At 62.9% G+C, this 54680-nt stretch carries 57 protein-coding genes (2 of these 57 cut by a window edge); 33 read left to right on the top strand and 24 right to left on the bottom strand.

Annotation, left to right across the window (positions count from 1 at the left end; all coding sequences use genetic code 11):
- The 4 genes from ACFY9W_RS00990 to ACFY9W_RS01005 form a co-directional block, all read left to right on the top strand.
- A protein-coding gene (locus ACFY9W_RS00990) for an ATP-binding protein (RefSeq protein WP_391124540.1) crosses the window boundary here: on the top strand, positions 1-880 show its 3' portion. It extends 377 nt beyond the left edge of the window; the window shows 880 of its 1257 coding nt (coding positions 378-1257); its start codon lies off the left edge, out of view; the stop codon is at positions 878-880.
- Entirely contained in the window at positions 880-1440 is a 561-nt protein-coding gene (locus ACFY9W_RS00995) for a response regulator transcription factor (RefSeq protein ID WP_003255244.1), read from the top strand. Before ACFY9W_RS00990 ends, ACFY9W_RS00995 begins: the two co-directional genes overlap by 1 nt.
- Before the next feature lie 222 nt (positions 1441-1662).
- Complete coding sequence (locus ACFY9W_RS01000; RefSeq protein ID WP_025753795.1) at positions 1663-2604, top strand: AEC family transporter; 942 nt, start codon at positions 1663-1665, stop codon at positions 2602-2604.
- Positions 2605-2660: 56 nt separating this feature from the next.
- Positions 2661-4019, top strand: coding sequence for an amino acid permease (locus tag ACFY9W_RS01005; RefSeq protein WP_391124545.1), 1359 nt, complete (start codon positions 2661-2663; stop codon positions 4017-4019).
- 126 nt (positions 4020-4145) lie between these two features.
- On the opposite strand, the gene ACFY9W_RS01010 is transcribed toward ACFY9W_RS01005, so the two are convergent.
- The 6 genes from ACFY9W_RS01010 to gatC all read right to left on the bottom strand — a co-directional run bounded on the left by ACFY9W_RS01010 (position 4146) and on the right by gatC (position 9364).
- Positions 4146-4520 (bottom strand): carboxymuconolactone decarboxylase family protein, encoded by a 375-nt coding sequence (locus ACFY9W_RS01010; protein WP_391124548.1) that lies wholly within the window; start codon positions 4518-4520, stop codon positions 4146-4148.
- Positions 4521-4530: 10 nt separating this feature from the next.
- On the bottom strand, positions 4531-5574 hold the full coding sequence (locus ACFY9W_RS01015; RefSeq protein ID WP_391124807.1) for a calcium/sodium antiporter: 1044 nt from the start codon (positions 5572-5574) through the stop codon (positions 4531-4533).
- Positions 5575-5634: 60 nt separating this feature from the next.
- Positions 5635-6009 (bottom strand): septal ring lytic transglycosylase RlpA family protein, encoded by a 375-nt coding sequence (locus ACFY9W_RS01020; RefSeq protein ID WP_391124551.1) that lies wholly within the window; start codon positions 6007-6009, stop codon positions 5635-5637.
- Positions 6010-6152: 143 nt separating this feature from the next.
- Positions 6153-7598 (bottom strand): Asp-tRNA(Asn)/Glu-tRNA(Gln) amidotransferase subunit GatB, encoded by a 1446-nt coding sequence (gene gatB, locus ACFY9W_RS01025; protein ID WP_391124554.1) that lies wholly within the window; start codon positions 7596-7598, stop codon positions 6153-6155.
- 11 nt (positions 7599-7609) lie between these two features.
- Positions 7610-9061: an Asp-tRNA(Asn)/Glu-tRNA(Gln) amidotransferase subunit GatA gene (gene gatA / locus ACFY9W_RS01030; RefSeq protein ID WP_391124557.1), complete on the bottom strand. Its 1452-nt coding sequence runs from the start codon at positions 9059-9061 to the stop codon at positions 7610-7612.
- A 15-nt stretch (positions 9062-9076) separates the two neighbouring features.
- A complete protein-coding gene (gene gatC / locus ACFY9W_RS01035; protein ID WP_391124560.1) occupies positions 9077-9364 on the bottom strand; it encodes an Asp-tRNA(Asn)/Glu-tRNA(Gln) amidotransferase subunit GatC in 288 nt (95 codons plus the stop codon).
- A gap of 205 nt (positions 9365-9569) precedes the next feature.
- Here gatC and mreB point away from each other — a divergent pair, with 205 nt between their 5' ends.
- The 8 genes from mreB to tldD all read left to right on the top strand — a co-directional run bounded on the left by mreB (position 9570) and on the right by tldD (position 20797).
- A complete protein-coding gene (gene mreB, locus ACFY9W_RS01040; protein WP_003255163.1) occupies positions 9570-10607 on the top strand; it encodes a rod shape-determining protein MreB in 1038 nt (345 codons plus the stop codon).
- A 166-nt stretch (positions 10608-10773) separates the two neighbouring features.
- Entirely contained in the window at positions 10774-11826 is a 1053-nt protein-coding gene (gene mreC, locus ACFY9W_RS01045) for a rod shape-determining protein MreC (RefSeq protein ID WP_391124809.1), read from the top strand.
- Positions 11826-12314 (top strand): rod shape-determining protein MreD, encoded by a 489-nt coding sequence (gene mreD / locus ACFY9W_RS01050; RefSeq protein WP_015269051.1) that lies wholly within the window; start codon positions 11826-11828, stop codon positions 12312-12314. Before mreC ends, mreD begins: the two co-directional genes overlap by 1 nt.
- A 33-nt stretch (positions 12315-12347) precedes the next feature.
- The gene (locus ACFY9W_RS01055; protein ID WP_391124563.1) at positions 12348-13079 is read left to right on the top strand and encodes a Maf family nucleotide pyrophosphatase; all 732 of its coding nucleotides are present in this window, start codon (positions 12348-12350) and stop codon (positions 13077-13079) included.
- 54 nt (positions 13080-13133) lie between these two features.
- Complete coding sequence (rng, locus tag ACFY9W_RS01060; RefSeq protein WP_391124566.1) at positions 13134-14591, top strand: ribonuclease G; 1458 nt, start codon at positions 13134-13136, stop codon at positions 14589-14591.
- 82 nt (positions 14592-14673) lie between these two features.
- Positions 14674-18489: a YhdP family protein gene (locus tag ACFY9W_RS01065; protein WP_391124569.1), complete on the top strand. Its 3816-nt coding sequence runs from the start codon at positions 14674-14676 to the stop codon at positions 18487-18489.
- A gap of 14 nt (positions 18490-18503) precedes the next feature.
- On the top strand, positions 18504-19355 hold the full coding sequence (locus ACFY9W_RS01070; protein ID WP_391124572.1) for a nitrilase-related carbon-nitrogen hydrolase: 852 nt from the start codon (positions 18504-18506) through the stop codon (positions 19353-19355).
- 2 nt (positions 19356-19357) lie between these two features.
- A complete protein-coding gene (tldD, locus tag ACFY9W_RS01075; protein ID WP_391124575.1) occupies positions 19358-20797 on the top strand; it encodes a metalloprotease TldD in 1440 nt (479 codons plus the stop codon).
- A 129-nt stretch (positions 20798-20926) separates the two neighbouring features.
- Here tldD and yjgA read toward each other — a convergent pair whose 3' ends face one another.
- Positions 20927-21448, bottom strand: a complete 522-nt coding sequence (yjgA, locus tag ACFY9W_RS01080; RefSeq protein ID WP_016713148.1) for a ribosome biogenesis factor YjgA — start codon at positions 21446-21448, stop codon at positions 20927-20929.
- 108 nt (positions 21449-21556) lie between these two features.
- Between yjgA and pmbA the strand changes: the two genes are divergently transcribed.
- From pmbA to ACFY9W_RS01110, 6 genes are all read left to right on the top strand, one after another.
- Positions 21557-22903 carry a metalloprotease PmbA gene (gene pmbA / locus ACFY9W_RS01085; protein WP_391124580.1) on the top strand — a complete coding sequence of 449 codons (1347 nt, stop codon included), beginning with the start codon at positions 21557-21559 and terminating at the stop codon, positions 22901-22903.
- A gap of 242 nt (positions 22904-23145) precedes the next feature.
- A complete protein-coding gene (locus ACFY9W_RS01090) occupies positions 23146-23547 on the top strand; it encodes a FagA protein (RefSeq protein WP_391124583.1) in 402 nt (133 codons plus the stop codon).
- Positions 23540-24916, top strand: coding sequence for a lyase family protein (locus tag ACFY9W_RS01095; protein WP_391124586.1), 1377 nt, complete (start codon positions 23540-23542; stop codon positions 24914-24916). Before ACFY9W_RS01090 ends, ACFY9W_RS01095 begins: the two co-directional genes overlap by 8 nt.
- 27 nt (positions 24917-24943) lie before the next feature.
- The gene (locus ACFY9W_RS01100; RefSeq protein WP_391124589.1) at positions 24944-25405 is read left to right on the top strand and encodes a hypothetical protein; all 462 of its coding nucleotides are present in this window, start codon (positions 24944-24946) and stop codon (positions 25403-25405) included.
- 1 nt (position 25406) lies between these two features.
- Positions 25407-26018, top strand: coding sequence for a Fe-Mn family superoxide dismutase (locus ACFY9W_RS01105; protein WP_391124591.1), 612 nt, complete (start codon positions 25407-25409; stop codon positions 26016-26018).
- 11 nt (positions 26019-26029) lie between these two features.
- Entirely contained in the window at positions 26030-26923 is an 894-nt protein-coding gene (locus ACFY9W_RS01110) for a ZIP family metal transporter (protein WP_391124594.1), read from the top strand.
- 167 nt (positions 26924-27090) lie between these two features.
- On the opposite strand, the gene ACFY9W_RS01115 is transcribed toward ACFY9W_RS01110, so the two are convergent.
- The 10 genes from ACFY9W_RS01115 to ACFY9W_RS01160 form a co-directional block, all read right to left on the bottom strand.
- Entirely contained in the window at positions 27091-27363 is a 273-nt protein-coding gene (locus ACFY9W_RS01115) for an HPr family phosphocarrier protein (RefSeq protein WP_105946930.1), read from the bottom strand.
- A gap of 19 nt (positions 27364-27382) precedes the next feature.
- Positions 27383-28237 (bottom strand): RNase adapter RapZ, encoded by an 855-nt coding sequence (gene rapZ, locus ACFY9W_RS01120; protein WP_391124597.1) that lies wholly within the window; start codon positions 28235-28237, stop codon positions 27383-27385.
- A 2-nt stretch (positions 28238-28239) separates the two neighbouring features.
- Positions 28240-28704 (bottom strand): PTS IIA-like nitrogen regulatory protein PtsN, encoded by a 465-nt coding sequence (gene ptsN, locus ACFY9W_RS01125; RefSeq protein ID WP_391124600.1) that lies wholly within the window; start codon positions 28702-28704, stop codon positions 28240-28242.
- A 12-nt stretch (positions 28705-28716) separates the two neighbouring features.
- Positions 28717-29025 carry a ribosome hibernation-promoting factor, HPF/YfiA family gene (gene hpf, locus ACFY9W_RS01130; RefSeq protein ID WP_391124603.1) on the bottom strand — a complete coding sequence of 103 codons (309 nt, stop codon included), beginning with the start codon at positions 29023-29025 and terminating at the stop codon, positions 28717-28719.
- A 79-nt stretch (positions 29026-29104) separates the two neighbouring features.
- Positions 29105-30598, bottom strand: coding sequence for an RNA polymerase factor sigma-54 (locus tag ACFY9W_RS01135; protein ID WP_391124606.1), 1494 nt, complete (start codon positions 30596-30598; stop codon positions 29105-29107).
- 176 nt (positions 30599-30774) lie between these two features.
- The gene (gene lptB / locus ACFY9W_RS01140) at positions 30775-31500 is read right to left on the bottom strand and encodes an LPS export ABC transporter ATP-binding protein (protein ID WP_012270657.1); all 726 of its coding nucleotides are present in this window, start codon (positions 31498-31500) and stop codon (positions 30775-30777) included.
- Positions 31501-32025 carry a lipopolysaccharide transport periplasmic protein LptA gene (gene lptA / locus ACFY9W_RS01145; protein WP_346644881.1) on the bottom strand — a complete coding sequence of 175 codons (525 nt, stop codon included), beginning with the start codon at positions 32023-32025 and terminating at the stop codon, positions 31501-31503. It abuts the gene before it with no gap.
- On the bottom strand, positions 32012-32584 hold the full coding sequence (lptC, locus tag ACFY9W_RS01150; protein ID WP_391124610.1) for an LPS export ABC transporter periplasmic protein LptC: 573 nt from the start codon (positions 32582-32584) through the stop codon (positions 32012-32014). The genes lptA and lptC overlap by 14 nt, the downstream gene beginning before the upstream one ends.
- Before the next feature lie 8 nt (positions 32585-32592).
- Complete coding sequence (locus ACFY9W_RS01155; protein WP_391124613.1) at positions 32593-33117, bottom strand: HAD hydrolase family protein; 525 nt, start codon at positions 33115-33117, stop codon at positions 32593-32595.
- 11 nt (positions 33118-33128) lie between these two features.
- Positions 33129-34103, bottom strand: a complete 975-nt coding sequence (locus ACFY9W_RS01160; RefSeq protein ID WP_391124616.1) for a KpsF/GutQ family sugar-phosphate isomerase — start codon at positions 34101-34103, stop codon at positions 33129-33131.
- Positions 34104-34351: 248 nt separating this feature from the next.
- Here ACFY9W_RS01160 and ACFY9W_RS01165 point away from each other — a divergent pair, with 248 nt between their 5' ends.
- From ACFY9W_RS01165 to hisC, 10 genes are all read left to right on the top strand, one after another.
- Positions 34352-35161, top strand: a complete 810-nt coding sequence (locus ACFY9W_RS01165; RefSeq protein WP_012270662.1) for an ATP-binding cassette domain-containing protein — start codon at positions 34352-34354, stop codon at positions 35159-35161.
- Entirely contained in the window at positions 35161-35958 is a 798-nt protein-coding gene (mlaE, locus tag ACFY9W_RS01170) for a lipid asymmetry maintenance ABC transporter permease subunit MlaE (protein WP_391124620.1), read from the top strand. Before ACFY9W_RS01165 ends, mlaE begins: the two co-directional genes overlap by 1 nt.
- A complete protein-coding gene (mlaD, locus tag ACFY9W_RS01175) occupies positions 35958-36443 on the top strand; it encodes an outer membrane lipid asymmetry maintenance protein MlaD (protein WP_391124623.1) in 486 nt (161 codons plus the stop codon). Before mlaE ends, mlaD begins: the two co-directional genes overlap by 1 nt.
- A 9-nt stretch (positions 36444-36452) precedes the next feature.
- A complete protein-coding gene (locus ACFY9W_RS01180; RefSeq protein ID WP_391124626.1) occupies positions 36453-37100 on the top strand; it encodes an ABC transporter substrate-binding protein in 648 nt (215 codons plus the stop codon).
- Entirely contained in the window at positions 37097-37399 is a 303-nt protein-coding gene (locus ACFY9W_RS01185) for an STAS domain-containing protein (protein ID WP_391124629.1), read from the top strand. The genes ACFY9W_RS01180 and ACFY9W_RS01185 overlap by 4 nt, the downstream gene beginning before the upstream one ends.
- 117 nt (positions 37400-37516) lie before the next feature.
- Positions 37517-37756, top strand: a complete 240-nt coding sequence (locus tag ACFY9W_RS01190) for a BolA family protein (protein ID WP_003255121.1) — start codon at positions 37517-37519, stop codon at positions 37754-37756.
- Between the two features lie 23 nt (positions 37757-37779).
- Positions 37780-39045 carry a UDP-N-acetylglucosamine 1-carboxyvinyltransferase gene (gene murA, locus ACFY9W_RS01195; protein WP_391124633.1) on the top strand — a complete coding sequence of 422 codons (1266 nt, stop codon included), beginning with the start codon at positions 37780-37782 and terminating at the stop codon, positions 39043-39045.
- Positions 39046-39138: 93 nt separating this feature from the next.
- Positions 39139-39774: an ATP phosphoribosyltransferase gene (gene hisG / locus ACFY9W_RS01200; protein WP_284354926.1), complete on the top strand. Its 636-nt coding sequence runs from the start codon at positions 39139-39141 to the stop codon at positions 39772-39774.
- A gap of 271 nt (positions 39775-40045) precedes the next feature.
- Complete coding sequence (hisD, locus tag ACFY9W_RS01205; protein WP_391124637.1) at positions 40046-41371, top strand: histidinol dehydrogenase; 1326 nt, start codon at positions 40046-40048, stop codon at positions 41369-41371.
- A 2-nt stretch (positions 41372-41373) separates the two neighbouring features.
- A complete protein-coding gene (gene hisC, locus ACFY9W_RS01210; protein WP_391124640.1) occupies positions 41374-42420 on the top strand; it encodes a histidinol-phosphate transaminase in 1047 nt (348 codons plus the stop codon).
- Positions 42421-42618: 198 nt separating this feature from the next.
- Here hisC and ACFY9W_RS01215 read toward each other — a convergent pair whose 3' ends face one another.
- Positions 42619-43803 (bottom strand): alkaline phosphatase family protein, encoded by a 1185-nt coding sequence (locus ACFY9W_RS01215; protein WP_391124643.1) that lies wholly within the window; start codon positions 43801-43803, stop codon positions 42619-42621.
- A 139-nt stretch (positions 43804-43942) separates the two neighbouring features.
- On the opposite strand from ACFY9W_RS01215, the gene ACFY9W_RS01220 reads away from it, so the two are divergent.
- The 4 genes from ACFY9W_RS01220 to ACFY9W_RS01235 all read left to right on the top strand — a co-directional run bounded on the left by ACFY9W_RS01220 (position 43943) and on the right by ACFY9W_RS01235 (position 46874).
- Positions 43943-44593: an FCD domain-containing protein gene (locus tag ACFY9W_RS01220; protein WP_391124646.1), complete on the top strand. Its 651-nt coding sequence runs from the start codon at positions 43943-43945 to the stop codon at positions 44591-44593.
- A 13-nt stretch (positions 44594-44606) separates the two neighbouring features.
- Positions 44607-45887, top strand: coding sequence for a CynX/NimT family MFS transporter (locus ACFY9W_RS01225; RefSeq protein ID WP_391124649.1), 1281 nt, complete (start codon positions 44607-44609; stop codon positions 45885-45887).
- Positions 45888-46063: 176 nt separating this feature from the next.
- Entirely contained in the window at positions 46064-46540 is a 477-nt protein-coding gene (locus ACFY9W_RS01230; RefSeq protein ID WP_391124652.1) for a nuclear transport factor 2 family protein, read from the top strand.
- Entirely contained in the window at positions 46533-46874 is a 342-nt protein-coding gene (locus ACFY9W_RS01235; RefSeq protein WP_391124655.1) for a GIY-YIG nuclease family protein, read from the top strand. The genes ACFY9W_RS01230 and ACFY9W_RS01235 overlap by 8 nt, the downstream gene beginning before the upstream one ends.
- Here the strand turns inward: ACFY9W_RS01235 and yejK are convergent.
- Positions 46822-47829, bottom strand: a complete 1008-nt coding sequence (yejK, locus tag ACFY9W_RS01240; protein WP_391124658.1) for a nucleoid-associated protein YejK — start codon at positions 47827-47829, stop codon at positions 46822-46824. The two genes, ACFY9W_RS01235 and yejK, sit on opposite strands and share 53 nt — an antisense overlap.
- 370 nt (positions 47830-48199) lie before the next feature.
- Here yejK and ACFY9W_RS01245 point away from each other — a divergent pair, with 370 nt between their 5' ends.
- Positions 48200-48481 (top strand): HU family DNA-binding protein, encoded by a 282-nt coding sequence (locus ACFY9W_RS01245; RefSeq protein ID WP_003255106.1) that lies wholly within the window; start codon positions 48200-48202, stop codon positions 48479-48481.
- A 50-nt stretch (positions 48482-48531) separates the two neighbouring features.
- On the opposite strand, the gene rlmF is transcribed toward ACFY9W_RS01245, so the two are convergent.
- The 5 genes from rlmF to ACFY9W_RS01270 all read right to left on the bottom strand — a co-directional run.
- Entirely contained in the window at positions 48532-49482 is a 951-nt protein-coding gene (gene rlmF / locus ACFY9W_RS01250) for a 23S rRNA (adenine(1618)-N(6))-methyltransferase RlmF (RefSeq protein ID WP_391124662.1), read from the bottom strand.
- A 117-nt stretch (positions 49483-49599) separates the two neighbouring features.
- On the bottom strand, positions 49600-52446 hold the full coding sequence (locus ACFY9W_RS01255) for a valine--tRNA ligase (protein WP_391124665.1): 2847 nt from the start codon (positions 52444-52446) through the stop codon (positions 49600-49602).
- A 192-nt stretch (positions 52447-52638) separates the two neighbouring features.
- Positions 52639-53004 carry a DNA polymerase III subunit chi gene (locus tag ACFY9W_RS01260; RefSeq protein ID WP_391124668.1) on the bottom strand — a complete coding sequence of 122 codons (366 nt, stop codon included), beginning with the start codon at positions 53002-53004 and terminating at the stop codon, positions 52639-52641.
- A gap of 5 nt (positions 53005-53009) precedes the next feature.
- Positions 53010-53438 carry a DNA polymerase III subunit chi gene (locus ACFY9W_RS01265; RefSeq protein WP_391124671.1) on the bottom strand — a complete coding sequence of 143 codons (429 nt, stop codon included), beginning with the start codon at positions 53436-53438 and terminating at the stop codon, positions 53010-53012.
- A gap of 50 nt (positions 53439-53488) precedes the next feature.
- On the bottom strand, positions 53489-54680 hold the 3' portion of the coding sequence (locus ACFY9W_RS01270) for a leucyl aminopeptidase (RefSeq protein WP_391124674.1). 302 nt of this gene lie beyond the right edge of the window; the window shows 1192 of its 1494 coding nt (coding positions 303-1494); its start codon lies off the right edge, out of view — the gene reads right to left on this strand; the stop codon is at positions 53489-53491.

Genomic DNA, 54680 nt, shown 5'->3' on the forward strand with positions numbered 1-54680 from the left:
TTCGGGTATCGCCCTGACGGCCTACAGCCTGCTGCTGGTGCAGTTCTACCCGCTGGAAGGCCTGCCCATGGCGCGGGACAAGATGCAGGTATACGGCATGTGGCTGAGCATTGCCTTGGCTGCTGCGGTGATCACCTTCTTCGCCGCGCGCATGGCCGAAGAATTGCGTCGCCAGGAGCAACTGCGTTCCGAACGGCGCGAAGAAAGCCTGCGTGATGAGCAGTTGCTGGCTGTGGCCACCCAGGCCGCCGGTGCTGCCCACGAGCTGGGCACGCCGCTGGCAACCATGAGCGTGCTGCTGAACGAAATGCGCCAGGACCATGCCGACCCGTTGTTGCAGGAGGACCTGCAGATCCTTCAGGACCAGGTAAAGTTGTGCAAGGAAACCCTGCAACAGCTGGTGCGCGCTGCCGAAGCCAATCGCCGCCTGGCGATCGTGGAGCAGGACGTGACCGCTTGGCTGGACGAGGCGCTGAACCGCTGGCACCTGATGCGTCCGGAGGCCAGCTACCGCTTCCAGCGCCTGCGTGACGGCAAGGTGCCGCGGCTGACCCCGCCGCCGGACCTGACCCAGGCGCTGCTGAACCTGTTGAACAATGCCGCCGATGCCTGCCCCGATGACCTTGAAGTGCGCCTGGACTGGGACGCCCAGGACATCGTCATCAGCATCCGCGACCACGGCCCCGGCGTGCCGCCGGCCATTGCCGAAGCCATCGGCAAACCCTTCATTACCACCAAGGGCAAAGGCTTTGGCCTTGGCCTGTTCTTGAGCAAGGCCAGCGTGACCCGTGCGGGCGGTTCGGTGAAACTCTATAGTCATGAACAGGGTGGCACCCTGACCGAACTGCGCCTGCCCTATGGCAAGCGAGGAGATGAATGATGAGCGAAGAAAACCAGGTCGAAAGCGAAGAGCTGCCGCACCTGCTGCTGGTGGATGACGATGCCACCTTTACCCGGGTCATGGCCCGTGCCATGAGCCGTCGCGGTTTCCGCGTGAGCACTGCCAGTTCTGCCGAAGAGGGCTTGATCCTGGCCCAGCAGGACCTGCCGGACTATGCCACGCTGGACCTGAAGATGGACGGTGACTCGGGCCTGGTGCTGCTGCCCAAGCTGCTGGAACTGGACCCGGAAATGCGCGTGGTGATCCTGACCGGGTACTCGAGCATTGCCACGGCGGTGGAAGCGGTCAAGCGCGGCGCCTGCAACTACCTGTGCAAACCGGCCGACGCCGATGACGTACTGGCAGCGCTGCTGTCGGAACACACCGACCTGGATACCCTGGTGCCGGAAAACCCGATGTCGGTCGACCGCCTGCAGTGGGAGCATATCCAGCGCGTGCTGAACGAGCATGAGGGCAATATCTCGGCCACTGCGCGGGCGCTGGGCATGCACCGGCGGACCTTGCAGCGCAAATTGCAGAAGCGCCCGGTTCGGCGCTGATTCTGTGTTAGCTTCTTCGCGGGCACGCCCGCTCCCACAAATACCGCGCCGCCCTTGAGAGCAGCGCCGTACCTGTGGGAGCGGGCGTGCCCGCGAAGAGGCCAGCACTGGCAGCGCAGAATCTGAAAGGCATGTGCTTTTATCGCGCTCGATCCCCGCAAATCCCAGCCGTTGGCGTATCATTAGCCCCCTAACGGCAACCCCCTCCAGGATCGCTTGCGCATGCTCGCCCTTCTTATCCAGACGCTGAACATCACGGCACCGGTCTTCGCCATGTTGTTCATGGGCGTACTGCTCAAACGCATCCACCTGATCGACGACAATTTCAACCGCGTCGCCTCGCAGCTGGTGTTCAACGTGTGCATGCCCGCGCTGTTGTTCCTCGGCATCTACCACGCCGACCTGGCGTCCGCAGTAAAGCCTGGTGTCATCCTCTACTTCATCGTGGCTACCCTGGTCGGCTTCGCCATTGCCTGGGGCCTGGCCATCTGGCGCAGCCCGCTGGCCGAGCGTGGTATCTATACCCAAGGCGCGTTCCGCGGCAACAACGGCGTAATCGGCCTGGCCCTGGCCGCCAGCCTGTACGGTGACTATGGTATTTCCCTGGGGGCGGTACTCGCTGGCCTGGTCATCCTCATGTACAACTCGCTGTCGGCAGTGGTACTGGCGGTGTATAGCCCGGACCTCAAGTCCGACCCGTGGAGCATCTGCAAGAGCATCTTCAGCAACCCGCTGATCATCAGCGTGCTGGTCGCCACCCCGATGGCGTACGGCCAGGTGCCGCTGCCCAACTGGTTGCTGACCTCTGGCGACTACCTGGCGCAGATGACCCTGCCGCTGGCGCTGATCTGTATTGGTGGCACCCTGTCGCTGGCGGCGCTGCGCGACAGTGGCCGGCTGGCGATCGATGCCAGCCTGGTGAAGATGGTCTGGCTGCCGCTGCTGGGTACCCTGGGCGCGTGGCTGTGCGGCTTCCGAGGGGCCGAGCTGGGTATCCTGTTCCTGTACATCGGTAGCCCGACCGCAGCGGCCAGCTACGTGATGGCGCGGGCGGCCAACGGCAACCACGAGTTGGCTGCATCGATCATCGTGATCACTACCTTAATGGCGGCGATCACCACCAATATCGGCATTTTCATCTTGCAGTGGGGCGGATGGATCTAGATCCTTGACTGCAAACAACACAAAAAACACAGCCTCACTGAGCTAAAGGACACTTCATGCAAGACCAGAGCACGCCCGAGCGGTTACAGCGCGGGCTGAAGAATCGCCATATCCAGCTGATCGCGCTGGGCGGGGCCATCGGTACCGGGTTGTTCCTGGGCATTGCCCAGACCATCCAGCTGGCCGGCCCTTCCGTTCTGCTGGGTTATGCCATTGCCGGCCTGATGGCCTTCCTGATCATGCGCCAGTTGGGCGAAATGGTGGTGGAAGAGCCGGTTGCCGGCAGCTTCAGTCACTTCGCCCACCAGTACTGGAGCGAGTTCGCCGGCTTTGTCTCGGGCTGGAACTACTGGGTGGTGTACGTGCTGGTCGGCATGGCCGAGCTGACCGCGGTCGGCATCTACGTGCAGTACTGGTGGCCAGAGTTTCCCACCTGGGCCACGGCGGCGATCTTCTTCGTGGCGATCAACCTCATCAACCTGACCCAGGTGAAAGTCTACGGCGAGATGGAGTTCTGGTTCGCCCTGGTCAAGGTGGTGGCTATCGTCAGCATGATCGGCTTTGGCGCCTGGCTGTTGAGCAGCGGCCACGGCGGCCCGGATGCCAGCGTGGCCAACCTGTGGCAGTACGGCGGCTTCTTCCCTAATGGGGTCACCGGCCTGGTGATGGCGCTGGCGGTGATCATGTTCTCGTTCGGTGGCCTGGAGCTGGTGGGTATAACCGCCGCCGAGGCCGACAACCCGCGCCAGAGCATCCCCAAGGCCACCAACCAGGTGGTGTACCGTATCCTGATCTTCTACATCGGTGCCCTGGCAGTGCTGCTGTCGCTGTACCCGTGGCAGAAGGTGGTGCAGGGTGGCAGCCCGTTCGTGATGATTTTCCACGAGCTGGACAGCGACCTGGTGGCGACCATCCTCAACATCGTGGTGCTGACGGCTGCGCTGTCGGTGTACAACAGCTGTGTGTACGCCAACAGCCGCATGCTGTTCGGCCTGGCCAGCCAGGGTGATGCGCCGCGTCAGTTGCTGAAGGTGAGCCGCAGCGGCGTGCCGCTGACGGCGTTGGGTGTTTCGGCGTTCGCGACCGGCCTGTGCGTGGTAATCAACTACCTGATGCCGGGTGAGGCCTTTGGCTTGCTGATGGCCTTGGCGGTGTCGGCGCTGGTGATCAACTGGGCAAGCATCAGCATCACCCACCTGAAGTTCCGCAAGGCCAAGCTGGCAGCCGGCATTACCCCATTCTACAAGAGCCTGGGGCACCCGCTGACCAACTACCTGTGCTTGGCGTTTATCGTGCTGATTCTGGTGGTGATGTACCTGACACCGCCGATTCGCATCTCGGTGATGCTGATCCCGGCGTGGATCCTGGTGCTTTGGGTCGCCTTCAAGATGAAAAAGGCTCGCCAGGCCAAATAGACAAGGCAGGCCCGGCCTCTTCGCGGGCGCGCCCGCTCCCACAGGTACTGCACAGGCTTCGAAGCCTATGGGGTCCCTGTGGGAGCGGGCGTGCCCGCGAAGAGGCCGGGCCTGAAAGAGGCTGGATCAGCCTTGGTAACTGTCGATCACTTCCTGCGCTGCACGGAACGCATCAATCGCCGCTGGCACCCCCGCATACACCGCGCAATGCAGCAGCGCCTCGCGAATCTCCTCTACCGTACAGCCGTTGTTCAATGCTCCGCGCACATGCCCCTTGAGCTCTTGCGGGCACTTGAGCGCCGTGAGCGTGGCCAGGGTAATCAGGCTGCGGGTTTTCAGCGGCAGCCCGTCGCGGGCCCACACGCTACCCCAGGCATGTTCGTTGACGAAGTCTTGCAGCGGCTGGGTAAAGTCAGTGGCATTGCCCAAAGCGCGGTCGACGAACGCATCGCCCATTACCTGGCGGCGAATCTGCTCGCCGGTCTTGTTGCTCTCAGCCATGTTGTTTTCCTTAGTGTTGGCGACGCCAGGCGCGCACGGTGGTGTAGAGCAACACCACGGCGAGCACTGGCAGTACATAGAACAGCATCAACTTCTCAAGCCGGCCAGCCAGTGGCAGACCCATGGTGAACGCCGCTACGTGCAGGCCGTAAGCCACGTACAGGCAAAGGAACACCAGGCCTTCGGCGCGGGTTATGCGATAGCCGGAATAGAACACCGGCAGGCTCAGCGCGGCAACGCCTAGCATTACGGGCAGGTCGAACGACAGCGCATTGGGCGAGATCGAAAGCGGCTCCGGGGTGACCAGCGCAGTCAGGCCAAGCACGCCCAGCAGATTGAACAGGTTACTGCCGATCACCGTACCCACGGCAATCTCCCGTTCGCCGCGCAAGGCCGCGATGAGCGCGGCGGCGAGCTCTGGCAAAGAGGTACAGATGGCGACGACAGTCAGGCCAATGATGCGCTCGGACAAACCAAGGTCGGTGGCCACCTCGACGGCAGCCTCCAGCAGCAGGTGGCCCGCCAGGCTCAGCAGGCCGAACCCGGCCAGCACTTGCAACAGCGTGCCCGACCAGAAGCGCCCGGCACTGGATTTTGCAGTGTGCGGGGCAGGGTAGGTACGCGCGTAGTGACGCGACTGGTGCCAAAGCATCGCCAGGTAACCGGCAAGGCCAAGCAGCAACAGAACCCCTTCGCCCCTGCCCAGGTGCCCGTTGGCAGCCAGCGCATAGACCAGGCCGCTGGCCACGATCATCAGCGGAATGTCCAGGCGTACCAGCTGACGCGATACGCGCAGGGGGATGATGAGCGCGGCAAGGCCGAGAATGACCAACACGTTGAAGATGTTGCTGCCAATCACGCTGCCCACGGCCACATCCGGCGCGCCCTGGTAGGCCGCTTGCAGGCTGACGGTGAGTTGTGGCGCGGTACTGCCGAAGGCCACCAGGCTCAGGCCGATGATCAGAGGGCGTACATGAAGGCGCTGAGCCAGGCGCAGCGCGGCGCGCACCAGCAGCTCAGCGCCGCCGACCAGCAACAGCAGGGCGAGGCCCAGTTGCAGGAGGCTGAAGGTGGGAAGGGTGGCCAGGTCGAAAATGGTCGGACTCCTGTCGCGTCAGTCACTAAGCCCTTGTACTCGCACGCGTGCCGTTCCGTTACGGAGCATGCCGATTTTTTCTGCGGCGGCGCGAGACAGGTCGATCAGCCGGCCGCGGGTATGCGGGCCGCGGTCGTTGATGCGTACCACCACGCTGCGCTGGTTGGCCATGTTGGTAACCAGAACGCGGGTGCCGAAGGGCAGGCTGCGGTGGGCGGCGGTAAGGCCGTGCTGGTTGAAGGGTTCGCCGCTGGCAGTGCGTTTGCCGTGGTGGCGTGAACCGTAATAGGAAGCAGTGCCCGTCTGGTCGTAACCACGCGGGTCGATGTCGTGGCTGGCGCAGCCGGCCAGGAAAGAGAAGAGGGCCAGGGTGCTCAGGGATCGTTTTAGCAATTCAAATGCTCCGGTGTGGCCATTCGCGGGCAAGCCCGCTCCCACAGGTATGTCGCCACCTTTGGAAGCGGCGCTGTAGCTGTGGGAGCGGGCATGCTCGCGAACGAGGGCAAAGCCCTCGCAGGACTACAAGGGTAAAACAATCACCCTTCGAGCTTGGCCTTGAGCAATTGGTTCACCTGCCCCGGGTTGGCCTTGCCTTTGGAAGCCTTCATTGCCTGGCCGACGAAGAAGCCGAACATCTTGCCGCGCTTGGCCTCATCTGCCGCGCGGTACTGCTCGACCTGCTCGGCGTTGGCCGCCAGCACTTCGTCGAGCATCTTGTCGATCGCGCCGGTGTCGGTAACCTGCTTCAGGCCTTTGCTTTCGATGATGCTGTCGGCATCGCCTTCACCGCCAGCCATGGCCTCGAACACGGTCTTGGCGATCTTGCCGCTGATGGTGTTGTCGCGGATGCGCAGCAGCATGCCACCCAGTTGCGCAGCGCTGACAGGCGCCTGGTCGATTTCGATGCCCAGCTTGTTCAGCAGGCTGCCCAGCTCGACCATGACCCAGTTGGCGGCCAGCTTGGCGTCGCCACCGATCTTCACCACTTCTTCGAAGTAGTCCGCCTGTTCGCGGCTGGAAGCCAGCACGTTGGCATCGTAGGCCGACAGGCCGTACTGGCTCTGGAAGCGCTCGACCTTCTGTGGCGGCAGCTCCGGCAGGCCGGCGCGCACGGTTTCGAGGAAGCTGTCCTCGATCACCACCGGCAGCAGGTCCGGGTCGGGGAAGTAACGGTAGTCGTTGGCTTCCTCCTTGCTGCGCATGGAGCGGGTTTCGTCCTTGTTCGGGTCGTACAGGCGGGTTTCCTGCACCACCTTGCCGCCGTCTTCGATCAGGTCGATCTGGCGCTGGATTTCGCTGTTGATCGCGCGCTCGATGAAGCGGAACGAGTTGACGTTCTTGATCTCGCAGCGGGTGCCGAACTCGGCCTGGCCTTTCGGGCGGATCGACACGTTGCAGTCGCAACGCAGCGAGCCTTCGGCCATGTTGCCGTCGCAGATGCCCAGGTAGCGCACCAGCGCGTGGATCGCCTTGACGTAGGCCACGGCCTCCTTGGCGCTGCGCATGTCTGGCTCGGAAACGATTTCCAGCAGCGGGGTGCCGGCACGGTTCAGGTCGATGCCGGTAGAGCCGCTGAAGTCTTCGTGCAGGCTCTTGCCGGCGTCTTCTTCCAGGTGTGCGCGGGTGACCCCGATGCGCTTGATGGTGCCGTCTTCCAGGGCGATGTCCAGGTGGCCCTTGCCGACGATTGGCAGGTCCATCTGGCTGATCTGGTAACCCTTGGGCAGGTCCGGGTAGAAGTAGTTCTTGCGCGCAAACACGTTGCGCTTGCCGATCTCGGCATCGATGGCCAGGCCGAACATGCACGCCATGCGCACGGCTTCCTGGTTCAGCACCGGCAGTACGCCGGGCATCCCCAGGTCAACCAGGCTGGCCTGGGTGTTCGGCTCGGAGCCAAAGGTGGTGGCGCTGCCGGAGAAGATCTTCGACTGGGTGGCGAGCTGAGTGTGGATTTCCAGCCCGATCACAACTTCCCATTGCATGTGTGAATTCCTCAGAAGCCGTTGGGGGCGCGGGTGTGCCAGTCGGTCACTTGCTGATAGCGGTGCGCGACGTTGAGCAGGCGGCCTTCCTGGAAGTACGGCGCCAGCAGCTGCACGCCGACCGGCAGGCCGTCGACGAAGCCGGCCGGCATCGACAGGCCCGGCAGGCCCGCCAGGTTGGCGGTGATGGTGTAGACGTCTTCAAGGTAGGCGGCGACCGGGTCGCTGCTCTTGGCGCCAAGTTTCCAGGCCGGGTTTGGCGTGGTTGGGCCGAGGATCAGGTCGACGTCGTTGAAGGCAGCCATGAAGTCGTTCTTGATCAGGCGACGGATTTGCTGCGCCTTCACGTAGTAGGCGTCGTAGTAACCAGCCGACAGGGCGTAGGTGCCGACCATGATGCGGCGCTGTACTTCCACGCCGAAGCCTTCGCCGCGGGAACGCTTGTACAGGTCGGTGAGGTCTTTCGGCGCGTCGCAGCGGTAGCCGAAACGCACGCCGTCGAAGCGCGACAGGTTGGAAGAGGCTTCAGCCGGGGCGATCACGTAGTAGGCCGGGATGGCGTGCTGCATGTTCGGCAAGCTGATTTCCTTGACCACGGCACCGAGCTTTTCCAGCTCTTTGACGCTGGCCTGGACCAGGTCGGCGATGCGTGGGTCGAGGCCGGCACCGAAGTACTCCTTCGGCAGGCCGATGCGCAGGCCCTGCAGCGAACCATTGAGGGTGGCGCTGTAATCCGGCACCGGCTCTTCGATGCTGGTGGAATCCTTGGCATCAAAGCCGGCCATGCCTTGCAGCAGCAGGGCGCAGTCTTCGGCAGTGCGGGCCAGCGGGCCGCCCTGGTCAAGGCTGGAGGCGTAGGCGATCATGCCCCAGCGCGACACACGACCGTACGTCGGCTTGAGGCCGGTGAGGTTGGTCAGTGCCGCCGGCTGGCGGATCGAACCGCCGGTGTCGGTGCCGGTGGTAGCCGGCAGCAGGCGTGCGGCCACGGCAGCGGCCGAACCGCCCGACGAACCGCCCGGGACGTGTTCGAGGTTCCACGGGTTCTTCACCGCGCCATAGTGGCTGGATTCGTTGGCCGAACCCATGGCGAACTCGTCCATGTTGGTCTTGCCCAGGGTGACCATGCCGGCTTCGGCCAGCTTGGCGACCACGGTGGCGTCATACGGCGCCTTGAAGTTGTCGAGCATCTTCGAGCCGCAGCTGGTGCGTACGCCGTTGGTGCAGAACAGGTCCTTGTGGGCGATCGGCGCACCCAGCAGCGCGCCGGTTTCGCCAGCGGCGCGGCGGGCGTCGGCGGCACGTGCCTGGCCCAGGGCCAGGTCTTCGGTGACGCTGATGAAGCTGTTGATCTGCGGGTCGAGCTGCTTGATGCGCGCCAGCAGGGTGCCGGTCAGCTCTTCGGAGGAAAACGACTTGTCGGCGAGTCCGCGGGCGATCTCGGCCAGGGTCAATTGATGCATGGCAGGCTCTATCCCTTACTCGATGACTTTAGGAACCAGGTACAGACCACTTTCGGTCGACGGCGCGATAGCCTGGTAGGCATCGCGCTGGTTGTGTTCGGTGACCTGGTCGGGACGCAGGCGCTGGCTGGCCTCCAGCGGGTGGGCCAGGGGCTCGATGCCGGTGGTATCCACCGCTTGCATCTGGTCGACCAGGCCGAGGATGCTGTTCAGGGCGTCGGTAATGCGTGGCAGTTCGCCATCATTCAGCCCCAGACGGGCCAGATGGGCGATCTTTTCCACGTCGCAGCGTTCAAGCGCCATGGGGATCTCCAAGGGAAACAAAGAACGGAATTTGGGTCCGCGATGAGGAACATGTCAGCTTTCTGGCGGTCCAACGGCCGCGATCATCGGCTGGCATGCTCGGAAAAACAGCCAATTTAACATATTGGCTCCTTGCCCAAAATCCCTGCCATTGTTAGAGTTTGCCGCACTTTTTTACCCACGCTTTCCCCAGGGTCACTTTCCCATGTTCAAGAAACTGCGTGGCATGTTTTCCAGCGATCTCTCCATCGACCTGGGTACTGCCAACACCCTTATTTACGTGCGTGAGCGCGGTATCGTCCTGAATGAGCCCTCGGTTGTTGCCATCCGTACCCATGGCAATCAGAAAAGCGTCGTCGCCGTCGGTACCGAAGCCAAACGCATGCTGGGCCGTACGCCTGGCAACATTGCTGCCATTCGTCCGATGAAGGACGGCGTCATCGCCGACTTCAGCGTCTGCGAAAAAATGTTGCAATATTTTATCAACAAGGTTCACGAGAACAGCTTCCTGCAGCCAAGCCCGCGTGTGCTGATCTGCGTGCCGTGCAAGTCGACCCAGGTAGAGCGCCGCGCCATTCGCGAGTCGGCCCTGGGTGCCGGTGCCCGTGAAGTGTTCCTGATCGAAGAGCCGATGGCCGCTGCCATTGGTGCCGGCCTGCCGGTTGAAGAGGCACGTGGCTCGATGGTCGTCGATATCGGTGGCGGTACCACTGAAATCGCCCTGATCTCGCTGAATGGCGTGGTCTATGCCGAATCCGTCCGCGTTGGCGGCGACCGCTTCGACGAAGCCATCGTCACTTACGTGCGCCGTAACTACGGCAGCCTGATCGGCGAATCCACCGCCGAGCGCATCAAGCAGGAAATCGGTACCGCCTACCCGGGCGGCGAAGTGCGCGAAGTCGACGTACGTGGCCGTAACCTGGCCGAAGGCGTACCGCGTGCCTTCACCCTGAACTCCAACGAAGTGCTCGAAGCGTTGCAGGAATCGCTGGCGACCATCGTCCAGGCGGTCAAGAGCGCCCTGGAGCAGTCGCCGCCCGAGCTGGCTTCGGACATCGCCGAGCGTGGCCTGGTGCTGACCGGTGGTGGTGCGCTGCTGCGTGACCTCGACAAGCTGCTGGCCCAGGAAACCGGCCTGCCAGTGATCGTCGCCGAGGACCCGCTGACCTGTGTCGCCCGTGGCGGCGGTCGCGCCCTGGAGATGATGGACAAGCACGCGATGGACCTGCTCTCCAGCGAGTGATCCCACTCGCTGCTCACGAGCGCCCGGTTTACAGGTAGTACGCACAGTGCTACCTGTATGTGCTGGGCTGGCGCCCGTTCAGGGCGCCGTATCCGTCAACCCGCAACCAGGCTGGTGCGTTGTCCCATGTCCAATGACCTCCTGAGTCGTCCACGAGGAACGGCCCATTAAACCGCTTTTCTCCAAGGGCCCTTCGCTGGGCGTTCGCCTGCTCGTACTGGTGGTGATGTCGGTCGCGTTGATGGTTGTCGACGCGCGCTTCGACGTGCTCAAGCCTGTGCGCAGCCAGATGGGCGTGGTACTGATGGAGTCGTACTGGATCACCGACTTGCCGCAGCGTGCGTGGCAAGGCGTTGCCGGCCAGTTCGGCAGCCGCAACGAACTGATCGCCGAAAACGAAAAGCTCAAGACCGAAGCCCTGCTGTTGCAGGGGCGTTTGCAGAAGCTCGCCGCCCTGACCGAGCAGAACGTGCGCCTGCGCGAGTTGCTGAACTCTTCGGCGCTGGTCAACGAAAAGGTCGAAGTAGCCGAACTGATCGGTGTCGACCCCAACCCGTTCACCCACCGCATCCTGATCAACAAGGGTGAGCGTGATGGCGTGTTCCTTGGCCAGCCGGTGCTCGATGCGCGTGGCCTGATGGGCCAGGTGGTCGAGTTGATGCCCTACACCTCGCGGGTGCTGTTGCTGACCGACACCACCCACAGCATTCCGGTGCAGGTCAACCGCAACGGCCTGCGTGCCATCGCCAGCGGCACCGGTAACCCCGAGCGCCTGGAGCTGCGGCATGTGGCCGATACCGCCGACATCAAGGAAGGCGACCTGTTGGTCAGCTCCGGTATGGGCCAGCGCTTTCCGGCCGGCTACCCGGTAGCCACGGTCAATGAGGTGATCCACGACTCCGGCCAGCCGTTCGCCATCGTGCGTGCCATCCCCACCGCCGCGCTCAATCGCAGCCGCTACATGCTGCTGGTGTTCAGCGACCGGCGTACCCCGGAGCAGCGCGCTACCGACGCCGCCATCGCCCAGGAAGAGGCTGACCGCAAGGGTGGCGCGGTAACAAGCCCAGGCGAGCAGGGCACGCCAGCCGGCAGTGCGCCTGTCGTACCGGCCACAACGCCTGCGCCGACAGCTCCGGCCGCACAGCCCGCAGTCCCGGCGGCTGCCCCTGCAACGCCAGCTGCAGCGCCCGCTGCACCCGCTCATACCCGGAGACAATGATGGCTGCTTCACGCCGCAACAACGGCTGGGTCATCTGGCTGACTTTCGCCATCGGCCTGCTGCTCAGCGTCTCGCCCATGCCGCAGTTCATGGAAGTGTTCCGGCCCATGTGGCTAGCCTTGCTGGTGTCCTTCTGGACCTTGGCCGTGCCGAACAAGGTCGGCATGACCACGGCGTTCGTGCTGGGCCTGGCCGAGGACGTGCTGTACGGCACCCTGCTGGGGCAGAACGCGCTGATCCTTACCCTGATCACATTCCTGGTGCTGTCGCTGCAACAGCGCCTGCGCATGTTCCCCATGTGGCAGCAGAGCCTGGTGATCCTGGTGATCTTCGGTATCGCCCAGTTGATCCAGTTGTGGCTCAGCGCCCTGACCGGCAACCGCCTGCCCACGTTGGCGCTGGTCTGGTCGGCGGTCATCAGTGCCTTGCTCTGGCCGTGGATCAGCTTCGCCCTGCGCGACTTGCGCCGACGCTTGCATATCAACTGACGGCGATGCCGACACTGACAGGGAGATGTCTGCATGAACCCGCTTTACCTGGCCTCCGGCTCGCCCCGCCGTCGTGAACTGCTGACCCAGATCGGCGTGCCGTTCAGCGTCGTCAGCGCCCCCATCGATGAAACCCCGCTGCCCGGCGAAAGCGCGCCGGCCTACGTCGAACGCCTGGCTCGGGCCAAGGCTGCTGCAGGCCTGGCCAGCCTGACAGATCCGGTGCAGGCCCTTCGCGGGCACGCCCGCTCCCACAGGTCCGGTCATGATCTTGAAAGCAGCGCGGTCCCTGTGGGAGCGGGCGTGCCCGCGAAGGGCCGCCTTGCGGCCCCGGGAGAACGAGCAGTAGTACTCGGCGCAGACACTGCCGTGGTGCTCGATGGTCGTATTCTCGGCAAGCCGCAAAACCGTGAAGATGCCCTGGCCATGCTGGCCGACCTGTCAGGCCGCGAGCATCAGGTACTGACTGCGGTCGCTCTCATCGACGGGCTGCGCACGCAAAGCCTGTGCGTTACCAGCCAGGTTCGCTTTCGCGTGATCAGCGACGAAGAAGCCCAACGCTACTGGGCCAGCGGCGAGCCGGCGGACAAGGCGGGTGGCTACGCCATCCAGGGCCTGGGCGCGGTGTTCGTCACTGGCCTGTCCGGCAGCTACTCGGCAGTGGTGGGTTTGCCCCTCAGTGAAACGGCCGATCTGCTCGGCCAGTTTGGCGTTGCCTGCTGGCAGCCGCCCATGCCTACGCCAGAGGTAACAAACCCGCAGTAGCCAGCAGTGCGTACGCCATCCATCATTACAAGAGACCTTTGACGAGAGCCTGCCATGAGTGAAGAGATCCTGATCAACATCACCCCGATGGAGTCACGTGTGGCGGTGGTGGAAAACGGGGTACTGCAGGAGGTGCACGTCGAGCGCACCCAGCGGCGGGGCATCGTTGGCAATATCTACAAGGGCAAGGTGGTGCGCGTGCTGCCTGGCATGCAGGCGGCCTTCGTCGACATCGGCCTGGAGCGCGCGGCGTTCATCCATGCCTCGGAAATCTCCCAGCGTGAAGGCTCGGCGGTAGAGAACATCACTGCGCTGGTGCACGAAGGCCAGGCGCTCGTGGTGCAGGTGACCAAGGACCCGATTGGCTCCAAAGGTGCACGCCTGACCACCCAGTTATCGATTCCTTCACGCTACCTGGTGTACATGCCGCGCAGCAGCCATGTCGGTATTTCGCTGAAGATCGAAGACGAAGCCGAGCGTGATCGCCTCAAGCAGGTGGTCAGCGACTGCATGGAAAGCGAAAACATCAAGGATGCCGGCGGTTTCATTTTGCGCACCGCCGCCGAGGGCGCACGTTCTGAAGAGATCCTGCAGGATATCCGCTACCTGCGCCGCCTGTGGGAGCAGATCGGTACCCAGATCAAGACGTGCGGCGCGCCCACGGTCATCTACGAGGACCTTGGCCTGGCCCTGCGTACCCTGCGTGACCTGGTCAACCCGAAGATCGAGAAGATCCGCATCGACTCGCGGGAAACCTTCCAGAAGACCACGCAGTTCGTCGGCGAACTGATGCCGGAGATCGCCGACCGCCTCGAACACTACCCTGGCGAGCGTCCGATTTTTGACCTGTACGGCGTCGAAGACGAGATCCAGCGTGCCCTGGAACGCAAGGTGCCGCTCAAGTCTGGCGGCTACCTGGTGGTCGACCCGGCCGAAGCCATGACCACCATTGACGTGAACACCGGTGCTTTCGTCGGCCATCGCAACCTGGAAGAGACCATCTTCAAGACCAACCTCGAGGCCGCCACCGCCATCGCCCGGCAACTGCGCCTGCGCAACATCGGCGGCATCATCATCATCGACTTCATCGACATGGAAGATGAAGAGCACCAGCGCCAGGTGCTGCGTACCCTGGAAAAGCAGCTGGAACGCGATCACGCCAAGACCAACATCATCGGCATCACCGAACTGGGCCTGGTACAGATGACCCGCAAGCGCACCCGGGAAAGCCTGGAGCAGGTGCTGTGCGAGCCATGCCTGGCCTGCCAGGGCCGCGGCAAGCTGAAAACCCCCGAGACCATCTGCTACGAGATTTTCCGCGAGATCCTGCGCGAGGCGCGTGCCTATCAGGCCGAGGGCTACCGGGTGCTGGCCAACCAGAAGGTGGTCGACCGCCTGCTGGATGAAGAGTCCGGCAACGTGGCGGAGCTGGAGGCTTTCATTGGTCGAACCATTCGCTTCCAGGTCGAGTCGATGTATTCGCAGGAACAATACGACGTGGTGCTGCTCTGAGGTCTTCCAGAACGCAGCGCTGGATGACCGGCCTGGCAAAACCGCCACTAGCGGCCATCATGGATAAACGACTTGGAGGGCCATGGCCATGGGACGTCTGACCCGCGTTCTTGTCGCCTTGACCCGCTGGGGGCTGGGCATTTGCGCCTTGCTGGCGGTATTGGTGGCGTTGTATGTCAGCCTCGGCCGCGAACTGGTGCCGTTGGTGGCTGAGTACCGCGCCGATGTGCAGAGCAAGGCCGAGCAGGCGCTGGGCCTGCCGGTGCATGTCGGTGCCCTTGAGGGCCGCTGGAGCGGGCTGGCTCCGGTGCTGCGGGTACGCGACCTGCAGCTGGGTGAAGGTGCAACAGCACTGCGCCTGGATGACGTGAAAGTGGTGCCCGATGTGTGGGCCAGCCTCACTGCCCGCGAGGTGCGCCTGGCGAGGATACAGCTGGGCGGCCTGCAACTGATCTTGCGCGAGAGCGAGCAGGGGGCCTGGCACCTTGAAGGCCTGCCGAAGAAGGATGACGCACCCCTGGACCCCGCCGAATTGCTGCAGCGCCTGCGTCAGCTGGGGCGGGTCGATGTGTTTGACAGCCAGGTCACCCTGCACCCCTGGCAGCGTGACCCGCTGACGCTGACTTATGTGAGTGCCGGGCTGCAGGCCGGCGCTTCGCGCCAGAGCCTGGAATTGCGCGCTACCCTGCCTGACGGCCAGCCCCTCGCGCTGAACGTGCGCAGCCGTGCGTCAGCCAAGGCCTGGCGTGATGGCCAGGTCGAGGCCTACCTCAGCTTGTCGCAAAGTGACTGGGCGCGCTGGCTGCCACCGCGTCTGCTGGGCCAATGGCAAGCTGACGCATTGCGAGCAGGCGGCGAGTTCTGGGTCGACTGGCGCGAAGGGCAATTGCAGCAGGCTGTGGTTCGGCTCAATGCGCCCGAGCTGCGGGGCGCCTATACCGGCCGCAAGGCGGCCACGCTGAACAACCTGGCCCTGGGTGCCTGGTTCCAGCGCCGGGATAACGGCTTTGATGTGGTGCTGGACTCCCTGGCCATGGACATTGGCAAGACCCGCTGGGAATCGCACCTGCAATTGCAGCAGCGCCCAGGCGAGAGCGCTGCCGATGAAAGCTGGCAGGTGCAGGCCGACCGGCTCAACCTGACACCCCTGACCCCGCTGATCGAAGCGTTGGCACCCCTGCCTGACAAGGTCATGGCCGTGGTCGATGGCTTGAAGGTAACCGGCGCGCTGCGCAACCTTCGGCTGGAAGCCCGGCCCAACGCGCAGGGCGACAAGCGCCTGCAGTTCGAAGCCAATCTGGAGAAGGTGGGTTTCGACGCCTATCACAATGCTCCTGCCGCCGGTAACGTCAGCGGCAGCATCAGCGGTGACCTGGGGCACGGTGAGCTGCGCCTGGATACCGAAGCGTTCATGCTGCACCTGTACCCGATCTTCGCCAAACCCTGGCACTATCAAAAGGCCAATGCGCGGCTGACCTGGGCCTTGGATCAGGAGGGTTTTACCCTGATTGCGCCGTACCTCAAGGTGTTGGGCGAAGAGGGCAAGATTGCCGGCGACTTCCTGATTCGCCTGTTGTTCGAAGAAGGCCGCGAGGACTACATGGACCTGCGTGTCGGCCTGACCGAGGGGGATGGCCGCTATACCGCCAAGTACCTGCCCGAGGTCCTCAGCCCGGCCCTCGACGAGTGGCTGCGCAGCGCCATTGTCAAAGGCTCGGTGGATGAAGGCTATTTCCAGTACCAAGGTTCGCTCAACCATGGCGCCGCGCCGGAATCGCGCAGCATCAGCCTGTTCTTCAAGGTGCGCGATGCGGCACTGGACTTCCAGCCTGGCTGGCCGCAAGTGCAACACGTGGATGGCGATGTATTCATCGAAGACAGCGGTGTGCGCATCAAGGCCCAGCGTGGCGTGCTGCTCGATACAAAAGTCAGTGATGTGAAGGTCGATATCCCGCATGTCGATGGCGACCAGCACAGCCACTTGTACCTGGATGGCAACTTCGACGGCAGCCTGGGCGATGGCCTGAAAATCCTCAAGGAAGCGCCGATCGGTACGGGTGAAATCTTCGCCGGTTGGGAGGGCGAGGGGCCGCTCAAGGGCAAGCTCAAGCTCGACATCCCGCTGACCCATGGGCAACGCCCGAAGGTACTGGTGGACTTCGCCACCCAGGATGCGCGGCTGAAAGTTGCGCCCCCGAGCCTGGAGTTGACCCGCCTGAAGGGTGACTTCAGCTTCGATTTTGACAAGGGGCTGAGTGGCAAGGGCATCAGCCTGCAGGCTTTTGGCAAGCCTGTGACGGCGCAAATCACCGCCGAAGGCCAGCCGGGGCAGATGCAGACGCGCATCGATGCCAATGGCCAGGTGGCACTCAAGGCGCTGACTGACTGGCTGAAGTTCGACCAGGCGCTGCCGGCGTCCGGAGACCTGCCGTACCAGTTGCAACTGAGCCTGGGTAGCCGTGAAAACCGTCTTGTCGTCAACTCGACGTTGAAGGGCCTGGCCATCGACCTGCCGGTGCCTTTTGGCAAGGCGGCGGCAGACACCCGTGACAGCCGTTTCAGCATGAACCTGCAGGGCCAGGAACGGCGTTTCGATGTTGCCTACACCGACCTTGCGCGTTTTGCCTACGTCGCACCGGCCGACAAGCTCACCCAGGGCCGTGGCGAGCTGCTGCTGGGGGCTGGTGAGGCCCAACCGCCAACCGGCCAGGGCCTGCGGGTTCGTGGGCGGCTGGAAACGCTGGACCTGGCACCCTGGCAGGAACAGGCGGCACGGCTTGCCGGCGACGATCCTGGGGGCAGTGCGCGGCAAAATCTGCAAAGTGTCGACCTGAGCATTGGCCAGTTGAAAGCCTTCGGAATGGACTTGAACCAGGCCGTGGTACGTATGGCACGCGGCGGTGCGGCCTGGGACCTGCGGCTGGACAGCAAGGAAGTGATTGGCAACGCCCGCGTGCCGGATGCCAAAGGGGCGCCCATGGTCGTGCGTATGCAGACCTTGCGCCTGCCCGCCGCAGACCCTGCCCAGGCACAGGCCGAAGATGGCCCGGACCCATTGGCTTCGTTCGACCCGCGCAAGGTGCCGGCACTGGACCTGAGCATCGACAAGCTTTACAGGGGTGATGACCTGTTTGGCAGTGCGGCGATCAAATTGAGGCCGACCGCACGGGGCGTTACCGCCAGCGACATAGACCTCGACTTCAAGGGCCTGCGCATCGATGGCGGGGGTGGCTGGGAGGGCGCAACGGGCAACACCAGCAGCTGGTACAAAGGGCGCCTGGACGGCAAGAACCTGGCGGATGTGCTCAAGGCCTGGGGCTTCGCGCCGACTGTGACCAGCCGTGACTTCCGCCTGGATGTGGACGGCCGCTGGCCGGGTTCGCCCGCGGCGGTGGGGTTGAAGCGCTTCTCTGGCAGCATGGACGCGGCGCTGCGCACCGGCCAGTTTGTCGAGGTCGAGGGCAGCGCCCAGGCGTTGCGGGTATTCGGCCTGCTCAACTTCAACTCGATTGGCCGGCGCCTGCGCTTGGACTTCTCCGACCTGTTCGACAAGGGCCTGGCCTATGACCGGGTCAAAGGCCTGCTTGTAGCCAGCAATGGCGTCTACGTGACCCGCGAACCCATCACCATGACCGGCCCGTCGAGCAGCTTCGAGCTGGAGGGCACGCTGGACATGGTCCGTGACCAGGTCAACGCCAACCTGCAGGTCAGCCTGCCGGTGACCAACAACCTGCCGCTGGCCGCGCTGATCGTTGGCGCGCCAGCAGTAGGCGGGGCGTTGTTCCTCGTCGACCGATTGATCGGTGACCGTGTATCGCGCTTTGCCAGTGTGCACTACCGTGTCGAAGGCCCGTGGAAAGAGCCTAGAATCACCTTTGTGAAACCTTTCGATAAATAGTGCCAGGAGCGCCCATGAAGGCAGCGGTAATCCAGATGGTCAGCCAGGACGATGTGCTGGCTAACCTGCAGCGTGCCGGTGCCCTGTTGCAGCAGGCTGCACTGGGCGGTGCGCGGCTGGCGGTGCTACCGGAAAACTTTGCCGCCATGGGTCGTAAGGACGCCGCCGCCATAGGCCGTGCCGAAGCTTTGGGTGAAGGGCCTGTCCTGCCATGGTTGAAACGGACCGCCCGCGACCTCAAGTTATGGATTGTCGCCGGTACCTTGCCCTTGCCACCGGTCGGCCAGCCCGAGGCCAAGGCGCATGCCTGCTCGCTGCTGATCGATGAACACGGCGAGGTGGTGGCACGCTATGACAAGCTGCACCTGTTCGACGTGGATGTTGCCGACAATCGCGGCCGTTACCGTGAATCGGACGACTACGCCCACGGCGCCCAGGTAGTGGTGGCGGATACGCCAGTGGGGCGGCTGGGGTTGAGCGTGTGCTACGACTTGCGCTTCCCCGAGCTGTACAGCGAACTGCGCGCTGCCGGCGCGGAACTGATCACTGCACCCGCTGCCTTTACGGCGGTGACCGGTGCAGCGCATTGGGAGGTGCTGGTACGTGCCCGCGCCATCGAAACCCAGTGCTACCTGCTGGCTGCGGCGCAGGGCGGCACCCACCCGGGCCCACGGGAAACCCATGGCCACGCGGCGATCGTCGACCCTTGGGGGCGTATCGTCGCAGAACAGGCGCAAGGCGAAGCGGTATTGCTTGCCGAGCGCGATATTGAAGAACAAGCGTCCATTCGGGCGCGCATGCCGGTGGTATCGCACCGGCGCTTTTTTTCGCAGGGCGCGTTGCGGCCTGCGCACACCTCGGAGTGACTATGAGCCAGATGTTATCCACCGTCAGCGAGCAGCTCCTGGCCCCAGGCGGCTTGACCCTGGACAGCCTGCAGAGCGTGCTGGGTGAGTTGGCCGGCCCCGGCATCGACGCCGCCGACCTGTATTTCCAGGGCCAGATCTCGGAAACCTGGGCGCTGGAAGACGGTATTGTCAAAGAGGGCAGCTTCAACCTGGACCAGGGCGTGGGTGTACGTGCCCAGTCCGGTGAAAAGACCGGCTTCGCCTACAGCAATGCTATCAACCTTGAGGCGCTGACCTCTGCGGCCCGCGCCGCACGTTCGATTTCCCGAGCCGGGCAGAATGGCACGGTTCAGGCCTTCCGCAGCCAGGAAGTGACCGCCCTGTATGCCGCAGACAACCCGCTGGATGTACTGAGCCGCGCCGAAAAGGTCGAGCTGCTAAAGCGTGTCGATGCTGCAACCCGCGCCCTGGATCCACGTATCCAGCAAGTCAGCGTGAGCATGGCCGGGGTCTGGGAGCGCATCCTGATTGCAGCGGCCGATGGCAGCCTCGCTGCGGATGTGCGCCCGCTGGTGCGTTTCAACGTCAGCGTCATCGTCGAACAGAACGGCCGTCGCGAGCGCGGCGGGCAGGGCGGTGGCGGGCGTACCGACTACCGCTTCTTCACTGAAGAGCGGGTGATGGGCTATGCCCGCGAGGCGCTGCGCCAGGCGCTGGTCAACCTGGAAGCGATCCCGGCACCCGCTGGCACCTTGCCCGTGGTACTGGGCTCGGGCTGGTCGGGCGTATTGCTGCACGAGGCTGTCGGCCATGGCCTGGAAGGCGATTTCAACCGCAAGGGCAGTTCGGCGTTCAGCGGCCGCATTGGCGAGAAAGTGGCGTCGAACCTGTGCACTATCGTTGACGATGGCACCCTCGAAGGCCGCCGTGGCTCGCTGAGCGTGGATGACGAAGGCACCCCGACCGAATGCACCACGCTGATCGAGAACGGGGTGCTCAAGGGCTACATGCAGGACAAGCTGAACGCGCGCCTGATGGGTATGGCGGTGACCGGCAACGGCCGCCGTGAATCCTACGCGCACCTGCCAATGCCACGCATGACCAACACTTACATGCGCGCTGGCGAAAGCGACCCGCAGGAAATCATTGCGTCGGTGAAGAAAGGTATCTACTGCGCCAACCTTGGTGGTGGCCAGGTGGACATCACCAGTGGCAAGTTCGTGTTCTCGACCAGTGAGGCCTACCTGATCGAAGACGGCAAGATTACCGCACCGGTCAAGGGCGCGACCCTGATCGGCAATGGTCCGGAGGCAATGAGCCGGGTGTCGATGGTCGGTAACGACCTGGCGCTGGACAGCGGGGTGGGGACATGTGGCAAGGACGGGCAGTCGGTGCCGGTCGGGGTAGGGCAGCCTACCTTGAAGCTGGATGCGATTACCGTGGGCGGAACCGGGGCGTGATGGCCTTGGGGACCGTTGTGGGAGCGGGCATGCCCGCGAAGCAGGCGACGCGGTGCATGGCACCGGCTTCGCCGGTGTTCGCGGCGGTTCGACGCCTCGACACGCCCGCTCCCACAGGGTCCCAGTCTGTCAGCGCAACCCGCGCTGCAACTCGTCGAGGTCGCGGATGTACTTGAACACCTTGCGCGCAGCGGCAGGCGGCTTGTTCCGCGCCTTTTCGTGTTGCGCATGGCGCACCAGCGAACGCATTTGCTGGCGATCGGTTTCGGGGTACTCGTTGACGAAGCGCTCGAGATCCTCGTCGTTACCGTCGATCAGCCGGTCGCGCCAGCGCTCCAGGTTGTGGAAGCGCTCGTTGTACTGGCGAGTCGAGCTGTCCATCTGTTCGAGCAGGGCGTGGATGGCATCCAGGTCCTGCACGCGCATCAGCTTGCCGACGAACGACATGTGGCGTTTACGGGCGCCATGGGCCGTGTGCTTGCTGGCTTCGGCCAGGGCCTTGCGCAGCTCGTCGGTCAAGGGCAGGCGTGCCAGGGTATCGGCCTTGAGCGTGGTCAGGCGCTCGCCAAGTTCAACCAGCGCATGCAGTTCGCGCTTGATCTGGGTTTTGCTTTTTTCGCCGTCGAAGGCGTCGTCGTTTGAATCAACCATGGTGGCAGTCCGCTAGAAATCGCCGCCATGATAACCAGTCGGGGGCCGCTTGTCCGGCCCGGTCGTAGAATGACCCTCGCCGAACGCAGAATTTGAGTGGAGAGAACCATGAGTGCAGTCCAGAGCGTAGGTCCGAAAGACCTGCCAGCATTGCAGGAGCAGGTCGAGCAGATTATCGCCGAGGCGAAGCGCCAAGGGGCCAGCGCCTGTGAAGTGGCAGTGTCGCTGGAGCAGGGCCTGTCCACCACGGTACGCCAGCGTGAGGTCGAAACGGTCGAGTTCAACCGCGACCAGGGCTTTGGTATCACCCTTTACGTTGGCCAGCGCAAAGGCTCGGCCAGCACGTCGGCCAGTGGCCCGGACGCGATCCGCGAAACCGTCGCTGCAGCCCTGGCGATTGCCAAACATACCTCCGAGGACGAATGTTCCGGCTTGGCCGACGCCGCGCTGATGGCCCGCGAAATCCCGGATCTGGACCTTTACCACGACTGGGATATCGAGCCGGAAAAGGCCATTGAGATGGCCCTGGCCTGCGAAGCTGCGGCGTTCGATGCCGACCCGCGCATTCTCAATGCCGACGGCACCACCCTTAATACACATCAAGGTTGCCGCGTGTATGGCAACAGCCATGGCTTCATCGGCAGTTACGCTTCGACCCGGCACAGCCTGAGCTGCGTCATGATCGCCGAAGGCGACGGGCAGATGCAGCGCGACTACTGGTATGACGTGAACCGCCAAGGCAACCTGCTGGCAGACCCTCGTAGTATCGGTGTTCGCGCTGCTCAGCGCGCAGCCAGCCGCCTTGGCGCTAGGCCGGTGCCTACTTGCGAAGTGCCGGTGTTGTTTTCCGCCGAACTGGCCGGTGGCTTGTTCGGCAGCTTCCTCTCGGCTATTTCCGGCGGCAACCTTTACCGCAAGTCCTCGTTCCTTGAAGGGACCATCGGCCAGCGTCTGTTCCCCTCCTGGCTGACACTTGACGAGCGCCCGCACATTCCTCGGGCGCTGGGCAGTGCCGCCTTCGACGGCGATGGCCTGGCCACCTATGCCAAGCCGTTCGTCGACAAAGGCGAGCTGGTTTCCTACCTGCTGGGTACCTATTCCGGGCGCAAGCTGGGCTTGCCAAGCACGGCCAACTCCGGTGGTGTGCACAACCTGTTCGTCACCCACGGTGTCGAAGACCAGGCAGCGTTGATTCGTCGCATGGGCCGCGGCCTGCTGGTGACCGAGTTGATGGGGCATGGGCTGAACATGGTGACGGGTGACTACTCCCGTGGTGCGGCCGGTTTCTGGGTCGAAAACGGCGAGATCCAGCATGCTGTGCAGGAAGTGACCATTGCCGGCAATATGAAGGATATGTTCCAGCAAATTGTTGCGATTGGTAGTGATCTTGAAACCCGCAGCAACATACACACCGGGTCGGTGCTGATCGAGCGGATGACGGTTGCAGGTAGCTGATTCGTAGCCTGTACCGGCCTCTTCGCGGGCTCGCCCGCTCCCACAGGTACTGCGCAAGCTTGAAACCTGTGCAGCCCCCTGTGGGAGCGGGCGAGCCCGCGAAAGGGCCGGCACAGGCCCTAGAGAATATTCAATGCAAACCAGGACCCGGCCATGCGACGGGTTTTTTCTTTCATCACCTTTTTCTTGAAGTGATTCTGTTTATCACTTAATAATGAATATCATTATCCAGTAACCCAGTGATGATGTTCATGAAACCTGTCCTGCGCGAACTGCCCTACCTGGAAAACTGGCGCTGGCTAAGCCGGCGCATCCGCTGTGCGCTCGAGCCCGACGAGCCGCGCCTGATCGAGCATTACCTCGCCGAAGGCCGCTACCTGGTGTGCTGCACCGAGACATCGTCATGGACGGTGGCACTGACCTCTTTCCGCCTGCTGCTGGATACCGCCTGCGACCGCATGCTGCCCTGGCATTGGCGCTGCCTGTGCCTGGACCAGGCCTGGCGCCCGCTCCTTGACCTGCGCAACCTCGACCGTCAGGAACAAAACCTGCGCTGGCAGACCTACGCCCTGCAGTTGGCCAATTGCCGGCTGCTGCCGTCGATTTCTCCCGATGAACTGATGCAAGGATTTGATGATGAGTGATACCCGTATCGAGCGTGACAGCATGGGTGAACTTCAGGTGCCGGCCCAGGCCCTGTATGGCGCCCAGACCCAGCGCGCGGTCGACAACTTCCCGGTCAGCGGCCAGCGCATGCCGGCCCAGTTCATTCGTGCGCTGCTGCTCGCCAAGGCGGCTGCGGCCAAGGCCAACGTCGAGCTGGAGCAACTGTCCGCCGCGCAGGGCCAGGCCATCGTCAAGGCGGTCGAGCAACTGCTGGCCGAGGATTTCATCCAGCACTTCCCGGTGGATGTGTTCCAGACCGGCTCCGGCACCAGCTCGAACATGAACGCCAACGAGGTGATTGCCACCCTGGCAAGCCGTGTGCTGGGTGACGCGGTGAACGCCAACGACCATGTCAATTGCGGCCAGAGCAGCAATGACATCATCCCGACCACCATCCACGTCAGCGCCGCTCTGGCGCTGCACGAGCAACTGCTGCCGGCGTTGAACCACCTGGTGCAGGTGATCGAGACCAAGTCGGCGCAGGTGCATCAGTACGTGAAGACGGGGCGTACCCACCTGATGGATGCCATGCCGGTGCGCATGAGCCAGGTGCTGGATGGCTGGGCAGCGCAGGTCAACGGTGCCAAGGCGCACATTGAGGCGACCCTGCCGAGCCTGCAGGCGCTGGCCCAGGGCGGCACGGCCGTGGGTACCGGCATCAATGCCCACCCACAGTTCGCGGCCGGATTCGCCCGCCAGCTCAGCGGCTTGACCCAGGTCGAGTTCACACCGGGGCAGAACCTGTTCGCCCTGATCGGCTCGCAGGACACCGCCGTGGCGTTGTCTGGCCAGCTCAAGACCGCCGCCGTGGCGCTGATGAAAATCGCCAACGACCTGCGCTGGATGAACTCTGGCCCGCTCGCCGGCCTGGGCGAAATCGAGCTGCAAGGCCTGCAACCGGGCTCATCGATCATGCCCGGCAAGGTCAACCCGGTAATCCCGGAGGCCACCGCAATGGTCGCTGCCCAGGTGATCGGCAACGACGCGACCATCGCTATCGCGGGTCAGTCCGGCAACTTCGAGCTGAACGTGATGCTGCCGGTGATCGCCCGCAACCTGCTGGAGAGCATCGAGCTGATGGCAAACGTCAGCCGCCTGCTGGCCGACAAGGCCATCGCCAGCTTCAAGGTCAACGAGGGGAAGCTCAAGGAGGCCCTGGCGCGTAACCCGATCCTGGTCACTGCATTGAACCCGATCATTGGTTACCTCAAGGCAGCTGAAATCGCCAAGACCGCCTACAAACAGGGCCGCCCGATCATTGATGTAGCGCTGGAGCACACCGACCTGTCGCGTGACCAGCTTCAAGCGCTGCTGGACCCGGAAAAACTCACCGCTGGCGGTATCTGACACGGCGTCACCGCCCAGGAGACAACCATGCAGCACTGGAAACGCACCACGGAAACCGCCAACCGCCTGTTCGAACAAGGCGAGTTGGTCGACGCCCGGGAACACTACCTGCAAGCCCTGGCGCTGGCTCAGGTGCTGTTCGAGCGCTGGCATGACGTCGACGAAGCGGTGGCTGCTTTCGTCATCGCCCACCACAACCTGGCCGACCTGCACCTGCGCTTGAACCAGCCGCATGAGAGTGCCGACTACCTGTGCTCCGCTCATCAGCGGCTGTTGCAGGCCAGCCAGGAGGCGCGCTTGCCCCAGGCGCTGCGTGACGCAGCCTTGCGCCACAGTGGGCGTACCTACACCGAACTGCTGAGTTTCATCGCCGAGTACGGCCAGTACCCACGTACCGAGCGCCTGCTCAACCGCCACAACGCCGGGGCCAGCGAACTCGCTGCCCAGGCGGATGCGGCGCCCAGAACCCATGCCTACGGAATTCACTGACATGCCGCATACCTTGCCTGCTTTGCCATACGCCTACGATGCGCTGGAACCGCACATCGACGCGCAGACCATGGAAATTCACCACACCAAGCATCACCAGACCTACGTCAACGGTCTCAACGCCGCCGTCGAAGGTACCGAATGGGCTGAGTGGCCTGTAGAAAAACTGGTTGGTGCAGTCAAGCAACTGCCGGAGAACCTGCGTGGCGCGGTGACCAATCACGGCGGCGGCCACGCCAACCACAGCCTGTTCTGGACCGTGATGTCGCCACAGGGCGGCGGTGAGCCACAGGGCCAGCTCGCGCAGGCTATCTCGTCGCAACTGGGTGGTTTCGAAGCCTTCAAGGACGCTTTCACCAAGGCCGCGCTGACCCGCTTCGGCAGCGGTTGGGCCTGGCTCAGCGTCACGCCGCAGAAAACCCTGGTGGTGGAGAGCAGCGGCAACCAGGACAGCCCGCTGATGCACGGCAACACGCCAGTCCTGGGCCTGGACGTGTGGGAGCATGCCTACTACCTGAAATACCAGAACCGTCGTCCGGAATACATCGGTGCCTTCTACAACGTCATTGACTGGGCGGAAGTGGAACGTCGTTACCTCGAAGCCCTGAAGTGAGTCAGACCGGTATGCGCTCAGAGGTAATGTCTGTCAGCAGTGTGCGGCTGTTTCGCCTGGCGCTTGGGACCTTGCTGTTGCTGGCCGGCACCGCGCTGCTGGTGGCGCGCGGCCTTGCCTGGCTGGACTTGGAGCCACGCATGCTGCGTGCGCTGGAAGGCGGCGCATTGTGCGCGCTGGGGACTGCGTTGGGCGCGGTACCGGTACTGGTCATTCGCAACATGCCGGTGGCGTTGGCCGATACGCTGCTCGGCTTCGGTGCCGGCGTGATGTTGGCGGCCACCGCGTTTTCCCTGATCATTCCGGGGTTGAACGCGGCTCAGTCCATCGGTTTCAGCCCTTGGGGCGCGGGTGGCCTGATCAGCTTTGGCCTGATGTTCGGTGCGCTGTGCCTGTTTCTGGTTGATCTCAAGGTGTCTGGCGCCTCACCCGAGGCGCTGGTCGGCAGCGACAACCAGCCGGTGATCGCTGCGCGTATCTGGCTGTTTGTGATTGCCATCATTGCGCACAACATCCCCGAAGGCATGGCCATCGGGGTGTCGGCCGGTGGTGGCATGCCTGACGCCGACAGCCTGGCCATGGGCATTGCATTGCAGGACGTGCCTGAGGGGCTGGTGATCGCGCTGGTGCTGGCCGGGGCGGGTATGCCGCGTTTCAAGGCCTTCCTGATAGGTGCTGCTTCAGGTTTGGTCGAGCCAGTGGCGGCAGTGATCTGCGCCTGGTTGGTGAACATCGCCGAATTGCTGCTGCCGCTGGGCCTGGCCTGTGCGGCGGGGGCGATGTTGCTGGTGGTGACCCAGGAGATCATCCCGGAATCGCGCAGCAACGGCCATCATCGCCTGGCCAGCCTGGGGTTGTGTATCGGCTTCTGCCTGATGATGGTGATGGATACTGCGATGTCCTGATCTTTCGTCAGGTCGACGGGATATACACTGTGGGAGCGGCCTTGCGTCGCGATTGGGCTGCGCAGCAGACCCGGCGATTTTCAAGGTGTTCGAGATTACCGGGGCCGCTGCGCGCCCCAATCGCGACACAAGGCCGCTCCCACATGGGCGGTGCAGGGCTTAGGGGCTTACTCGCCTTCGTCGAAGAAGTTGTTGATCAGCTCGACCAGCGCATCCATGGCGTCGTTGTCCTGCTCGCCCTCGGTGAGCAGGTGCACCTGGGTGCCTTTGCCAGCCGCCAGCATCATCACCGCCATGATGCTCTTGCCATCCACCAGTTTGTCCGGCGCACGGCCAACCCTGACTGCACAGGGGAAGCGGCCGGCCACGCCGACGAACTTGGCTGCCGCCCGGGCATGCAGACCCAACTTGTTGATGATGGTGATTTCGCGGGCGGGCATCGTGGGGCGGATCCTTGGGCTAGAGGTCGCGGTGGCGGACCTGGACGTTTTTCAGGGATTGCTGCAGCTGTTGGCCAAGGCGCTCGGTGATGTACACCGAACGGTGGTGGCCGCCGGTGCAGCCGATGGCAATGGTCACGTAGGCGCGGTTACTGGCGGCGAAGCGCGGCAACCACTTGAGCAGGTAACTGGAAATGTCGTTGTACATGTCTTCGACATCCGGCTGTGCGGCCAGGTAGTCGACAACCGGTTGGTCGAGGCCGGAGTGCTCGCGCAGCTCGGGCTTCCAGTAGGGGTTGGGCAGGCAGCGCACATCGAACACCAGGTCGGCATCGACCGGCATGCCGCGCTTGAAGCCGAACGACTCGACCAGGAACGCGGTGCCAGGCTCGGGTTGGTTGAGCAGGCGCAGCTTGATGGAATCACGCAGCTGATAGAGGTTCAGGCTGGTGGTGTCGATCTTCAGGTCGGCCAGGTCGGCGATCGGGCCCAGAAGTTCGCTCTCGACGCGGATCGCTTCGGCCAGCGAGCGATTGGCATTGGTCAGCGGATGCCGTCGGCGGGTTTCCGAGAAGCGCTTGAGCAGCATGTCTTCGTCGGCATCCAGGAACAACACATCGCACTGGATGTTGCGCGCACGGGCTTCTTCGAGCAATTCGGGGAAGCGCGTCAGGTGGCTAGGCAGGTTGCGAGCGTCAATCGACACGGCAACTTTCGGTTGCAGCAGTTCGGTGTTGATCAGTGCCTCTTCGGCCAACTGCGGCAGCAGCCCGGCGGGAAGGTTGTCAATGCAGTAGAAGCCGTTGTCTTCCAGGACATCGAGGGCGGTGCTCTTGCCGGAGCCGGACCGGCCGCTGACAATGATCAGGCGCATGTTCAGTGCTCGTTCTGTACGTCCAGGACAACCTGGTACAGGGCCTCGTTACTGCTGGCGGCACGCAGGCGATCACGAACCTCTTTGCGATCGAGCATGCTGGCAATCTGGCGCAGCAGTTCCAGGTGGGCATCGGTGGCAGCTTCGGGCACCAACAGGACGAACAGCAGGTCCACGGGTGCGCCATCGATGGCGTCGTAATCGATTGGGGCTTCCAGGTGCAGCAGGGCGCTGACCGGGGAGGAGCAACCTTCAAGCCGGCAGTGCGGGATGGCGATGCCATTGCCGAAACCGGTCGAGCCGAGTTTTTCCCGGGCGACCAGCTTTTCGAAGACGTCTTGCATCTCCAGTTCTGGCACTTGTTCGGCGATGACGGTGGCGACCTTTTCCAGGGCGCGCTTCTTACTGCCGCCCGGCACGTTCACGAGGGAACGGCCGGGGGTCAGGATGGTTTCAAGTCGGATCATGGATGAGGGGGATCAGCGGGCAGCTGCACCTTGCAGCAGGCTTTGCTGTTTTTCCTTGTGTTTTTTCAGTTGGCGGTCGAGCTTGTCGGCCAAGGCGTCGATCGCTGCATACATGTCTTCGTGTTCGGCGTTGGCAACCACTTCGCCGCCGGGAATTTGCAGGGTCGCCTCGACCTTCTGCAACAGCTTCTCGACTTTCATGATGACCTGCACGTTGGTGATCTTGTCGAAGTGACTCTCCACGCGGGCGAGCTTTTCAAGCACGTAATCGCGCAGTGGCTGGGTGACTTCTACATGCTGTCCACTGATATTGACTTGCATACAGCTTCTCCTTTGTTGCCCGTGCATAAAGAGGCAGGTCTTGCACCTGCCCCACAAACGCTGTGGCACATCTCAGGCGCTACATCAGTCGCTTGCGCTCGCTCGACGGTGCGATGCCGAGGGACTCGCGGTACTTGGCGACGGTGCGACGGGCTACCTGGATGCCTTGTGCCTCCAGTAAACCAGCGATCTTGCTGTCACTCAATGGCTTTTTCTGATTTTCCGCCGCAACCAGTTTCTTGATGATCGCGCGAATCGCCGTTGACGAGCATTCCCCGCCTTCGGAGGTGCTGACGTGGCTGGAGAAAAAGTATTTCAGTTCGTAGATGCCACGCGGTGTGTGCATGTATTTCTGCGTGGTCACCCGCGAAATGGTCGACTCGTGCATGCCTACCGCTTCGGCGATGTCGTGCAGCACCAAGGGCTTCATGGCTTCGTCACCGTGGTCGAGGAAGCCGCGCTGGTGCTCGACGATCTGTGTGGCAACCTTCATCAGGGTTTCGTTGCGGCTTTGCAGGCTCTTGATGAACCAGCGCGCTTCCTGCAGCTGGTTGCGCATGAAGGTGTTGTCGGCGCTGGTATCGGCACGGCGCACGAAGCCGGCGTACTGCGGGTTTACGCGCAGGCGCGGGATGGCCTCCTGGTTCAGCTCCACCAGCCAGCGGTCGCTGTCTTTGCGCACGATGACGTCAGGCACCACATACTCAGGCTCGCTGGACTCGATCTGCGAACCGGGGCGCGGGTTGAGGCTTTGCACCAGCTCGATCACCTGGCGCAGCTCGTCTTCCTTGATTTTCATGCGGCGCATCAGCTGGCTGTAGTCACGGCTGCCGAGCAGGTCGATGAAATCGGTGACCAGGCGCTTGGCTTCGGTCATCCACGGGGTATTGGCGGGCAATTGGCGCAGTTGCAGCAGCAGGCATTCGCCCAGGTTGCGGGCGCCGACGCCGGCTGGCTCGAACTGCTGGATGCGGTGCAGCACCGCTTCGACCTCGTCCAGCTCGATATCCAGCTCCGGGTCGAAGCCGGCGCAGATTTCCTCGAGGGTGTCTTCCAGGTAGCCCTGGCCGTTGATGCTGTCGATCAGGGTAACGGCGATCAGGCGGTCGGTGTCGGACATCGGCGCCAGGTTCAGCTGCCACAGCAGGTGGCTTTGCAGGCTCTCGCCGGCCGATGTACGGGTGGTGAAGTCCCACTCGTCGTCATCGTTGCTCGGCAGGCTGCTGGCGCTGGTCTGGTAGATGTCTTCCCAGGCGGTGTCGACCGGAAGCTCGTTGGGGATGCGCTCGCTCCACTCACCGTCTTCCAGGTTGTCGGCACTGACGGTGCTTTCCTGGAAGCTGTTGTCCTGGGCTTCGGCGGCCGGTTTGTTCTCGGCGTTGTCCGCCATCGGGTCGCTGTTATCGAAGTCCTCGCCGTCTTCCTGACGTTCGAGCATCGGGTTCGACTCCAGCGCTTCCTGGATTTCCTGTTGGAGGTCCAGGGTGGAAAGCTGGAGCAGGCGGATGGCCTGTTGCAACTGCGGTGTCATCGTCAGTTGCTGGCCCATTTTTAGGACGAGCGATGGTTTCATGGCTGGGGCTTAATACCTTGTTCGCCGGCGCGCATGCGCCATCCACTACACGAGGGCGCCGGGGCGCCAGATCAAGCAAGTTTTATGCCTTAAATTGTAGCGTTTGCCTAGAGCACTGTAACAACTTTAACCCCGGTTTCAGGGCGATTTGCCAGTACCCCAGGCATGTGCCGGGGTCAGAGCCGGAACTCGTGGCCCAGGTAAACCTCTTTCACCAGGTCGTTGGCCAGGATGGTCTCGGCATCGCCTTCGGCGATCAGGCGGCCATCATTGACGATATAGGCGGTTTCGCAGATATCCAGGGTCTCACGCACGTTGTGGTCGGTGATGAGTACACCGATGCCCTTGGCCTTGAGGTGGTGGATGATCTGCTTGATGTCGCCGACCGAAATCGGGTCCACACCGGCAAATGGTTCGTCCAGCAGGATGAACTTGGGCGCGGTCGCCAAGGCGCGGGCAATCTCTACGCGGCGGCGTTCACCACCGGAAAGGCTCATGCCGAGGTTGTCTCGGATGTGGCTGATGTGGAACTCCTGCAGCAGGCTTTCCAGCTCTTTGCGCCGGCCTTCACGGTCGAGGTCCTTGCGGGTCTCGAGGATGGCCATGATGTTGTCGGCCACGGAAAGCTTGCGGAAGATTGAGGCTTCCTGCGGCAGGTAGCCGATACCGGCGCGGGCGCGGCCGTGCATGGGCTGGTGGCTGACATCGAGGTTGTCGATGAGCACGCGGCCCTGCTCGGCCTGCACCAGCCCGACAATCATGTAGAAGCAGGTGGTCTTGCCGGCACCGTTGGGGCCGAGCAAGCCTACGATCTGGCCGCTGTCGATCGACAGGCTGACGTCACGTACCACCTGACGGCCCTTGTAGCTCTTGGCCAGGTGCTGGGCTTTGAGGGTTGCCATTTACTCGGCCTTCTTCTTGGGCTGGATCACCATGTCGATACGCTGACGCGGCGAAGTCACGTTGCCACCGCGACCGGCAGTTGCCACCTGGGTCTGGGTGTTGTAGACGATTTTCTCGCCTTCGGTGGTGTTGCCCTCGTTCTCGACCTTGGCGCGGTCGGTGAGGATCACCAGGTCTTTCTGTGCCTGATACTGGATGGTCACGCCCCAGCCTTTCATCTTGTCCGGCTTGGCTGCGCTCTGTTGCTGCTCGAAGTAGGCCAGGTTGCCCACCGAGGTCACCACGTCGATATCGCCGGCGGCGGAACGGGTGATGGTCACGGTGTTGCCTTTGATCATCATCGAACCCTGGGTGATGATCACGTCGCCGGTGTAGGTGGCCACGCCTTGCTTGTCATCCAGGTGGGCATTGTCCGCCTGGATTCGGATCGGCTGGTCACGGTCATTCGGCAGGGCGAGGGCGCTCGCGCTTCCCAGTGCTGCGCTCAGGCTGAGCAAAAGGGGGAGGGTTTTAACGAGCCTCATACTGTCCTCTTACGTTAGAGAGCAAGTCCATCTTGCCTTCTTTCAAATACGCTTTCATTCCTTTGCCCGTAGTAGTGCCACCGGCGCCGTCGATTCTAACGGCTTGCTCGGTCTGCGCATATTGCTTCTGCGGGAACACAGTCATGCGTGAGCTGGTAATGATGGTTTCGCGCTGCTTTTCGTCAGTGCGGGCAACCCGTACCTTGTCGATCAGCTCGACTTCGGTACCGTCCGGGTTGACCTCGGCGCGGGTGCTTTGCACGTGCCACGGGTATTCGGTGCCCCGGTACATGTGCAGGTCCGGCGTGGTCAACAGGGTGATTTCACTGGCCTTGAGGTGTTCGACCTTGTCGGCAGTCATTTCGTACTGCAGTTTGCCGTCGGGCAGAAACTGCACGCTGTGGGCGTTGATCGCATAGTAGTCGATGGCGCTTTCGTCGACCTGGGCCACCGGCTTGTCGAGGAAGCTTTCCGGGCTGACATTCCAGTAGCCGATCGCCACCAGCAGGGCAGCGATCACTGCGAGCAGCGCAAAATTGCGGGCTTTCTTGCTGAACATGGGCAGCCTTACAGGTAATTGGCGTTGGCAGCGTCCAGGGTGCCCTGGGCCTGCATGATCAGTTCGCAGAATTCACGGGCCGCACCTTCGCCGCCGCGTGCCTGGGTCACGCCATGGGCGTGCTGGCGTACGAACGGCGCGGCGTTGGCCACGGCCATACCCAGTGCCACCCGGCGAATCACCGGCAGGTCCGGCAGGTCGTCGCCCAGGTAGGCCACTTGATCATAGCTTAGGCCCAGTTCGGCGAGCAGGCCGTCAAGCACGACCAATTTGTCCTCGCGGCCCTGGAAAAGGTGCGGGATACCGAGGTTCTTCGCGCGGCGTTCGACCACCGGGGTCTTGCGGCCGCTGATGATGGCGGTGGTCACACCCGCGTTCATGAGCATCTTTATGCCCTGGCCGTCGAGGGTGTTGAAGGTCTTGAATTCGCTGCCGTCTTCAAGGAAGTACAGGCGGCCGTCGGTGAGCACGCCATCCACGTCGAACACTGCCAGCTTGATGTGCTTGCCGCGTTGCATGAGGTCCTGATTCATTCCATCGCTCCTTACATTACACCGGCGCGCAGCAGGTCGTGCATGTTCAGGGCGCCGGTAGGGCGGTCCTCACGGTCCACCACCACCAGGGCGCCGATCTTGTAGTCTTCCATGATCTTCAGGGCCTCGGCGGCAAGCATTTCGGCGCGAGCCGTCTTGCCATGCACGGTCATGACCTGGTCGATCAGGGTGGTGTGCACGTCGATGTTGCGGTCCAGGCTGCGGCGCAGGTCGCCGTCGGTGAAGATCCCGGCCAGCTTGCCGTCGGCTTCGACGATCACGGTCATGCCCAAACCTTTTCGGGACATTTCCAGTAGTGCGTCTTTCAGCAGGGTGCCGCGGGGCACCTGGGGCAGCTCGTCGCCGCTGTGCATCACGTTTTCGACCTTCAGCAGCAGGCGTCGGCCCAGTGCGCCGCCCGGGTGCGAGAAGGCAAAGTCCTCGGCGGTGAAGCCGCGGGCTTCGAGCAGGGCGATGGCCAGGCAGTCACCCAGCACCAGCGATGCCGTGGTAGAGGAGGTGGGCGCCAGGTTCAGCGGGCAGGCCTCTTGCTCGACACGGGCGTCGAGGTTGACCTCGGCGGCCTGGGCCAGGGGCGAGTCCGGGTTGCCGGTCAGGCTGATCAGCTTGATACCCAGGCGCTTGATCAGTGGCAGCAGGGTGACGATCTCGGCAGTGCTGCCGGAATTCGACAGGGCAAGGATGACATCATCGCGGGTGATCATGCCCATGTCGCCATGGCTGGCTTCGGCCGGGTGCACGAAAAAGGCTGGTGTGCCGGTGCTGGCCAGGGTGGCGGCGATCTTGTTGCCGATGTGCCCGGATTTGCCCATGCCGACCACGACAACCCGGCCCTTGCAGGCCTGGATCAGTTCGCAGGCCTTGACGAAATTGTCGTCGATGCGTGCCAGCAGGGCCTCTACGGCCTCAAGTTCCAGGCGCAGGGTGCGTTGGGCGGATTGGATCAGCTCGCTGGATTGGCTCATGTCGAAAAAGCAATGCCTGATGAAAAGGCCGCGATTATACGCGCAATGACGAAAACCCTCACCCTTTCGATTGCTGTGGCGAAAGTCAGCAAAGCCTGTCCCGGGGCTGAACGACTGCTCGCATGGCCTTGGGGCGGTGCCGTCAGCGGTGCTATAGTTCGCCGCTATTCGGCCTGCCAGGGGTGCGTGTGCCTTCCTGACGGAGGCCGGCGTCCACTAGGACGAGGCTGCACTAGCAAGGAGTCTAGATGAGTGTGGATAGCGCCTACGCGGTCGAGTTGAAGGGGGTTACCTTCAAACGCGGTTCGCGCAGCATTTTCAGCAACGTCGACATTCGCATCCCGCGCGGCAAGGTCACCGGCATCATGGGGCCATCGGGTTGCGGCAAGACCACGTTGCTCCGCCTGATGGGCGCACAACTGCGCCCCTCGAGCGGTGAAGTATGGGTTGCCGGGCAGAACCTGCCGACGCTGTCGCGCAGTGATCTGTTCGACGCCCGCAAGCAGATGGGTGTGCTGTTCCAGAGCGGCGCGCTGTTCACCGACCTTGATGTGTTCGAGAACGTCGCGTTCCCGCTGCGCGTGCATACCCAGCTGTCGGACGAAATGATCCGTGACATCGTGTTGATGAAGCTGCAGGCCGTGGGCTTGCGCGGAGCCATCGACCTGATGCCCGACGAGCTGTCTGGCGGTATGAAACGTCGTGTGGCGCTGGCCCGGGCAATTGCCCTGGATCCGCAGATCCTCATGTACGACGAACCGTTCGTCGGCCAAGACCCGATCGCCATGGGCGTACTGGTGCGCCTGATCCGCCTGCTCAACGATGCCCTGGGCATCACCAGCATCGTCGTTTCCCACGATTTGGCCGAAACCGCCAGCATTGCCGACTACATCTACGTGGTGGGGGATGGCCAGGTGCTGGGCCAGGGCACGCCCGATGAGCTGATGGGCTCGGACAACCCGCGGATTCGCCAGTTCATGAAGGGTGACCCGGATGGCCCGGTTCCCTTCCACTTTCCCGCGCCTGATTACCGCGCCGACCTGCTGGGGGCGCGTTGATGCGCAAAAGATCCTTACTCGAACGTGTCCGCCTGCTGGGTCGCTCGGCGATCGACGTGCTGGCGGTACTGGGGCGTTCCTGCCTGTTCCTGTTCCATGCACTGATCGGCCGTGGCGGCATTGGTGGCGGTTTCCAGCTGCTGACCAAGCAGCTGTATTCGGTAGGCGTGCTGTCGCTGGCGATCATCGTCGTGTCCGGGGTGTTCATCGGCATGGTGCTGGCGCTGCAGGGCTACAGCATCCTGACCAAGTACGGTTCGGAGCAGGCGGTGGGGCAGATGGTCGCCCTTACCCTGCTGCGTGAACTTGGCCCGGTGGTGACAGCGTTGCTGTTCGCCGGCCGTGCAGGTTCGGCGCTGACCGCCGAAATCGGCAACATGAAGTCTACCGAGCAGCTGTCAAGCCTGGAAATGATCGGCGTCGACCCGCTCAAGTACATCGTCGCGCCACGCCTGTGGGCCGGTTTCATCTCGCTGCCGCTGCTGGCGCTGATCTTCAGCGTGGTCGGTATCTGGGGTGGCTCGTGGGTGGCCGTGGACTGGCTGGGTGTGTACGAGGGCTCGTTCTGGGCCAACATGCAGAACAGTGTTTCCTTTACCGACGACGTGCTCAACGGGCTGATCAAGAGCCTGGTGTTCGCCTTCGTCACGACCTGGATTGCCGTATTCCAGGGGTACGACTGCGAGCCCACCTCAGAAGGGATCAGCCGTGCCACCACCAAGACCGTGGTCTATGCCTCGTTGGCAGTGCTGGGTCTGGACTTTATTCTGACCGCCTTGATGTTTGGAGATTTCTGATGCAAAACCGCACCCTGGAAATCGGTGTCGGCCTGTTCCTCCTGGCCGGGATCCTGGCGCTGCTGCTGCTGGCCCTGCGTGTCAGCGGGCTGTCGGCCAGCCCGAGCAGCGATACCTATAAAGTTTATGCCTACTTCGACAATATTGCCGGTTTGACGGTCAGAGCTAAAGTGACCATGGCCGGTGTGACGATCGGCAAGGTTACCGCCATCGATCTGGACCGTGATTCCTACACCGGTCGGGTGACCCTGCAACTGGACAAGTCGGTGGACAACCTGCCGACCGACTCCACTGCCTCGATCCTGACCGCGGGTCTGCTTGGCGAGAAGTACATCGGCATCAGCGTGGGCGGTGAAGACGAAGTGCTCAAGGACGGCGCGACCATCCACGACACCCAGTCGGCACTGGTGCTGGAAGATCTGATTGGCAAGTTCCTGCTCAACACTGTTGGCAAGGAACCGAAAGAAGCGCAACCGGCTAATTAAGGAGTTTCCATGATTTCCATTCTGCGACGCGGCCTGCTGGTTCTGCTGGCAGCCTTCCCTCTGCTGACCATGGCTGCGCAGACGCCGCATGATGTGGTACAGAGCACCACCACCGAGCTGCTCGGTGAGCTCAAGGCCAACAAAGAGCAGTACAAGGCCAACCCGCAAGCGTTCTACGACACCCTTGACCGGATCCTTGCGCCGGTGGTCGATGCCGACGGTATTTCCAGGAGCATCATGACCGTCAAGTACTCGCGCAAGGCCACGCCCGAGCAGATGCAGCGCTTCCAGGAAAACTTCAAGCGCAGCCTGTTCCAGTTCTACGGCAACGCCCTGCTGGAGTACAACAACCAGGGTATCGTCGTAGACCCGGCCAAGGCCGATGACGGCAAGCGCGCTTCCGTAGGCATGAAGGTCACCGGCAACAATGGTGCCGTGTACCCGGTCCAGTACACCCTGGAAAACCTGGGCGGCGAGTGGAAAGTGCGTAACGTCATCGTCAACGGCATCAACATTGGCAAGCTGTTCCGCGACCAGTTCGCCGATGCCATGCAGCGCAATGGCAACGACCTGGACAAGACCATCGACGGCTGGGCCGGTGAAGTGGCCAAGGCCAAGCAGGCTGCCGACAACTCCCCGGAGAAGACTGTCAAATGAGTGAGGCCGCTGTAAGCATGGCCGAGCCGGGCGTATTGCGCCTGGCTGGCGTGCTGGATTACCGCAGCGGGCCGAACCTGCGCAAGCAGGGCAAAGCGCTGATCGCGGCCTGCCGCGAGGCCCAGCTGGTGCTCGATTGCTCGGCGGTGCAACATTCCACCAGTGTCGGCCTGTCGCTGCTGCTGGCATTCATGCGCGATGCCCAGGCCGCCGGTAAAGGCTGCCAGGTGCGTAGCATGCCCGACGACATGCGGGAAATTGCCGGGGTCTATGACCTTGACGAAGTGCTGGCAAGCTAATGGCCAGGCACGGATGATGGCCCCTCGGTCAGCGAAGCCCTCGTTGGGCTTCGCAGGCGAGGGGCTTTTTTGTATGATGGCCGACCCGTGCGCATCGGGCGCCGATTGAGGTTGAGCATGCAGGCCGTAGAAGTTAAAAGCTTCCTTGAAGAAAAATTGCCCGGTTCCCGGGTCGAAGTTGAAGGCGAAGGCTGCAACTTCCAGTTGAACGTGATCAGCGACGAGTTGGCTGGCTTGAGCCCGGTCAAACGCCAGCAGGCGATCTATGCTCACCTGAATCCCTGGATCGCCAATGGCAGCATCCATGCGGTAACCATGAAATTTTTCAGCAGCGCAGCCTGGGCTGAGCGCACCTGAGCCAACTTGGCGGCGAGACTCCAATGGACAAACTGATTATTACTGGCGGCGCTCGCCTTGACGGCGAGATCCGCATTTCGGGCGCGAAGAACGCAGCCCTGCCGATTCTGGCGGCGACCCTGCTGGCTGACGGCCCGGTCACCGTGGGCAACCTGCCGCACCTGCACGACATCACTACCATGATCGAGCTGTTCGGCCGCATGGGCATCGAGCCTGTGATCGACGAAAAGCTGGCGGTGGAAATCGACCCACGTACCATCAAGACCCTGGTCGCGCCCTACGAGCTGGTCAAGACCATGCGCGCGTCGATCCTGGTGCTGGGGCCGATGGTCGCCCGTTTCGGTGAGGCCGAAGTGGCCCTGCCTGGCGGTTGCGCCATTGGTTCGCGCCCGGTCGACCTGCACATCCGCGGCCTTGAGGCCATGGGTGCGAAGATCGAAGTGGAAGGTGGCTACATCAAGGCCAAGGCGCCTGAAGGTGGCCTGCGCGGTGCGCACTTCTTCTTCGACACCGTCAGCGTGACCGGTACCGAGAACATCATGATGGCCGCTGCCCTGGCCAAAGGCCGCAGCGTGCTGCAGAACGCCGCGCGCGAGCCGGAAGTGGTCGACCTGGCCAACTTCATCAACGCCATGGGCGGCAAGGTTGAAGGCGCTGGTACCGACACCATCACCATCGATGGCGTCGAGCGCCTGCACTCGGCCACCTACCGCGTGATGCCGGACCGTATCGAGACCGGTACCTACCTGGTTGCTGCTGCCGTGACCGGTGGCCGCGTCAAGGTCAAGGACACCGACCCGACCATCCTTGAAGCCGTACTGGAAAAACTCAAGGAATCCGGCGCCGACATCAACACCGGTGAAGACTGGATCGAGCTGGACATGCACGGCAAGCGGCCGAAAGCCGTCAACCTGCGTACCGCCCCGTACCCGGCGTTCCCGACCGACATGCAGGCGCAGTTCATCTCGCTGAACGCCATCGCCGAAGGCACTGGCGCGGTGATCGAGACCATCTTCGAAAACCGCTTCATGCACGTTTACGAAATGCACCGCATGGGCGCGCAGATCCAGGTCGAAGGCAACACGGCCATCGTCACTGGCGTCAAGGCCCTGAAAGGTGCCCCGGTCATGGCCACCGACCTGCGTGCTTCCGCCAGCCTGGTGCTGTCGGCGCTGGTTGCCGAAGGCGATACCCTGATCGATCGCATCTACCACATCGACCGTGGTTACGAGTGCATCGAAGAAAAACTGCAGATGCTCGGCGCGAAAATCCGCCGCGTACCGGGCTAGTCGCCCGCTGGCACACGGATGTGCCATTCGAATTGAATGCGGTCGGGCGCTAGAGGCCCGGCCGGCAGTAGCCGCTTAAGGACCGACGTTCCAATGTTGACCATCGCGCTTTCCAAAGGCCGTATTCTCGACGATACCCTGCCATTGCTGGCCGAGGCCGGCATCGTGCCGACCGAGAACCCGGACAAGAGCCGCAAACTGATCATCCCTACCACGCAGGAAGATGTGCGCCTGCTGATCGTGCGTGCCACCGATGTGCCGACCTATGTCGAGCATGGTGCCGCCGACCTGGGTGTGGCCGGCAAGGACGTGCTGATGGAGTACGGCGGCCAGGGCCTGTACGAGCCCCTGGACCTGCAGATTGCCCAGTGCAAGCTGATGACCGCTGGCGCAGTCGGCGCACCTGAGCCCAAGGGCCGCTTGCGCGTTGCCACCAAGTTCGTCAACGTAGCCAAGCGTTACTACGCCGAACAGGGCCGCCAGGTCGACATCATCAAGCTGTACGGCTCGATGGAGCTGGCACCGCTGATCAACCTCGCCGACAAGATCATCGACGTGGTCGACACCGGCAACACCCTGCGTGCCAACGGCCTGGAGCCCCAGGAACTGATCGCCACGATCAGCTCGCGCCTGGTGGTCAACAAGGCCTCCATGAAAATGCAGCACGCCCGTATCCAGAGCCTGATCGACACGCTGCGTCAAGCGGTCGAATCTCGACACCGCGGTTGATTCCTGTGCGCGACCTTCGCTGTCGCGCCCGTCTATCCGCGTCATAGCCACTTTTCTCGGGTGCCCGCGCGGATGGACTGGTAGCTTGGGGTTGCGCGAAAAGTCGCCGAGCGGCGATCAGGCAAGGCGAAAACAGGCGAGGAAGCGGAGTTTGCTGGTTGCAAATGAGCATTCCGAGCCTGTTTTTAACGTAGCATGATCGTCGCGCAGGCACTTTTCGCACAATCCCCTAGGGTGCCTGAGCATTCGCTAATATTACGAGGCCCTCGCCATGACCGTGTCCACTGCAATTGCCCGTCTCAACGCTGCTGATCCGGATTTCGCCCGACATCTGGATCATCTGCTGAGCTGGGAAAGTGTGTCTGATGACGCGGTCAACCAGCGCGTGCTCGACATCATCAAGGGCGTACGTGAGCGCGGCGATGCGGCGCTGGTAGAGTTCACCCAGCGTTTCGACGGCGTTGCCGCCAACAGCATCGATGACCTGATTCTTGGTCGCGAGCGCCTGGAGCTGGCCCTGACCCGCATTACCCCGGCCCAGCGCGAAGCCCTGGAAAAAGCCGCCAACCGTGTGCGCATGTACCACGAGCGGCAGAAGCAGGACTCCTGGCAGTACACCGAGGCCGACGGCACCGTGCTTGGCCAGAAAGTCACCCCGCTGGACCGTGCCGGCTTGTATGTGCCGGGCGGCAAGGCGTCTTACCCGTCTTCGGTGTTGATGAACGCCATCCCCGCCAAGGTTGCCGGCGTGGCCGAAGTGGTCATGGTGGTACCGACCCCGCGTGGTGAGGTCAACGAGCTGGTGCTGGCTGCCGCCTGCATTGCCGGTGTCGACCGCGTGTTCACCGTTGGCGGGGCTCAGGCCGTTGCTGCACTGGCCTACGGCACTGAAAGCGTGCCGCAGGTGGACAAGATTGTCGGCCCCGGCAACATCTACGTTGCCACCGCCAAGCGCCACGTGTTCGGCCAAGTGGGCATCGACATGATTGCCGGCCCGTCGGAAATCCTTGTGGTATGCGACGGCCAGACCGACCCGGACTGGATCGCCATGGACCTGTTCTCCCAGGCCGAGCACGACGAAGACGCCCAGGCCATCCTGGTCAGCCCGGATGCCGCATTCCTTGACCGTGTTGCCGCCAGCATCGACAAGCTGCTGCCGACCATGGAGCGCGCCGAGATCATCGAGAAGTCGATCAACGGCCGTGGTGCGCTGATTCAGGTGCGTGACATGCAACAGGCCATGGACGTGGCCAACCGCATCGCACCGGAGCACCTGGAGTTGTCGGTGGCCGACCCGCAAGCCTGGCTGCCGCACATCCGCCACGCCGGGGCGATCTTCATGGGCCGCCACACCAGTGAAGCGCTGGGCGATTACTGCGCAGGCCCCAACCACGTGTTGCCGACCTCCGGTACCGCACGTTTCTCGTCGCCGCTGGGGGTGTATGACTTCCAGAAGCGTTCGTCGATCATTTTCTGCTCCGAGCAGGGTGCCTCCGAGTTGGGCCACACTGCATCGGTCCTGGCCCGTGGCGAGTCGCTGACTGCCCACGCCCGTAGCGCTGAATACCGTATCCTGACCCAAGAGAAGGGGAACTGAGCATGAGTCGATTCTGGAGCCCTTTCGTCAAGGACCTGGTGCCTTACGTGCCGGGCGAGCAGCCCAAGCTGGCCCGCCTGGTCAAGCTCAACACCAACGAAAACCCTTATGGCCCGTCGCCCAAGGCGCTTGAGGCCATGCGCGGTGAGCTGAACGACAACCTGCGCCTGTACCCGGACCCGAACGGCGACCGGCTGAAGCAAGCCGTTGCCGACTACTACGGTGTGACGGCGGCGCAAGTGTTTGTAGGCAATGGCTCGGACGAAGTGCTGGCGCACATCTTCCACGGCCTGTTCCAGCACGGTGCTCCGCTGCTGTTCCCGGATGTCAGCTACAGCTTCTACCCGGTGTACTGCGGCCTGTACGGTATCCCCTTCGAACAAGTGGCGCTGGACGAGCAGTTCCAGATCCGCATCGAGGACTACAACAAGCCCAATGCAGGCATCATCTTCCCCAACCCCAACGCGCCAACGGGTTGCCTGATGCCGCTGCAGGCGGTGGAGCAGTTGCTGCAGGCCAACCGTGACTCGGTGGTGGTGGTCGATGAGGCCTACATCGACTTCGGTGGCGAAACAGCCATCAGCCTGGTGGACCGTTACGACAATTTACTGGTTACCCAGACCCTGTCGAAGTCGCGCTCCCTGGCTGGCTTGCGGGTTGGCCTGGCGGTAGGGCACCCGGACCTGATCGAGGCACTGGAGCGGATCAAGAACAGCTTCAACTCCTACCCGCTGGACCGTGCGGCGATCGTTGGGGCGGCGGTGGCATTCGAAGACCGCGAATACTTCGAGCAAACCTGCCGCAAGGTGATCGACAGCCGCGAGGTGTTGGTCGGGCAGCTGGAGGCCAAGGGCTTTGAGGTACTGCCGTCGGCGGCCAACTTCATCTTCGCCCGCCACCCGCAGCAGGATGCCGCAGAGCTGGCGGCCCACCTGCGCGAGCAGGGGGTAATCGTGCGCCACTTCAAGCAGGCGCGTATCGCTCAGTTCCTGCGTATCACCATCGGCACGCCAGAGATGAACCAGGCGCTGCTGGATGCGTTGAACTGAAGCCATCGCCTTCTGGATGCAGCCCCGCCCTTGTGGGAGCGGCCTTGCGTCGCGATAGGGCCGCGTAGCGGCCCCGGGTTTCAGCGTCAGGGCAAAAAATGCTGGGGCTGCTTTGCAGCCCTTTCGCGACACAAGGCCGCTCCCACAGGTGAAGTGTCAGCCTACGAGAAATGAGCACAGCAGTTGCTGCTTCCGGCCTTAATAGCTGCTCTCTTCAATGACAAATGCCTTGGCCGCCGGCCGGTTACGCACCGCTGCCGGCGTACCATCAAGCACCAGCACATAGTCATTTTGCTGCCCCATCCCCTCTGGGTCAGTCCATTTGTCGTCTCTGGCCGGAACCTGGGCAACCACGTGCCCGTTCTTGATAATCGTCAGGTAGCCGCTGGCATTGCTGTTCCAGCGCAGCCGCCCTTTGTTCTCATCGGCCCGCGCCTTGCGCACGCCGGTATCGCCCAGCAAAGGCGTGCCGTCCAACAGCCATTCCGGTTGTAGCTTGAGACCCATGTGGCGTAGCACCGTGGGCGCTATCGATGTCTGTGCGGGTAGCCCGTACAGGTTACTGGGCCCTGGCATTTCCGCAGGAATGCTCAGGTCGGTCAGCTCCTGGTTCAGCGGCTTGTTACTGGCGATGAAGATGCTCTTTTCCTGCTCTGAAGCGCTGCCATGGCCTTTGCCCCAATAGTCTCGGCCGTGGTCCGTGCTGACGATTACCAGCCAGTCTTCCTTCGGGAACAGGCGACGTCGCTGATCTACCTTGTCCAGCAACCGCCCGATCTGGCTGTCGGCCTTGCGCAATGCTTGCTGATAGCTGTCGCTGTAACCCTTGTCATGGCCAACCTGGTCTGGCTCGTCCAGTTGAATGAAGGTGAAGTCAGCGGGCGTGTTTTCCAGAACATTCAGCGCTCGTTCGATCACCTGTTCATCCGATAAACCACTTTCGCGCACATCGGCGCCATGTGCGTCCTCCAGCAGCAAGGCGGTGTTGATGGGGGACCAGTTGACGATGCTGGAGAGGTAGGCATTGGGGAAGGCCAGGCGTAGCCGCTTGAACAGGCTCGGAAACGCCGGGGTCACCCGTTGCGAGTCGGCGTCCGAGTCAACGCCATGCTTGTTGCTCCACACGCCGGTCAGCAAGGTGGCCCAACCGGGGCCGCTCAAGGTGGGTTGCTCGCTGGCTTTACCGTTGATCCCCCCAGCGTAGGCCTTGCCGTAGTACAGCCGCTGTTTCAGGTTGGTGGCGTCGCCCAACTGCAGGTATTGCTCCAGTTGCACACCGTCGAGCCCGATGAACAGGGCTTTGGGCCGGCTCGGGCTCTGGGCCGGGTCGCAACCCGGCAGCATCGCCAGAAACAGCAGTAACAGCAGGCTCGCTAGTCGCATGTAGAGACGTCCTTGAAAGTACGCCACGAGCGTTGCAATAAAGGGTTTTCTCCACAACTGGCAGAAATACCAGTTGGTTTGCGGCGTTGCCCGGCATCCAGTAAGCTGTGCAAATTCATCGGATGATTGGTTGAGTAGCATGAGTACCGAGTTGACCAAGCGTTCCCTGGTCGAGCTGGCGGTGGAGCGTATGCGCGAGCGCATCGTGCTGGGCGACTGGCAAGTCGGCCAGCGCCTACCGACCGAACCAGAGCTGGCCCTTCAGCTGGGCATCAGCCGCAACACCGTGCGCGAGGCCATGCGTGTGCTGGCGTTCAGTGGCCTGGTGGAAATTCGCCAGGGCGACGGCAGCTACCTGCGCACGGCTCAGGACCCATTGCAGGCTGTACAGGCAATGTCCCGCTGCACCCCCGAGCAGGCCCGGGAAACCCGGCACATCCTCGAAGCCGAGGCCATCGGCCTGGCCGCGTTGCGCCGGACGGAGACCGACCTGCAAGCGCTGCGCGACGCCTTGGCCGGCAGTGCCGGGCACTTTCACGGCGATGTCGATGCCTATGTTGCCTGTGACCTGGTCTTTCACCAGCGGCTGGTCGATGCCGCGCACAACCCGGCATTAAGCGAGCTGTACCGGTACTTTTCCGGTGTGGTGGCTGCCGCCCTGCAGCACAACATGGCAACCGTGCCCCGTTGCCAGGCCACGTTCGATCTGCATGGGCAGATCCTCGACGCCATCGAGCAACGTGATGCGGAGCGGGCCAAGCGCCTGAGCCGTACCCTCATCGAATCCTGACCCCGAGAAGGCCATGGCTGAATCCATCACCCGTAACACTCCCCCGAACGGGCGGGACATCGATGAACTGCTGATCGACGCTGAAGCTGACGACGAACAGGTTCAGCAACAGCCTGTGATGATGCGGCGGCCCTGGCTGTTGCTGCTTGGCCTGGTGCTGGTTGCATTGAACCTGCGCCCGGCGCTGTCGAGTATGGCGCCGGTGCTGGGGCAGGTGTCCGAGGGCCTGGGGCTGAGTGCCTCGCAGGCCGGCTTGCTAACCACCTTGCCGGTGCTCTGCCTTGGCCTGTTTGCCCCCTTGGCGCCGGTGCTGGCGCGGCGCTTTGGCAGCGAGCGGGTGATCCTCGGCATCCTTGTCACTCTGGCGCTTGGCATCGTGGTACGAAGCACCCTTGGGGCGGTCGGGGTGTTCCTCGGCAGCCTGATGGCGGGGGCCAGTATCGGCATCATTGGCGTGTTGTTGCCAGGCATCGTCAAGCGCGATTTTCCGCAACACGCAGGTACGTTGACTGGCGTGTACACCATGGCGTTGTGCCTGGGCGCGGCCATGGCGGCGGGGGCCACTGTTCCTTTGGCTCGGCATTTCGAAGGCAGCTGGGCGCTGGGGCTGGGCTTCTGGGTGCTGCCGGCCCTGCTGGCCATGCTGGTGTGGTTGCCGCAGGCCCGGCAGGGGCATGGCCTGCACAAGGTGGCCTATCGCGTGCGTGGCCTGTGGCGTGACCCGCTGGCCTGGCAGGTGACCCTGTACATGGGCCTGCAATCATCGCTGGCTTACATCGTGTTCGGTTGGTTGCCATCGATCCTGATCGGCCGCGGCCTGAGCCCGACCGAGGCGGGCCTGGTGTTGTCGGGGTCGGTGATCGTGCAACTGGTCAGCTCGCTCAGTGCGCCCTGGCTGGCCACCCGCGGCAAGGACCAGCGGTTCGCGATAGTGCTGGTCATGCTGATTACCCTGGCTGGCCTGTTCGGCTGCCTGTACGCACCGGTGTCGGGTTTGTGGGGCTGGGCGGTGGTGCTGGGCCTGGGGCAGGGCGGCACCTTTGCCCTGGCGCTGACCTTGATCGTGCTGCGCTCGAAGGATGCCCATGTGGCGGCAAACCTGTCGAGCATGGCTCAGGGCGTGGGCTATACCCTGGCGTCGATGGGGCCGTTTGCGGTGGGGCTGGTACATGACATGACCGGTGGCTGGGCGGCGCTGGGGTGGATTTTCGCCGTGCTGGGGGTGGGTGCAATCGTGTTCGGGTTGTTTGCCGGGCGGGCGTTGCATGTGCAGGTGACCAGCGAAAAAGTCTGAGGCATGTATTTGCAGTACCGGCCTCTTCGCGGGCAAGCCCGCTCCCACAGGATCATCACAGATTTACAGTTTGTGCGTTCCCTGTGGGAGCGGGCGTGCCCGCGAAGAGGCCGGTACTGGCATATACATTCGGGGCAGATTATCGTGCTGCTTTCGACCCAGGACGGACCTGCCCCATGAGTGACGCCAACCGCGACCTGATCACCCGCTTCTACCAGGCCTTCCAGCGTCTGGATGCCGAGGCCATGGTGGCCTGCTACAGCGACGATATCGTTTTCAGCGACCCGGTTTTCGGCACCCTGCGCGGCAGGGATGCTGGCGACATGTGGCGGATGCTCACTTCTCGCGCCAAAAACTTTACCCTCACTTTCGACAGCGTCCGCGCCGATGAGCGTGGCGGCGGCGCGCACTGGGTGGCGACCTACCTGTTCAGCCAGACCGGCCGTGTTGTGGTCAACGACATTCAGGCCCGCTTCGTGATCCGCGACGGGCTGATCTGCCAGCACGACGACAGCTTTGACCTGTGGCGCTGGTCGCGGCAGGCGTTGGGTGCGCCAGGCGTGCTGCTCGGCTGGTCGCCGCTGGTGCAGAACAAGGTGCGGCTACAGGCATTCAAGGGCTTGCGCGCATTCCAGCAGGCCCAAGGTGAGTGAAGCTGTCGAATCTGTCGTTGGCAAACCTTGGTATGTCTACCTGGTAAGGGCTGCCAATGGCTCGCTGTATTGCGGCATCAGCGATGACCCGCAACGGCGCTTTGCGGCTCACCAGAAAGGGCAGGGTGCGCGCTATTTCAAGACCAGCCCGGCCCAGGCGCTGGTTTATGTAGAACAATGGCCAGACAAAGGCGAGGCGTTGCGCCAGGAGCGCTTGGTCAAGCGGCTGCGTAAATCGGCTAAGGAGGCCCTGGTGGCCTCCTTTGACGGCTTTGCGGGAGTCAGTCCTTGCGCCGCTTCAGCTGATCCACCAGCGTTGTCGGCAGCCCCTTGATGATCAGGGTGCCCGCCACCTCGTCATACTCCACCTTGTCGCCCAGCAAGTGCGCTTCGAAGCTGATCGATAGCCCCTCGGCACGCCCGGTGAAGCGGCGGAACTGGTTGAGGGTGCGCTTGTCTGCGGGAATTTCCGGCGACAGGCCGTAGTCCTTGTTGCGAATGTGGTCGTAGAACGCCTTGGGCCGGTCCTCGTCGATCAGGCTGGACAGCTCTTCCAGGGTCACAGGCTCGCCCATCTTGGTCTGGCTGGTGGCGTAGTCGACCAGGGTCTGGGTCTTTTCGCGGGCGGACTCTTCGGGCAGGTCTTCGCTCTCGACGAAGTCACTGAAGGCCTTGAGGAGGGTGCGGGTTTCGCCTGGGCCGTCAACACCTTCCTGGCAGCCGATGAAGTCGCGGAAATAGTCCGACACCTTCTTGCCGTTCTTGCCCTTGATGAAGGAGATGTACTGTTTGGAGTTCTGGTTGTTCTTCCACTCCGACAGGTTGATTCGGGCTGCCAGGTGCAACTGGCCAAGATCGAGGTGGCGCGAAGGCGTCACATCGAGCTCGGCGTTCACCGCCACGCCTTCGCTGTGGTGCAGCAGGGCAATCACCAGGTATTCGGTCATGCCTTGCTGGTAGTGGGCAAACAGGGTGTGGCCGCCGGTGGACAGGTTGGACTCCTCCATCAGCTTTTGCAGGTGCTCCACCGCCACGCGGCTGAAGGCGGTAAAGTCCTTTTCCTCGTCCAGGTACTGCTTCAGCCAGCCACTCAGCGGGTAGGCGCCAGACTCACCGTGGAAAAACCCCCAGGCCTTGCCTTGCTTGGCGTTGTAACTGTCGTTCAGGTCTGCCAGCAGGTTTTCGATGGCGTCGGAAGCGGCCAGCTCCGCGTCGCGGGCATGCAATACAGCAGGGCTGCCATCGGGCTTTTTGTCGATCAGGTGAACGATGCAATGACGGATTGGCATGGGATTCTCGGCGAGCTGCAAAAGTCGACAAGTTTACCCTAGACACAAGGTGATGCAGTGGCCGTATGTTGGCGGATATGTCGGTTGTTCGTTTTTTGTTCAGTTTTGTGCGTTTTAGGCTAAAACCCCCGAAAAACCTGCATTAAATCGAAGTGCGCAGCGGATATTTATGCATTCCTGTGGTAGCTTTGCGCGGTCTTGTGCCCCTCGTGTGGCGCATTGCTGGCAGCGTGCTGTCGTCGTGTCGAACCAAACGCCGATTTACGTATCTACATACGCGATTGGCGCGGCCCTCCACTTTCAGGGGCTGGCCCGATAACGTCGTAGTTCGCTGCATAACCATCGAATTTGATAGGGAAGGAACATCACCATGGCATTGACCAAAGACCAACTGATTGCCGACATCGCCGAATCGATCGCCGCGCCAAAAGCCACCGCCAAGAACGCTCTGGAGCAACTGGGCCAGATCGTTGCCGACCAGCTGGAAAACGGCGCTGAAATCACCCTGCCAGGCATCGGCAAGCTGAAAGTCTCCGAGCGTCCTGCCCGTACCGGCCGCAACCCTTCGACTGGCGCTGCCATCGAAATCGCTGCCAAGAAAGTCGTCAAGTTCGTTCCAGCCAAAGTGCTGACCGACGCCATCAACAAGTAATTGTTGAAGCGTTGAAAAGACCGCGCCCGGCTTGCCCGGGCGCGGTTTTTTCATGCCTGTGATTTACGCTGCGCGTGCCAGGCCTGGCGTGCGGTGTCGTCGTGGAAACTCCAGGCGACCATGCGGCTTTGTTTCTGCCCCTGGCCCATCTCGATGATACGCACGGCCTTGGCGCCGGCCTTCTTCAGCGCGGCTTCGATCCCCGGCAGGTTGCTGGCCTTGGACACCAGGCTGGTAAACCACAGTACCTGCCTGGCGTACTGCACGCTTTCGCCGACCAGTTGAGTGACAAAGCGGATTTCGCCGCCCTCGCACCACAATTCATTGTTCTGGCCACCGAAGTTCAGCACCGGCAACTTGCGCTTGGGGTCCTGCTTGCCAAGATTCTTCCATTTGCGCTGGCTGCCACGGGTGGCTTCGTCCCGTGAGGCGTGGAAGGGCGGGTTGCACAGGGTCAGGTCGAAGCGTTCATCTTCCTGCAGCAGCCCGTTCAGGATATGGGCGCGGTTGGCCTGCTGGCGCAAGGTGATGGCCTTGCCCAGGCCGTTGGCCTGAACGATTGCCTTGGCCGAGGCCAGGGCTACCGGGTCGATATCCGAGCCCAGGAAGCGCCAGCGGTAGTCGCTGTGACCCAGCAGCGGGTAGATGCAGTTGGCGCCCACGCCGATATCCAGCGCCCGCACCTGGGCGCCCTTGGGCACTTCGCCGGCATTGTCTGTGGCCAGCAGGTCGGCGGCCACGTGGATGTAGTCGGCGCGCCCGGGAATCGGCGGGCACAGGTAGTCGGCGGGGATGTCCCAGTGCTGGATGCCGTACTGGGCCTTGAGCAGGGCACGGTTGAACACGCGCACGGCTTCGGGGTCGGCGAAGTCGATGCTGGGTTTGCCGTGGGGGTTGGTGATGGTGAAGCGGGCCAGGTCAGGGTGGGCCTTGATCAGGCTGGGGAAGTCGTAGCGGCCCTGGTGGCGGTTGCGCGGGTGCAGGGTGGGTTTTTCGGTCATGATTGGGTCCTGAAAAGCATCGCCGGCAAGCCAGCTCCCACAGGGATGGCGCTTTCCTGTGGGAGCTGGCTTGCCGGCGATGGGCTGCGAAGCAGCCCGCTATGCCTTCACTTTTGGTTACAGCGCTGCAATCCGCGCATGCTGCTCGGTGAAGTTGGCCAGGGCCTGCTCGGACTCGGCCAGCTTGGCGCGTTCCTTCTCGATCACCGCAGGCGGTGCCTTGTCGACAAAGGCCGCGTTGGACAGCTTGCCACCCACGCGTGCCACTTCGCCCTGCAGGCGCTGGATTTCCTTGTTCAGGCGCGCCAGTTCGGCATCCTTGTCGATCAGCCCGGCCATTGGCACCAGCACTTGCAGGTCACCGACCAGTGCAGTAGCCGACAGCGGGGCTTCGTCGGCGTCGCTCAGCACGGTGAACGATTCGACCTTGGCCAGCTTCTTCAGCAGTGCTTCGTTTTCCTGCAGGCGGCGCTGGTCTTCGGCGTTGGCGTTCTTCAGGAACAGCGGCAGCGGCTTGCCCGGGCCGATGTTCATCTCGGCACGGATGTTACGCAGGCCAACCATCAGCTCTTTCAGCCACTCGATGTCGCCTTCGGCGGCGGCATCAATGCGCGCTTCATTGGCCACAGGCCAAGGTTGCAGCATGATGGTCTTGCCTTCGATGCCGGCCAGCGGCGCGATGCGCTGCCAGATTTCTTCGGTAATGAACGGCATGAACGGGTGCGCCAGGCGCAGCGCCACTTCAAGCACGCGTACCAGGGTACGGCGGGTGCCACGGGCACGCTCGACCGGGGCATTTTCGTCCCACAGTACCGGCTTGGACAGCTCCAGGTACCAGTCGCAGTACTGGTTCCAGATGAACTCGTACAGCGCCTGGCTGGCCAGGTCGAAACGGAACTGCTCCAGCTGGCGGGTCACTTCGGCTTCGGTGCGTTGCAGCTGCGAGATGATCCAGCGGTCAGCCAGCGACAGTTCGTAGGCTTCGCCGTTCTGGCCGCAGTCCTCGCCCTTGTCCAGCACGTAGCGGGCTGCGTTCCAGATCTTGTTGCAGAAGTTGCGGTAGCCTTCGACGCGGCCCATGTCGAACTTGATGTCGCGGCCAGTGGAGGCCAGCGAGCAGAAAGTGAAGCGCAGGGCGTCGGTGCCGTAGCTCGCGATCCCTTCCGGGAACTCGGCCTTGGTCTGCTTGGCGATCTTCTCGGCAAGCTTGGGCTGCATCATGCCGCTGGTGCGTTTTTCCAGCAGGGCATCGAGGGTAATGCCGTCGACGATGTCCAGCGGGTCCAGTACGTTGCCCTTGGACTTGGACATCTTCTGGCCCTGGCCGTCACGGACCAGGCCGTGCACGTACACGGTCTTGAACGGTACCTGCGGGGTGCCGTCTTCGTTCTTGATCAGGTGCATGGTCAGCATGATCATGCGCGCAACCCAGAAGAAGATGATGTCGAAGCCGGTCACCAGTACATCGGTGGAGTGGAACTTCTTGAGGAACTCGGTCTGTTCCGGCCAGCCCAGGGTGGAGAAGGTCCACAGGCCCGAGCTGAACCAGGTGTCGAGTACGTCGTCGTCCTGGCGCAGGACCACGTCGGCACCCAGCTTGTGCTTGGCACGTACTTCTGCCTCGTCGCGGCCCACGTAGACCTGGCCGGCCTCGTCGTACCACGCCGGGATGCGGTGGCCCCACCACAGCTGGCGGCTGATGCACCAGTCCTGGATGTCACGCATCCAGGAGAAGTACATGTTCTCGTACTGCTTGGGCACGAACTGGATGCGGCCATCTTCCACGGCGGCGATGGCCGGCTCTGCCAGCGGTTTGGTGGAGACATACCACTGATCGGTCAGCCACGGTTCGATGACAGTGCCCGAACGGTCGCCTTTCGGCACCTTCAGGGCGTGGTCGTCGATGCTTACCAGTAGGCCCTGGGCATCCAGGTCGGCAACGATCTGCTTGCGCGCGACGAAGCGGTCAAGGTTGGCGTACTGGGCTGGCAGGGTGGTATCGACCTGCTCGTTGACGCTACCGTCGAGGTTGAAGGCCTGGGCACTGGCCAGCACGAAGGCGTTCTTGTCGAAGATGTTCAGCAGCGGCAGGTTGTGGCGTTTGCCCACTTCATAGTCGTTGAAGTCGTGGGCCGGGGTGATCTTCACGCAGCCGGTACCGAACGCGGGGTCGCAGTAGTCGTCGGCGATGATCGGAATGCGGCGGCCGACCAGCGGCAGTTCGACGAACTTGCCGATCAGAGCCTGGTAGCGTTCGTCGTTCGGGTTGACCGCAACGGCAGCGTCACCCAGCAGGGTTTCCGGACGGGTGGTGGCAACCACCAGGTAGTCCAGGCCTTCGGCGGTCTTGGCGCCATCGGCAAGCGGGTAGCGCAGGTTCCACAGGTGGCCCTTCTCGTCGTGGTTTTCCACTTCGAGGTCGGAGATGGCCGTGTGCAGTTTGGTGTCCCAGTTGACCAGGCGCTTGCCGCGGTAGATCAGGCCGTCTTCATGCAGGCGCACGAAGGCTTCCTTGACCGCGTCGGACAGGCCGTCGTCCATGGTGAAGCGCTCGCGGCTCCAGTCGACGGACGAGCCCAGGCGGCGGATCTGGCGGCTGATGTTGCCACCGGACTGGTCCTTCCATTCCCAGACCTTGTCCAGGAACTTTTCGCGGCCCAGGTCATGACGGTTCTGGCCCTTGGCTTCAAGCTGGCGCTCGACCAGCATCTGCGTGGCGATACCGGCGTGGTCGGTGCCTGGCTGCCACAGGGTGTCGCGGCCTTGCATGCGGCGGAAACGGATCAGGGCGTCCATGATCGCGTTGTTGAACCCGTGGCCCATGTGCAGGCTGCCGGTCACGTTCGGCGGCGGGATCATGATGGTGTAGGACTCGCCTGCACCTTGTGGGGCGAAATAGTTCTCGGACTCCCAGGTGTTGTACCAGGAAGTTTCGATGGCGTGCGGCTGGTAGGTCTTATCCATGCGCGGCGGGACCCTGTGCATTTATTCGGGAAAGCCGGGAAGTATAACCAAGCTGGGGGCCGCAGGCGACAAGCTGCTGACAACTGTCGGAACTGTGTCGCCTGCTTCGCGGGCACGCCCGCTCCCACAAGTGCATCGCAGGTCCTGTGGGAGCGGGCATGCCCGCGAAGCAGGCAACACCGATGCCAGGTTCTACTCGGAGCGCTTGATCAACCGCTCGATCCGCGCATCCAGCCGGCGCTTGATCTCGTTCTCGATATGCGGGGTGAAGTCGTTGATCACGTCCTGCATGATCATCTGTGCCGCTGCGCGCAACTCGCTTTCCAGGTGCAGCAGGGTGTCCTGGCGGCGGGCTTGTGGGTCATCCACGGGCTCGGCAGCCACCGGCTCGACAGCCCGTGCAGGGTTGCCGGCAGGCTCCTCCAGCAACAACGGGATCTGCTCCACCGTTTCGGTGAGCAGCGGCGGTTGCAGGTCGGCGTCGCCAAGCAGCTGGCGAATCGACTCGAGATCATCGAGCAGATGGGCGGAGTCGGGCAGGGGAGAGGGCTTGTCCATCGTCGTCAAAGTCGCTGTAAGCGGTGGTCTTGCAGAGCATAGCCCTGTTCACGGTAGAAACGGAATCGCTCCCGGGCCGATTGGCGGATGCCAGGCTCCTCGACCACGATTTCGGCCACCCGCTCGAACTGCCCGACGAAGCCCGGTACACCAGCCCCGAGGTTGATCAGCAGGTCACGGTGTTCGCCCGCGTTGTCGGCCAGGCCCAGGGCCACGCCGGCATCGGCGTGCAACTCGGCCAGGTCGTGGGGCACGAAGGCCTCGCCCTTGAAGTGCCACAACCGTTGGTCCAGCGCGTTGCGCTGCTCGCTGTCCTGGCAATGCAGGTAGACCCGATGCCCAAGGCGCCAGGCCTTTTCGCACAGCTTGCAGGCGAAATCGAGCCGCGCCGACAGCGAGTCGGTAGGCAAGATGTAGAAGTCGACTTTGCTCATGGTGGGAATCGCCGGCCGGTGGCGCGCAAGGCACCACCGGTCTCACGGCGTCAGGCGCCAGCGCGGTCCAGCAGGTACTGGGTCAGCAGGGGCACCGGGCGGCCCGTGGCGCCCTTGTCCTTGCCGCCGCTTACCCAGGCGGTACCGGCGATGTCCATGTGCGCCCAGTTGTACGCCTTGGCAAAGCGCGACAGGAAGCAGCCCGCGGTGATGGTGCCGGCTTTTGGCCCGCCGATGTTACCCATGTCGGCGAACGGGCTGTCCAGCTGCTCCTGGTATTCGTCGAACAGCGGCAGCTGCCAGGCACGGTCGTCGGCGCGCTTGCCGGCATCGAGCAACTGGCTGACCAGGTCGTCGTTGTTGCCCATCAGGCCAGAGGTGTGGCTGCCCAGCGCGACGATGCAGGCGCCGGTCAGGGTGGCGATGTCGATAACCGCCTGTGGCTTGAAGCGCTCGGCGTAGGTCAGGGTGTCGCACAGCACCAGGCGGCCTTCGGCGTCGGTGTTGAGGATTTCCACGGTCTGGCCGCTCATGGTGGTGACGATGTCACCCGGGCGGGTAGCGCCGCCGCTCGGCATGTTCTCGGCGCAGGCCAGCAGGCACACCAGGTTGATTGGCAGTTGCAGCTCGAGTACGGCACGCAGGGTGCCGAGCACACTGGCGGCGCCGCACATGTCGTATTTCATTTCGTCCATGCCGGCGCCTGGCTTGAGGCTGATGCCGCCGGTGTCGAAGGTGATGCCCTTGCCCACCAGCACAAACGGCTTGTCGGCCTTCTTGGCGCCCTGGTAGTTGAGCACGATCAGGCGCGGTGGCTGGTCGCTGCCCTGGCCCACGGCGTAGAAAGCGCCCATGCCCAGGTCCTTGATTTTCTTCTCATCCAGCACTTCAACCTTCAGCGCCTTGTGCGCCTTGCCCAGGTCCTTGGCCTGTTCGGCGAGGAAGCTCGGGTGGCACAGGTTAGGCGGCAGGTTGCCCAGGTCGCGGGTAAAGGCCATGCCGGTCGCGATGGCGGTAGCGTGCTTGACGGCGCGCTCGACGTCGGCCTGGCCGGCCTTGTCGGCCAGCAGGGTGACTTTTTTCAGGGCGCGTGGCTCGGCTTTCTGGCTTTTGAAACGGTCGAACACGTACTCCCCGTCCTGCAGGGTTTCGGCCAGCAGGCGGTATTTGCCGTAGTGCGCGTCGCGGTTGCTGACCGCGATATCGTCCAGGGCCAGCACGGCGTCTGCGCCGTTCAGGCCC

The sequence above is a fragment of the Pseudomonas sp. NPDC008258 genome (assembly GCF_042956345.1).
Classification (GTDB): domain Bacteria; phylum Pseudomonadota; class Gammaproteobacteria; order Pseudomonadales; family Pseudomonadaceae; genus Aquipseudomonas.

Bases quoted from the DNA above. Each gene is read 5' to 3' on its own strand.
- mreB (WP_003255163.1), top strand. From the start codon at position 9,570: ATGTTCAAGAAACTGCGTGGCATGTTTTCCAGCGATCTCTCCATCGAC.
- rlmF (WP_391124662.1), bottom strand. From the start codon at position 49,482: ATGACCGAAAAACCCACCCTGCACCCGCGCAACCGCCACCAGGGCCGC.
- lptC (WP_391124610.1), bottom strand. From the start codon at position 32,584: ATGTTCAGCAAGAAAGCCCGCAATTTTGCGCTGCTCGCAGTGATCGCT.
- ACFY9W_RS01165 (WP_012270662.1), top strand. From the start codon at position 34,352: ATGAGTGTGGATAGCGCCTACGCGGTCGAGTTGAAGGGGGTTACCTTC.
- yejK (WP_391124658.1), bottom strand. From the start codon at position 47,829: ATGCCAATCCGTCATTGCATCGTTCACCTGATCGACAAAAAGCCCGAT.
- rapZ (WP_391124597.1), bottom strand. From the start codon at position 28,237: ATGCGCCTGATCATTGTCAGCGGCCGGTCCGGCTCCGGCAAGAGCACC.
- ACFY9W_RS01070 (WP_391124572.1), top strand. From the start codon at position 18,504: ATGAAGGCAGCGGTAATCCAGATGGTCAGCCAGGACGATGTGCTGGCT.
- murA (WP_391124633.1), top strand. From the start codon at position 37,780: ATGGACAAACTGATTATTACTGGCGGCGCTCGCCTTGACGGCGAGATC.
- mlaD (WP_391124623.1), top strand. From the start codon at position 35,958: ATGCAAAACCGCACCCTGGAAATCGGTGTCGGCCTGTTCCTCCTGGCC.
- ACFY9W_RS01215 (WP_391124643.1), bottom strand. From the start codon at position 43,803: ATGCGACTAGCGAGCCTGCTGTTACTGCTGTTTCTGGCGATGCTGCCG.
- ACFY9W_RS01245 (WP_003255106.1), top strand. From the start codon at position 48,200: ATGGCATTGACCAAAGACCAACTGATTGCCGACATCGCCGAATCGATC.
- hisC (WP_391124640.1), top strand. From the start codon at position 41,374: ATGAGTCGATTCTGGAGCCCTTTCGTCAAGGACCTGGTGCCTTACGTG.
- ACFY9W_RS01090 (WP_391124583.1), top strand. From the start codon at position 23,146: ATGATGTTCATGAAACCTGTCCTGCGCGAACTGCCCTACCTGGAAAAC.
- ACFY9W_RS01265 (WP_391124671.1), bottom strand. From the start codon at position 53,438: ATGAGCAAAGTCGACTTCTACATCTTGCCTACCGACTCGCTGTCGGCG.
- lptB (WP_012270657.1), bottom strand. From the start codon at position 31,500: ATGGCAACCCTCAAAGCCCAGCACCTGGCCAAGAGCTACAAGGGCCGT.
- mreD (WP_015269051.1), top strand. From the start codon at position 11,826: ATGGCTGCTTCACGCCGCAACAACGGCTGGGTCATCTGGCTGACTTTC.
- gatB (WP_391124554.1), bottom strand. From the start codon at position 7,598: ATGCAATGGGAAGTTGTGATCGGGCTGGAAATCCACACTCAGCTCGCC.
- ACFY9W_RS01100 (WP_391124589.1), top strand. From the start codon at position 24,944: ATGCAGCACTGGAAACGCACCACGGAAACCGCCAACCGCCTGTTCGAA.
- ACFY9W_RS01105 (WP_391124591.1), top strand. From the start codon at position 25,407: ATGCCGCATACCTTGCCTGCTTTGCCATACGCCTACGATGCGCTGGAA.
- ACFY9W_RS01230 (WP_391124652.1), top strand. From the start codon at position 46,064: ATGAGTGACGCCAACCGCGACCTGATCACCCGCTTCTACCAGGCCTTC.
- ACFY9W_RS01065 (WP_391124569.1), top strand. From the start codon at position 14,674: ATGGCCATGGGACGTCTGACCCGCGTTCTTGTCGCCTTGACCCGCTGG.
- ACFY9W_RS01010 (WP_391124548.1), bottom strand. From the start codon at position 4,520: ATGGCTGAGAGCAACAAGACCGGCGAGCAGATTCGCCGCCAGGTAATG.
- ACFY9W_RS01115 (WP_105946930.1), bottom strand. From the start codon at position 27,363: ATGCCCGCCCGCGAAATCACCATCATCAACAAGTTGGGTCTGCATGCC.
- ACFY9W_RS01110 (WP_391124594.1), top strand. From the start codon at position 26,030: ATGCGCTCAGAGGTAATGTCTGTCAGCAGTGTGCGGCTGTTTCGCCTG.
- tldD (WP_391124575.1), top strand. From the start codon at position 19,358: ATGAGCCAGATGTTATCCACCGTCAGCGAGCAGCTCCTGGCCCCAGGC.
- pmbA (WP_391124580.1), top strand. From the start codon at position 21,557: ATGAGTGCAGTCCAGAGCGTAGGTCCGAAAGACCTGCCAGCATTGCAG.
- hpf (WP_391124603.1), bottom strand. From the start codon at position 29,025: ATGCAAGTCAATATCAGTGGACAGCATGTAGAAGTCACCCAGCCACTG.
- gatA (WP_391124557.1), bottom strand. From the start codon at position 9,061: ATGCATCAATTGACCCTGGCCGAGATCGCCCGCGGACTCGCCGACAAG.
- yjgA (WP_016713148.1), bottom strand. From the start codon at position 21,448: ATGGTTGATTCAAACGACGACGCCTTCGACGGCGAAAAAAGCAAAACC.
- ACFY9W_RS01190 (WP_003255121.1), top strand. From the start codon at position 37,517: ATGCAGGCCGTAGAAGTTAAAAGCTTCCTTGAAGAAAAATTGCCCGGT.
- ACFY9W_RS01180 (WP_391124626.1), top strand. From the start codon at position 36,453: ATGATTTCCATTCTGCGACGCGGCCTGCTGGTTCTGCTGGCAGCCTTC.
- gatC (WP_391124560.1), bottom strand. From the start codon at position 9,364: ATGGCGCTTGAACGCTGCGACGTGGAAAAGATCGCCCATCTGGCCCGT.
- hisD (WP_391124637.1), top strand. From the start codon at position 40,046: ATGACCGTGTCCACTGCAATTGCCCGTCTCAACGCTGCTGATCCGGAT.
- ACFY9W_RS01000 (WP_025753795.1), top strand. From the start codon at position 1,663: ATGCTCGCCCTTCTTATCCAGACGCTGAACATCACGGCACCGGTCTTC.
- ACFY9W_RS01220 (WP_391124646.1), top strand. From the start codon at position 43,943: ATGAGTACCGAGTTGACCAAGCGTTCCCTGGTCGAGCTGGCGGTGGAG.
- ACFY9W_RS01255 (WP_391124665.1), bottom strand. From the start codon at position 52,446: ATGGATAAGACCTACCAGCCGCACGCCATCGAAACTTCCTGGTACAAC.
- ACFY9W_RS01260 (WP_391124668.1), bottom strand. From the start codon at position 53,004: ATGGACAAGCCCTCTCCCCTGCCCGACTCCGCCCATCTGCTCGATGAT.
- rng (WP_391124566.1), top strand. From the start codon at position 13,134: ATGAGTGAAGAGATCCTGATCAACATCACCCCGATGGAGTCACGTGTG.
- ACFY9W_RS01135 (WP_391124606.1), bottom strand. From the start codon at position 30,598: ATGAAACCATCGCTCGTCCTAAAAATGGGCCAGCAACTGACGATGACA.
- ACFY9W_RS01095 (WP_391124586.1), top strand. From the start codon at position 23,540: ATGAGTGATACCCGTATCGAGCGTGACAGCATGGGTGAACTTCAGGTG.
- lptA (WP_346644881.1), bottom strand. From the start codon at position 32,025: ATGAGGCTCGTTAAAACCCTCCCCCTTTTGCTCAGCCTGAGCGCAGCA.
- hisG (WP_284354926.1), top strand. From the start codon at position 39,139: ATGTTGACCATCGCGCTTTCCAAAGGCCGTATTCTCGACGATACCCTG.
- ACFY9W_RS01185 (WP_391124629.1), top strand. From the start codon at position 37,097: ATGAGTGAGGCCGCTGTAAGCATGGCCGAGCCGGGCGTATTGCGCCTG.
- ACFY9W_RS01005 (WP_391124545.1), top strand. From the start codon at position 2,661: ATGCAAGACCAGAGCACGCCCGAGCGGTTACAGCGCGGGCTGAAGAAT.
- ACFY9W_RS01155 (WP_391124613.1), bottom strand. From the start codon at position 33,117: ATGAATCAGGACCTCATGCAACGCGGCAAGCACATCAAGCTGGCAGTG.
- ACFY9W_RS01160 (WP_391124616.1), bottom strand. From the start codon at position 34,103: ATGAGCCAATCCAGCGAGCTGATCCAATCCGCCCAACGCACCCTGCGC.
- ACFY9W_RS00995 (WP_003255244.1), top strand. From the start codon at position 880: ATGAGCGAAGAAAACCAGGTCGAAAGCGAAGAGCTGCCGCACCTGCTG.
- ACFY9W_RS01225 (WP_391124649.1), top strand. From the start codon at position 44,607: ATGGCTGAATCCATCACCCGTAACACTCCCCCGAACGGGCGGGACATC.
- ACFY9W_RS01055 (WP_391124563.1), top strand. From the start codon at position 12,348: ATGAACCCGCTTTACCTGGCCTCCGGCTCGCCCCGCCGTCGTGAACTG.
- ptsN (WP_391124600.1), bottom strand. From the start codon at position 28,704: ATGATCCGACTTGAAACCATCCTGACCCCCGGCCGTTCCCTCGTGAAC.
- mlaE (WP_391124620.1), top strand. From the start codon at position 35,161: ATGCGCAAAAGATCCTTACTCGAACGTGTCCGCCTGCTGGGTCGCTCG.